The organism is Citricoccus sp. GCM10030269 (genome assembly GCF_042665635.1).
Classification (GTDB): Bacteria; Actinomycetota; Actinomycetes; order Actinomycetales; family Micrococcaceae; genus Citricoccus.
This window is the reverse complement of the sequence record NZ_JBHTCV010000011.1, coordinates 1-45526: the sequence shown is the minus strand read 5'-3', so window position 1 is coordinate 45526 and position 45526 is coordinate 1. Positions and strand designations below refer to the sequence as shown.

The 45526-nt window shown below is 65.6% G+C and carries 43 protein-coding genes and 2 pseudogenes; 31 read left to right on the top strand and 14 right to left on the bottom strand.

Annotation, left to right across the window (positions count from 1 at the left end; translation table 11 throughout):
- The 6 genes and pseudogenes from ACFQQD_RS14240 to ACFQQD_RS14215 form a co-directional block, all read left to right on the top strand.
- Positions 1 to 460 (top strand): annotated as a pseudogene (locus tag ACFQQD_RS14240) (hypothetical protein); the annotation flags it as partial.
- Between the two features lie 156 nt (positions 461 to 616).
- The gene (locus ACFQQD_RS14235; protein ID WP_378090629.1) at positions 617 to 1006 is read left to right on the top strand and encodes a low affinity iron permease family protein; all 390 of its coding nucleotides are present in this window, start codon (positions 617 to 619) and stop codon (positions 1004 to 1006) included.
- Between the two features lie 401 nt (positions 1007 to 1407).
- Entirely contained in the window at positions 1408 to 1935 is a 528-nt protein-coding gene (locus ACFQQD_RS14230) for a hypothetical protein (RefSeq protein ID WP_378090626.1), read from the top strand.
- An 11-nt stretch (positions 1936 to 1946) separates the two neighbouring features.
- Positions 1947 to 2408 carry a DUF421 domain-containing protein gene (locus tag ACFQQD_RS14225; RefSeq protein WP_378090624.1) on the top strand — a complete coding sequence of 154 codons (462 nt, stop codon included), beginning with the start codon at positions 1947 to 1949 and terminating at the stop codon, positions 2406 to 2408.
- Between the two features lie 394 nt (positions 2409 to 2802).
- Entirely contained in the window at positions 2803 to 4095 is a 1293-nt protein-coding gene (locus ACFQQD_RS14220) for an acetyl-CoA carboxylase biotin carboxylase subunit family protein (RefSeq protein ID WP_378090622.1), read from the top strand.
- 121 nt (positions 4096 to 4216) lie between these two features.
- A pseudogene (locus ACFQQD_RS14215) lies at positions 4217 to 5062 on the top strand (IS5 family transposase).
- Between the two features lie 70 nt (positions 5063 to 5132).
- Here ACFQQD_RS14215 and ACFQQD_RS14210 read toward each other — a convergent pair.
- A complete protein-coding gene (locus ACFQQD_RS14210) occupies positions 5133 to 5708 on the bottom strand; it encodes a recombinase family protein (protein ID WP_378090620.1) in 576 nt (191 codons plus the stop codon).
- A 439-nt stretch (positions 5709 to 6147) separates the two neighbouring features.
- On the opposite strand from ACFQQD_RS14210, the gene ACFQQD_RS14205 reads away from it, so the two are divergent.
- The 7 genes from ACFQQD_RS14205 (at position 6148) to ACFQQD_RS14175 (ending at position 14633) form a co-directional block, all read left to right on the top strand.
- Positions 6148 to 6636, top strand: a complete 489-nt coding sequence (locus ACFQQD_RS14205) for a TIR domain-containing protein (RefSeq protein ID WP_378090618.1) — start codon at positions 6148 to 6150, stop codon at positions 6634 to 6636.
- On the top strand, positions 6630 to 7493 hold the full coding sequence (locus ACFQQD_RS14200; RefSeq protein WP_378090616.1) for an HIT family protein: 864 nt from the start codon (positions 6630 to 6632) through the stop codon (positions 7491 to 7493). The genes ACFQQD_RS14205 and ACFQQD_RS14200 overlap by 7 nt, the downstream gene beginning before the upstream one ends.
- 69 nt (positions 7494 to 7562) lie before the next feature.
- Entirely contained in the window at positions 7563 to 8147 is a 585-nt protein-coding gene (locus ACFQQD_RS14195; protein ID WP_378090613.1) for a TIR domain-containing protein, read from the top strand.
- A 368-nt stretch (positions 8148 to 8515) separates the two neighbouring features.
- Positions 8516 to 10399: a site-specific DNA-methyltransferase gene (locus tag ACFQQD_RS14190; RefSeq protein ID WP_378090611.1), complete on the top strand. Its 1884-nt coding sequence runs from the start codon at positions 8516 to 8518 to the stop codon at positions 10397 to 10399.
- A gap of 2 nt (positions 10400 to 10401) precedes the next feature.
- Complete coding sequence (locus ACFQQD_RS14185) at positions 10402 to 12930, top strand: DEAD/DEAH box helicase (protein ID WP_378090609.1); 2529 nt, start codon at positions 10402 to 10404, stop codon at positions 12928 to 12930.
- Between the two features lie 892 nt (positions 12931 to 13822).
- Positions 13823 to 14233 carry a four-helix bundle copper-binding protein gene (locus tag ACFQQD_RS14180; RefSeq protein WP_378090607.1) on the top strand — a complete coding sequence of 137 codons (411 nt, stop codon included), beginning with the start codon at positions 13823 to 13825 and terminating at the stop codon, positions 14231 to 14233.
- A 178-nt stretch (positions 14234 to 14411) separates the two neighbouring features.
- On the top strand, positions 14412 to 14633 hold the full coding sequence (locus ACFQQD_RS14175) for a transposase (protein ID WP_378090605.1): 222 nt from the start codon (positions 14412 to 14414) through the stop codon (positions 14631 to 14633).
- Between the two features lie 241 nt (positions 14634 to 14874).
- Here ACFQQD_RS14175 and ACFQQD_RS14170 read toward each other — a convergent pair whose 3' ends face one another.
- Entirely contained in the window at positions 14875 to 15870 is a 996-nt protein-coding gene (locus tag ACFQQD_RS14170; RefSeq protein ID WP_378090603.1) for a cation diffusion facilitator family transporter, read from the bottom strand.
- Entirely contained in the window at positions 15867 to 16352 is a 486-nt protein-coding gene (locus ACFQQD_RS14165) for a transporter substrate-binding domain-containing protein (protein ID WP_378090601.1), read from the bottom strand. The genes ACFQQD_RS14170 and ACFQQD_RS14165 overlap by 4 nt, the downstream gene beginning before the upstream one ends.
- A 226-nt stretch (positions 16353 to 16578) precedes the next feature.
- Between ACFQQD_RS14165 and ACFQQD_RS14160 the strand changes: the two genes are divergently transcribed.
- From ACFQQD_RS14160 to ACFQQD_RS14135, 6 genes are all read left to right on the top strand, one after another.
- Positions 16579 to 16713 carry a hypothetical protein gene (locus ACFQQD_RS14160; protein WP_378090599.1) on the top strand — a complete coding sequence of 45 codons (135 nt, stop codon included), beginning with the start codon at positions 16579 to 16581 and terminating at the stop codon, positions 16711 to 16713.
- Between the two features lie 133 nt (positions 16714 to 16846).
- The gene (locus ACFQQD_RS14155) at positions 16847 to 19330 is read left to right on the top strand and encodes a molybdopterin oxidoreductase family protein (RefSeq protein ID WP_378090597.1); all 2484 of its coding nucleotides are present in this window, start codon (positions 16847 to 16849) and stop codon (positions 19328 to 19330) included.
- The gene (locus ACFQQD_RS14150) at positions 19327 to 19809 is read left to right on the top strand and encodes a hypothetical protein (protein WP_378090595.1); all 483 of its coding nucleotides are present in this window, start codon (positions 19327 to 19329) and stop codon (positions 19807 to 19809) included. The genes ACFQQD_RS14155 and ACFQQD_RS14150 overlap by 4 nt, the downstream gene beginning before the upstream one ends.
- Positions 19810 to 19858: 49 nt before the next feature.
- A complete protein-coding gene (locus ACFQQD_RS14145; RefSeq protein ID WP_378090593.1) occupies positions 19859 to 20815 on the top strand; it encodes a hypothetical protein in 957 nt (318 codons plus the stop codon).
- 167 nt (positions 20816 to 20982) lie between these two features.
- The gene (locus ACFQQD_RS14140) at positions 20983 to 21945 is read left to right on the top strand and encodes a cation diffusion facilitator family transporter (RefSeq protein ID WP_378090591.1); all 963 of its coding nucleotides are present in this window, start codon (positions 20983 to 20985) and stop codon (positions 21943 to 21945) included.
- Positions 21946 to 22512: 567 nt separating this feature from the next.
- A complete protein-coding gene (locus tag ACFQQD_RS14135) occupies positions 22513 to 23043 on the top strand; it encodes an HPP family protein (protein WP_378090589.1) in 531 nt (176 codons plus the stop codon).
- 515 nt (positions 23044 to 23558) lie between these two features.
- On the opposite strand, the gene ACFQQD_RS14130 is transcribed toward ACFQQD_RS14135, so the two are convergent.
- Genes ACFQQD_RS14130 through ACFQQD_RS14115 form a run of 4 tightly spaced genes read right to left on the bottom strand, consistent with a single transcriptional unit; the run spans position 23559 to position 25424 of the window.
- Positions 23559 to 24650 (bottom strand): DUF4192 family protein, encoded by a 1092-nt coding sequence (locus tag ACFQQD_RS14130; protein ID WP_378090587.1) that lies wholly within the window; start codon positions 24648 to 24650, stop codon positions 23559 to 23561.
- 3 nt (positions 24651 to 24653) lie between these two features.
- Complete coding sequence (locus ACFQQD_RS14125) at positions 24654 to 24776, bottom strand: hypothetical protein (protein WP_378090584.1); 123 nt, start codon at positions 24774 to 24776, stop codon at positions 24654 to 24656.
- 25 nt (positions 24777 to 24801) lie between these two features.
- Positions 24802 to 25110: a hypothetical protein gene (locus ACFQQD_RS14120; protein ID WP_378090581.1), complete on the bottom strand. Its 309-nt coding sequence runs from the start codon at positions 25108 to 25110 to the stop codon at positions 24802 to 24804.
- A gap of 5 nt (positions 25111 to 25115) precedes the next feature.
- The gene (locus ACFQQD_RS14115; protein WP_378090579.1) at positions 25116 to 25424 is read right to left on the bottom strand and encodes a hypothetical protein; all 309 of its coding nucleotides are present in this window, start codon (positions 25422 to 25424) and stop codon (positions 25116 to 25118) included.
- 423 nt (positions 25425 to 25847) lie between these two features.
- On the opposite strand from ACFQQD_RS14115, the gene mobC reads away from it, so the two are divergent.
- The 5 genes from mobC (at position 25848) to ACFQQD_RS14090 (ending at position 30223) form a co-directional block, all read left to right on the top strand.
- Positions 25848 to 26231: a plasmid mobilization relaxosome protein MobC gene (gene mobC / locus ACFQQD_RS14110; protein ID WP_378090577.1), complete on the top strand. Its 384-nt coding sequence runs from the start codon at positions 25848 to 25850 to the stop codon at positions 26229 to 26231.
- Entirely contained in the window at positions 26228 to 27661 is a 1434-nt protein-coding gene (locus tag ACFQQD_RS14105; protein WP_378090574.1) for a relaxase/mobilization nuclease domain-containing protein, read from the top strand. The genes mobC and ACFQQD_RS14105 overlap by 4 nt, the downstream gene beginning before the upstream one ends.
- A gap of 9 nt (positions 27662 to 27670) precedes the next feature.
- Positions 27671 to 28591, top strand: coding sequence for a hypothetical protein (locus ACFQQD_RS14100; RefSeq protein WP_378090571.1), 921 nt, complete (start codon positions 27671 to 27673; stop codon positions 28589 to 28591).
- Positions 28588 to 28980, top strand: coding sequence for a DUF4913 domain-containing protein (locus ACFQQD_RS14095; RefSeq protein WP_378090569.1), 393 nt, complete (start codon positions 28588 to 28590; stop codon positions 28978 to 28980). The genes ACFQQD_RS14100 and ACFQQD_RS14095 overlap by 4 nt, the downstream gene beginning before the upstream one ends.
- A 148-nt stretch (positions 28981 to 29128) precedes the next feature.
- Entirely contained in the window at positions 29129 to 30223 is a 1095-nt protein-coding gene (locus ACFQQD_RS14090; protein WP_378090566.1) for a hypothetical protein, read from the top strand.
- A gap of 55 nt (positions 30224 to 30278) precedes the next feature.
- On the opposite strand, the gene ACFQQD_RS14085 is transcribed toward ACFQQD_RS14090, so the two are convergent.
- The 7 genes from ACFQQD_RS14085 to ACFQQD_RS14055 are packed head-to-tail and all read right to left on the bottom strand — an operon-like array spanning position 30279 to position 37993.
- Positions 30279 to 32018, bottom strand: a complete 1740-nt coding sequence (locus ACFQQD_RS14085) for a type IV secretory system conjugative DNA transfer family protein (protein WP_378090564.1) — start codon at positions 32016 to 32018, stop codon at positions 30279 to 30281.
- Complete coding sequence (locus ACFQQD_RS14080; protein ID WP_378090562.1) at positions 32015 to 33586, bottom strand: hypothetical protein; 1572 nt, start codon at positions 33584 to 33586, stop codon at positions 32015 to 32017. Before ACFQQD_RS14080 ends, ACFQQD_RS14085 begins: the two co-directional genes overlap by 4 nt.
- Positions 33586 to 35103, bottom strand: a complete 1518-nt coding sequence (locus ACFQQD_RS14075) for an SCO6880 family protein (protein WP_378090560.1) — start codon at positions 35101 to 35103, stop codon at positions 33586 to 33588. Before ACFQQD_RS14075 ends, ACFQQD_RS14080 begins: the two co-directional genes overlap by 1 nt.
- Positions 35100 to 36518, bottom strand: coding sequence for a hypothetical protein (locus ACFQQD_RS14070; protein ID WP_378090558.1), 1419 nt, complete (start codon positions 36516 to 36518; stop codon positions 35100 to 35102). The genes ACFQQD_RS14075 and ACFQQD_RS14070 overlap by 4 nt, the downstream gene beginning before the upstream one ends.
- A gap of 11 nt (positions 36519 to 36529) precedes the next feature.
- Positions 36530 to 37243 carry a hypothetical protein gene (locus tag ACFQQD_RS14065; RefSeq protein ID WP_378090556.1) on the bottom strand — a complete coding sequence of 238 codons (714 nt, stop codon included), beginning with the start codon at positions 37241 to 37243 and terminating at the stop codon, positions 36530 to 36532.
- A 33-nt stretch (positions 37244 to 37276) separates the two neighbouring features.
- The gene (locus ACFQQD_RS14060) at positions 37277 to 37558 is read right to left on the bottom strand and encodes a hypothetical protein (protein ID WP_378090554.1); all 282 of its coding nucleotides are present in this window, start codon (positions 37556 to 37558) and stop codon (positions 37277 to 37279) included.
- Between the two features lie 12 nt (positions 37559 to 37570).
- A complete protein-coding gene (locus ACFQQD_RS14055; protein WP_378090631.1) occupies positions 37571 to 37993 on the bottom strand; it encodes a DUF6668 family protein in 423 nt (140 codons plus the stop codon).
- Between the two features lie 335 nt (positions 37994 to 38328).
- On the opposite strand from ACFQQD_RS14055, the gene ACFQQD_RS14050 reads away from it, so the two are divergent.
- From ACFQQD_RS14050 to ACFQQD_RS14020, 7 genes are all read left to right on the top strand, one after another.
- Positions 38329 to 38547 carry a helix-turn-helix domain-containing protein gene (locus ACFQQD_RS14050; protein ID WP_378090552.1) on the top strand — a complete coding sequence of 73 codons (219 nt, stop codon included), beginning with the start codon at positions 38329 to 38331 and terminating at the stop codon, positions 38545 to 38547.
- Between the two features lie 34 nt (positions 38548 to 38581).
- Complete coding sequence (locus tag ACFQQD_RS14045; RefSeq protein WP_378090550.1) at positions 38582 to 40060, top strand: hypothetical protein; 1479 nt, start codon at positions 38582 to 38584, stop codon at positions 40058 to 40060.
- Positions 40057 to 41457: a MinD/ParA family protein gene (locus ACFQQD_RS14040; protein ID WP_378090547.1), complete on the top strand. Its 1401-nt coding sequence runs from the start codon at positions 40057 to 40059 to the stop codon at positions 41455 to 41457. Before ACFQQD_RS14045 ends, ACFQQD_RS14040 begins: the two co-directional genes overlap by 4 nt.
- Before the next feature lie 11 nt (positions 41458 to 41468).
- Positions 41469 to 42545 carry a transglycosylase SLT domain-containing protein gene (locus ACFQQD_RS14035; protein WP_378090545.1) on the top strand — a complete coding sequence of 359 codons (1077 nt, stop codon included), beginning with the start codon at positions 41469 to 41471 and terminating at the stop codon, positions 42543 to 42545.
- On the top strand, positions 42542 to 43084 hold the full coding sequence (locus ACFQQD_RS14030; RefSeq protein ID WP_378090543.1) for a hypothetical protein: 543 nt from the start codon (positions 42542 to 42544) through the stop codon (positions 43082 to 43084). Before ACFQQD_RS14035 ends, ACFQQD_RS14030 begins: the two co-directional genes overlap by 4 nt.
- A gap of 98 nt (positions 43085 to 43182) precedes the next feature.
- The gene (locus ACFQQD_RS14025; RefSeq protein ID WP_378090541.1) at positions 43183 to 43386 is read left to right on the top strand and encodes a ribbon-helix-helix protein, CopG family; all 204 of its coding nucleotides are present in this window, start codon (positions 43183 to 43185) and stop codon (positions 43384 to 43386) included.
- 137 nt (positions 43387 to 43523) lie between these two features.
- Positions 43524 to 45526 (top strand): hypothetical protein (locus tag ACFQQD_RS14020; protein ID WP_378090539.1); only part of this gene is annotated, 2003 nt, incomplete at its 3' end.

Sequence of the window (45526 nt, the reverse complement as noted above, 5' to 3'; positions counted from 1 at the left end):
CATCTTCTACGCGAGCATCTGGATGATCGCCGATGCCTCGACCGTGTCTCGGCTGAGCGTGGTCAGTATCGTGGTCATCGTGGCGTTGAGTGCCTGGCTGATCCTGCACCACGGGCTGTGGAATCGCCTGCGCAAGGCCGACAACCGGTGGCGGGGCGGATTGGACAACGCCGCCACGATCGCCTCGGTCGGGATCGGCGTGGTCTTGATGTACGCGGTTCTGTGGTCGGTATTGTTTGTGGCCGGGCTGGCCGTCATCCCACCAAGCTATTTGCAGTCCGAACTCGGTCACCGGGTCGGTCTCCTTGACTACCTCGGCCTGTCTTGGCTGGCGACCTCAATGGGAACCATGGCCGGGGCCTTGGGAGCGAGCTTCGATAGCGCTGAGGCGATCCGGGAGGCCACCTATAGCCGACGCGAGCACGAACGGCGCCGACTCGCCGACGACTACCAGCACTGAGCGCCCCACCAGCCGCTCATCACGGTCCCGTGGCGTCCCCGGTGCCCAGGCGTCCAGCAGGCTGAGTTGCTGTCTGCAGGGAACCGATACCGTTGCCATCATCATGCGAGGTGCCCGACACGGGCACCAGCAAGAACACCACCACGGAAGGACGCCATGAGCGACCAGCCCCAAGCGGAGCACCACCCCGGGTTCTTCACCCGCTTCACCTCCGCCACCGCCAACTACCTGGGTCGGCCCGGGGTCTTCGTCGCCGCCGCAGCGATCATCATCGTGTGGGCGGTGAGCGGGCCGTTCCTGGACTTTTCCGACACCTGGCAGCTGATCATCAACACCTTGACCACTCTGGTGACCTTCCTGATGGTGTTCATCATCCAGAACACCCAGAACCGCGACAGCGCCGCCGTGCACCTGAAACTGGACACCATCATGCGCATGCTCGAGGTCAAGGACCCGAGCCTTTACGACGCCGAGAACGGCAGCGAGGAAGAACTCGAACGGCAGAACGAGCGCATCACCCCACCCGGCACCCACGACGCACACTAAGGTCTTCCCACCGCGCTGGGTGCGGACCGGCAACGCCTTTCCACAGCACCACGGGATCGTGTCCGCCCCCGGCCCGCTCACGGACCCGGGCCCTGCACCGGTACCCACGCAGCATCCCGGCAAGGAGCGCACGCTGCCCACCGCCGATCCTGCTGTGCACCTGGCCACGGCTTCCATCTTCCCACCCGCGCCGGTGCGGCCCGGGCCTGGGCCCGCGGTGATCTAACCACGGAACGAAACCCGGGGGGTTTCAACGAAATTTTTGTGCCTGTTGCCCCTCAATAGCATCCAGCAACAATCAGCCCCGCGCTGTTTCCCTTGGAGCCTCACAGGCCGGCGCACTGCGCGCATCATCTCGAAACTAGCTTTTCCGCAAAACACGGTGTGCGAGACTTTGCGGCATGGACCTTGGGGATAAACGTGACGTGGGCCTGGATCTTGACGTTCGTCAGAACGACAGGTTCCAGCAACGCGAGTGGCGTGTGGAGCAGGTCGGAACCGTACTGTTGGTGCTGTTCTTGCTGGCCGGCGTGCTCGGCCTCGTCGGTAAAGGGCTGTTCAATCAAGCCACGACCGCCAGCGGGAACGGTGCCCTGGAGGTTGAGTACCAACGCGTTGCCCACTACAAGGCCGACCAAACGGTCACCGTCACCGTTTCCGAGGACGCGATCGAGGACGATACGGTCATGCTCGTCCTGACCGGGCCCTGGGCTCAAGAGGTCAATATGTCCGGCATCAGTCCCGAACCGGAAACTCAGTACGCAACTCCGGACGGCATGGCCATGGAATTCGCGGTGCACCAACCCGGAGACCTTGAGATCAATTTTTCGGTCATGGCCGATGAGCGTGGGACGCTCGACGCCCACGCCACCGTGGGGACCAATTCCGCTAGCGATTCGGTGAGTTTCTCGCAGCTCATCCTGCCCTGAGGAGATATTCCATGGACGCCATTCTTTACACCGCTGGGGTCTACATCGTTCTGATCCTGTTGGTCAGGCTGACGGGCAAGCGCACGCTGGCCCAGGTCACCACCATGGATTTCATCGTCCTGCTCATCATCGGCGAAGCAACCCAACAGGTGCTCCTCGGTCAGGACTATTCCCTGACCCAGGTTGCTCTGGTCGTCGGCACCCTTCTGGGGCTGGAACGACTGTCCGACTACCTTGGCTGGCGGTTCCCGCGCTTCGGGGCCCTGACCGACAGCATTCCGCTCGTCCTAGTCCAAGACGGTGAGCTCTTGCATAAGGCCATGGCCAAGGAGCAAATCAGCAAAGAGGATATTCTCAGCGCCGCCCGGTCAAGCCAGGGACTCGAACGGATGGACCAGATCAAATGGGCGGTCCTTGAAACCACTGGCAGCATCAGCGTGGTTCCCAAGTCAAACGCCCTGCCACAGGTCTGACATCCGCCAGGCGTCGAATCCCCGCAGGATGCGTGGGCGTAGTCGGATCAGATGCCGTCTGTCGGTGCCTTGACTAGGTGTGGCGAATTGCAGCGGCGCTCTCAGCCGAGTCATTTTGCGGGCAATGTCATCGGCTTCTGACCTCTGATGCGCCAATACTTCTGTACGCGAATGTCGCTTAGAGATCGCGCGGATAGGCGGGGCGTGGCGATGCCATAAGGCAATGGCCTGCACAGCGGAGAACACTCGGCCAGCTCCCCGGTCGGCGCGGATACGCCAACGACGCGTGGAGACCGCCGCGCCTGGCAAGTGCTCACGTTGTGATTGGCGGGCGACCATGCCTACGGTGTCCGCAGGCTCGCCCAGAGCCGTTCGACGACGATAGGTGCATTCGATGGCAGAGGCCAATGTTCACGTACTCGGCATGACCGAGGTCCAGCGGCACGAACTCGAGACCGTTTCGGATGCCGAGAACCTGGCGTTCTACAACGTCCTGGACTACGAAAGCGTGGCGGAGACCACCGAGGTCGACTTCGGCGGACTCTTGACAGCGGCCCGGCAGGAGCTCGACGCCTTCGACGGATCGGTGGACGCGATCATCGCCCACTGGGACTTTCCCGTCAGTGTCATAACCCCCATCCTCGCTGCAGAGCGTGGGCTGCCGGCACCGTCCTTGGAGAGCGTGCTGAAGTGTGAACACAAGTACTGGAGCCGTCTGGAGCAACGGGCGAGCATCCCCGAATGTGTGCCGGGCTTCGCCGCCTTTGATCCGTTCGACGACAACGCGCTGGCCACGATCGACCTGGACTTCCCGTTCTGGGTCAAGCCGGTCAAGGCCCATTCCTCCAACTTGGGCTTCAAGATCGAGGACGAGGCCGGATTCAACGAGGCCTTGGTGGAGATCCGCGAGCACATCGGCGAGATCGGCGACGCCTTCGACGTGGCGTTGTCCATGGTGGACATGCCGCCCGAGCTCAAGCAGTGGGGCGGTAGCACGTGTCTGGCCGAGCAGTTCGTGCAGGGCACTCAGGCCGCCCCGGAGGGCACGGTGTTCCGAGGGCGGTTCCATGTCCACGGAGTTCTGGACATGCACAAAGATGCGTACGGAACTAGCTTCGACCGCCTGGATTATCCGGCCAGCAGTGTCCCGGAGCACGTGCAGCAGCGGATGATCGATCTCACCGAGCGCTACATGGACCACATCGGTTTTGACAACGGCTGCTTCAATGCCGAGTTCATGTGGGACGAAGACCAGGACCAGCTCTGGATCATCGAGGTCAACACCCGTATTTCCCAATCGCACAGCGATCTGTTCGCGAAGGTTGACGGTGCCTCGAATCACGAGGTGGCCATCGACATCGCTCTGGGACGCGAACCGCGGATGCCGAACCGCGAGGGTGAGTTCGCGGTGGCCGGGCAGTGCATGGTGTTCCACGACGAGGACGCCGTGGTCACTCGGGTGCCCACCGAAGAGGACAAGGAGGCGCTCGCACAGCGGTACCCCGGAATGGTCCTGACAGTGCAAGTGCATGAGGGCGACCGCCTGTCCGAACTGCCGGGGCAGGACAGCTACCGGTTCGTTCTCGCCAAGTTCTATCTGGGGGCTGACAGTCACGAGGAACTGGGTCGGCTGCACGCGCAGATCGCCCGCGAGATCCCATTCGAGTTTGCTGACGAGAACTCCTAGTACCGGCTGATTCGAGTAAGAGATCGCGAGGATAGGGCGGGGCGTGGCGATGCCATAAGGCAGGCACGAGGCCTGTTAAACACGGTTTCGACCAAGAAATCGTTGCTTGCCAGGAGCACTCGTGCCTGCCGTTTCATCGTCCATCATCGAGCCCATTTGGGCACAGTTCAGCACCCTGATCCCGCCCGTGGAGGACGAGCGCCCGCTGGGCTGTCACCGTCCACGGATCGATGACCGGGTGGTGTTCGACAAGCTCGTCCAGAGCCTGGTCTTCGGGGCCTCCTATGCCAGGATCGCCGACCGGTCGTGCTCGGCCACCACGATCCGTACCCGCCGAGATGAATGGATCGACTCCGACGCCTTCGAGGCCCTGGAGCAATTGTGTCTGCAGGCCTACGACCGGATCGTCGGCCTTGAGCTGCGGAACCTGACCGTGGACGGGTGTCTGGTCAAGGCCCCCTGCGGTGGCGAGGCCGCCGGCCGGTCCCCGGTGGACCGCGGCAAGTAGGGCACCAAACGCTCTGTGCTCACCGACGGGACCGGCATCCCGCTCGGGTGCGTGGTCGCCGGGGCGAACCGTCACGACTCGCCGCTGCTGCGTGGCACCTTGGAGAAGCTGGGCCGGTTCGAGTACCGCTTCGGCGTCGGGCTGCCCGAGCAGATCACGGTGCACCTGGACGCCGGCTACGACAGCGCCAGGACCCGCGCCCTGCTCGGCGAGCTCGACTGTCGGGCCAAGATCAGCCAGAAGGGATTCCCCTTACAGGCCGGAGCGCGCTGGGTCGTGGAGCGCACCAACTCCTAGCACAACCGCGGCTTCGGCAAGTTGGCCATCTGTACCGAACGCCGTACCCGGGTCATCGAGGCCTTCATCGCCCTGGCCAACGCCATCATCATCGTCCGCCGCCTCATCCGCACCGCCTGGACCACCCACCGCTGGGACACCCGCCCCACCAAACGCCCATGACCTATCCGCGCGATCTCTTAGTCGTCCTGTTTTCAAGAGACAGGTAGGGCAGCGGCCTCGACCGGAGGACCTACCCGTTAACTTCGTCGGCCAACAGGGCCAGATAACGGTACACGGTGGCACGGCTGACGCCCAGAAGCTTCGCGATCTCCGGCGGCGTGAGCCCCGCATGCCGGTACTGGCTGGCCTGCCGGACCTTTTCAGTCTCGGGGGTGATGGCCGGCCGGCCGCCCTTGCGCCCGCGGGCGGCGGCCGCGGCCAAGCCAGCTCGAGTGCGCTCGGCCAGCTGGTCCCGCTCGAGCTGGGCGAAGGCGGACATGACGGTGAGCATCGCCTTGCCCATCGGCCCGGTCGTGACGATCCCCTCGGTCAGTGACCGGAAGTGGATGCCCCGGGACTCCAGGGAGTCCACGAGGTCCAGCAGCCGGCGGGTGTTCCGGCCCAGCCGGTCGAGCTTCCAGACCACCAGCTCGTCTCCGGGCCGGGCACTGTCCAGCAGCTTCTCCAGCTCCGGGCGCCGCGCCTGGGTCCCGCTGACGCCGTGGTCCGTGTAGACCCGCAAACACCCCGCACCCTCGAGGGCACGAATCTGCAGGTCCGCGTTCTGCTCTAGCGTGCTGACCCGTGCGTATCCCAGGCTTGCCATCCCCGCCCCTTCTCAAAAACCCGATGCGTTCTGCCTAGTTGAGACTACAGCGAATGAGACAGTGTAGTGAGACGAAACACGACAAAGGTGGCGGCCGGAAAATCATCAAAACCACGGGCGAGTCGGGGTATGCGTCACACAAGCTTAAGCGGGTGTATCGGTCGTCTCAGCAAACGAACGTTTGATGATATGAGGCGAGAGGCGTCCCGCTATGCGAGCTTGCTCTGTACTTGCATGGTCAACATCTCCATGTTCCTTAAGCTCTTGCACGCTTTGCCCTTGGCGAGGCAGAACGTGTCTCCGTAAAGCCGAAGAGCAGGGCGTTCCCTTATGTCCGGCGTGGCCATGCTGCCGCTCCGTAGGGGTGGGGGTCGAACGGGTGTCCGGTGGAGCGGTTAGGGTCGAGAGCGACGGGGAGACTACAGGAATTGGAGGCCTTATGGCTAAGTCAGTGTTCTACAGCTTCCACTACGAGCATGACGTTCACCGCGTTCAGTTGGTGCGCAACATTAATGCTCTTGAGGGCCAGCCGGTTCTAAACGCCCAGGAGTGGGAGCAGGTGCGCCGACGTGGCGATCGGGCAATCGAACAGTGGATCCACGACCAGATGGTCCGCAAGAAGGCGGTCATCGTCCTGATCGGGAAGCATACGGCGAGCAGGCCGTGGGTGATCCACGAGATCGAGAAGGCCTGGGCCGACAGGAAGCCGTTGCTTGGAATCAAGATTCATGGACTCTCGTCTCTGGGAGACGTGGACAGCGAGGGGCCAGACCCGTTTGCCAAGGCCAAGGGCGTGGGCCCGGTGCCGGTCTTCGATCCCACTATCCGAGACTGGAGCGGGAAGATCGATAGTAAGGCGACGTACAACAAGCTGCGCGAGAGCCTGGAATGGTGGTCTGCCCGGGGCACGACGAGGGCCTCGTGGTAGCTCACGACGAGTGCTCGTTCTGCAAGATCGCGGCAGGGAACGATGATGCCGCCCGGGTGCTCTACCGCGACAAGGACGTCACCGCGTTCTTTCCTTTGAATCCCGCGACGAGGGGACACACCCTCGTGGTACCTAATCGGCACGTTGCCGACCTGACCGACTTGACGTCTGCAGAGAGTCGGCAGTTGGGGGAGGCCGTGCACCGCACTGCTCGGGCCATCCGGGCGGGACTGTCCCCTGAGGGCCTCAATGTCATTCAGTCGACGGGGCACGCTGCGACCCAGACCGTCCCTCATGTTCATTTCCACCTGGTGCCTCGTTGGTCCGGTGACCGCATGGGACTTCAGTGGCCGGAAGGGCCCGCCGAAGACGGTCCGGCTCAGGATGGGACCCTCGCCAAGATCCGAGAGATGCTTCCACCGGCTGGCCAAGGGGTCTCGGACGAGGACCGGCGTCAGCACTTGTCGTTCATCCAGGCTGTCATCACGCGCATGTCGCACGCTTCAGCATCATCCAAGACTTGGCTTCTGCCGATTGTCACCCTCACATACGGCTACGCCATCACGGCTGCGTCCCTACCCGTGGCGTTGCTTGGATGCCTCGCCGTGCTCGTGTTCGGGATACTCGATGCCAACTACCTCAAGCAGGAGCGGGCGTTCCGCACCTTGTACGACAAGGTCGCGCAGGGTCAGGAGGTTCCGGCCTTCTCCATGAATCCCACGCTCGCCTCGCCGGCCGGCGAGAAGGTGAACTACTGGCCGGATGGGCCCGATCTGCGCTCTTGGGCCATCGCCCCGGTATATGTGCCCCTGTTGTTGACCGGGGTGGGCATCATCCTCTGGATACACTGCCGATAATGCGCACGTATATAAGGTATCGAAAGCGCCGTCTATCCGTCTGACGCAGGAGACGATTAGGGGAGGGGAATGGCGTACTACACGCTTGGTCAGATGCGCTCCGCAGCAAAGACTGACACGATCCACGAGTCGGCCGGAAGTCAGCTTCGTCACTCAGCGCGCTCAGGGCCATACGACATTTTCCTGAGTCACAGCTTCCAGGACGCCGAGGTGATCTTGGGGATCAAGCGAACTCTGGAAAGAACCGGACAGAGTGTTTACGTCGATTGGGCAGAGGATCCACAGCTGAGCCGTCAGTACGTCACAAAAGATACGGCAAGGCGCCTGCGAGACCGCATGCGCGAGTCCACATCTTTCATTTTCGCCACCTCCAACGCATCGCCTGACAGCAAATGGATGCCATGGGAACTTGGCTATTTCGACGGACTTCGGAACAGTGAGTCGATCGCCATCATGCCGATCGTTGACTACCGCAACGAACGATTCGTTGGGCAGGAATACCTAGGCCTCTATCCCAAGATTGAAGACCTGCCGATGAGGACGTCACTTTCACTGCGAGTTCCGACAGTGACCAGGCGCATAGGCGAATCACTGGAAACCCGGTCCTTGGCGCAATTTGCTCGGGGAGAGCGAACCTACTCCCGCCGCTACTGACCCCGCCAACCCGTTTTTCGGCCGGTGCAAATTCGATAGTGACTGCGCGGTCCGCATCTCCTGTGGCCACCCCCATCAGGAACTGTGTCTGAATAACTGACCCGTCGACTGCGGATGATTCATGCGGTCCACTTTCAAATGACGTGCAGCCGGCTTCTAGACTTGACGCTCGCGTCCCAGCAAGCAGCTCGAGCTGCCCGCGTTTTCACACCCGTCGGTGGCGAAAGTCAGGCTCGTCAAGAGGCCTGGAGTACGCCGCATACGATGTTTAGAACGTCCACGTCGGGCGACAAAGGCGGCAAGGTAGGTAAATGAAGCGCACTCCGAAGGGGCGGTTGGAGCTCACGTGGATGGGCAAGGACTCGGCTTTGATCTCAGCCGAGAACGGGAAGTACGACTACGCCTGGGTTGACCCGAACGATCCGCGCGCCCTCGAGGTGAAGTCCATCGAGATCGTCAATAAGGTCGGGGCCGTAGAAGGACCGAACGGCGCAGATGAAAATCTCTTGCTCGTTGGCGACTCGGGAGATGCGCTTCGGTCGCTAGGCACCATCCCCGAGCATGCGGAAAAGTATCTAGGCCAGGTGAAGCTCGTCTACATCGATCCGCCCTTCAACACCGAGCAGACCTTCGAGCACTACGCAGACCAGCTTGAACACTCGGTTTGGCTAACGATGATGCGAGACCGCATCCGAGATATAAAGCCATTGCTGGCTCCGGACGCTTCCGTGTGGGTACACCTGGACGACTCCGAAGTTCACCGGATGCGTGTGCTCATGGATGAGGAATTCGGTGCAGAGAACTTCATCGCGACGATTGTTTGGGGGAAAGCGGACACCAGCCGAAACGACGCAGCGCAGTTCTCCGTAGATCAGGATTATCTTTTGGTTTACTCCTCGAACCCAGGTTGGCGTCCAAACAAGCTAGCCAGGACTGCAAAGCAGGACTCCATCTACAGTGCGCCGGATGGAGACGAACGTCCCTGGTTGGCGAAGCCCGCCCATGCTCCCGGTGCACGCACCCATCAAGGAATGGTGTACGCAATTCAGTCACCGTTCGATGGATCCATTATGTATCCGCCAGAAGGTGGTTGCTGGCGCTTGGGCCAAGATCGAATGTTCGAGGAGATGTCGAAGTGGGCAGCCTACGAGAAGACGGTGATTGATGACGTTGCGACCCGAGCTCGAATCTGTGGAGTGACTGCTGAGGAAGTTCGTCAGGATGTTCCGGCGCTGATGCTGGCTGTCCCGCTTCAAGAGGCGGCGCAAGCCGCGGAAGCAGCAATGTGCCGTCCTTGGCCTGAGGTCTTTTTCATTAGTAATGGCACTCGCCTCCAGGTCAAGGGTTACCTGCCCGAGGGTGGAGTTACACCTCGTACCATCTGGCCGTTCACGGCGGTTGGCAGCAACAGGAACAGCAAGGCCGAATCTAAAGCCCTGTTTCCTGACACCAATCCCTTCGATACGCCGAAGCCAGAACGACTCCTGGAACGGATTCTCCATATCGGCTCTCATCCCGGAGATTTGGTGTTGGATTGCTTTGCTGGATCGGGCACTACGGCCGCCGCAGCGCACAAGATGGGGCGCCGGTGGGTAACCGTAGAACTGCAGGAATCCACGGCGGAGAACTTCATTATCCCCAGGCTGACGAAGGTCGTGAACGGTGAGGACCTTGGTGGGATCACTGCTAAGGCTGAGCGGGTTCCAGCGGAAGGTGTCGAGCTGCCCGAAGGTATGACTCCGGAGGAGGCTCAGCAGTTCACCACTCTTCTGAGCAAGGTCGCCAAGAACGTCGACGGGCTGGACGCGGTGACGATCAAGACGCTGCGAGCTGCCACCAAGACCCGCAATCAAAAAACGATCCGATGGCGCGGTGGAGGCGGATTCACTGTCGCTCGGATGGGGCCGTCGATGTACGAAGTAGACGACACCGACGGGGAGGTCTACCTGTCCGCCGCGGCCACGAACGGAGTCTGGTCCAAGGCGGTCGCTGGCCAGTTGAAGTTCACTCTAACCCCGAAGGACCCGGTGTTCTGCGGCGTCAAGAACCGCCAACGGCTGGCAGTAATCGACGGTGTGGCTGATGAGACCGTCGTGCACACCATCGTCGACCACCTAGGCGACAAGGAAAAGGCCGTCATCGTGGCCAAAGGCATCCTGCCCGCAGCCGAGGCGCTTCTGTCGGAGCTCTCTCCGGGATCTCGGATCAAGAAGGCTCCGACTGACATGTTCCCGAAGGGGACGGTGAAGTGAACATGAGCGTGGACATCACTTACGACGCAGCCTTGATCGAGGAGATCGCCGCCCGGTTCGACCTGCGCGACCCGAACAAGCGCGCACTGTCTGCCCTAGTCGAGCGAATCTCTAAAGGAACCGACTTCCAGGAGTTGGTGGCCGACCTGGCGACGGGCGTGGGCAAGACCTACCTGATGTCATCGCTGATCGACTACCTCGCCGCTCAAGGGGTGCGACACGTTCTGGTCGTGACCCCAGGATCCACGATCCAGCGCAAGACGTTGGCGAACTTCGATGCGGCCTCGGCGAAGTACGTGGCCGGGGCAGAGTATGTCCCGTTCCTGGTCACTCCGGAGAACTTCCAGGCAGCGAATGTCGGTGCTGTTCTGCGGGACCCTCGACGGTTGAAAGTGTTCGTATTCAATGTGCAACAACTGATCCGGCCCTCTGACAAGGTGTCCCGTAAGGTGCGCTCCGAAGACGAGAACCTCGGTGACGCCCTGTACTCGCATCTGGAAGCCGCGGGGGATCTGTTCGTCATTGCCGACGAGCACCACGTCTACCACGAGAAGGCCAAAGCCTTCTCCGCCGGAATCCGGGATTTGAATCCGGTGGCCATGGTCGGCCTGACTGCCACTCCCGCCAAGGCGGACCTGCCGAAGGTTGCCTTCGAATACACCCTCGGGGAAGCCATCGCCGATGGCCACGTCAAAGTGCCGGTGATCGTCTACCGCAAGGACGGGACGAAGGACGAACGAACTCAGCTGGCCGATGCCTGCCGCTTGTTGGCCAACAAGGAGGAGTCCTACCGGATCTTTCGGGAGGTGAATCCGGATGCGCCAGCGGTGAAGCCGTGCCTGTTCGTGGTCTGTCAGACCATCGATCACGCCGCCGAGGTCGCCCAGATGCTCGCCGGCTCGGGATTCATTGGTGATGGCTCCCAGGTCCTCCAAATCACTTCCCAGTCTTCCGATGAGGCGCTGGAAGCTCTCGCCTCGGTGGAGAACCCGGATTCCCCGATCCGGGCGATCGTGAGCGTGAATATGCTGCGCGAGGGCTGGGACGTGAAGAATATCGCGGTCATCGTGGCGCTGCGCAAGCTGGCCTCACAGACCCTGACTGAGCAGATCCTCGGTCGAGGGCTGCGGCTGCCCTTCGCCCAGCGCACCGGGGTCCCGGACGTGGATCAGGTCGATCTGGTGGCCCATGATTCTTACGCTCAGCTGCTCGCCCAGAAGGACGTCCTCCGACAGCGGATTCAGTTGCCGTCCTCAAAGGTCGAGGTGGACGAGAATGGGGCTGCCATGACGGCCACGGTGGACCCCGCCCAGCCGCTGGACCCGACCCGTGCCACCATCGGCCCCGGAGGGCAACAGTCCATTCTTCCGGTGGATTCACCAGTGCCGGGACAGTGGTCACTTTTCGACACGGACCCCTCACGCGGCCAGCCTGGTCTCTCCGATGATGAAACTCAGGCCGCCGGCGGCGGGTCCGCGGCGGCAGATCCGGCCGCAGCCCTGGCGTTTCAGGAGACGGGCTCCCGACTCCAGGCGAAGGCTCCCGCCCCCGTCAACCGCACCCAGGGGGCGCCCAAGATCATCTTCCCGCGCCTTGAGTCCCGGTTGTCTTACGCCCCGTTCTCCCTGTCTGACATTTCCAATGCGGACGCCGAACGGGCCGGGGCGGCCTTCGCCGAGGAAGTCCCCACGTTCATGTTCCGTGACGCCCTGGAGGCCACCCGCCAAGGTGACGATGTCACAATCAAGGTCACCCCGCAGGGCCGGACCGAAGCAGGCCAACGCTTCGAGGGACTCGACATCGTCTACGACTCACTCGTAAAGCTCATCATGCACCAGCCCGAGGTGCCCTCCGAGCTGGGCAGCAAGAATGCTGCCCGCCGCCTCGTCCAGGCATTCTTGCGGGGCGCCGGGGCCGTGGAGAACGGAGACCACGTCGAGTCCTGGGGGCAGAAGCGGCGCGAACAGGCCGTAGACGGAATGCGCCGGATGATCCGGGAAAAGATCGCCAGCCGGGCCCCCCAGACTGAGTACGAAATCGTCCCTGTTGAGCTGCCGGATGAACCGGTGTTGGTTTCGACCGCAGCGGTGGACGCTTACGACGGCCAGAGATTCGCCAAAGGCATGCAATACACCGGGTGGCAGAAGAACATCATGCCGGTGGCTTCCTTTGACGCCGGCACCACCGAGTGGGAACTGGCCATGCTGATGGACCGGGACCCGGACATCGAGTGGTGGATCCGCGTGTACGTCCACCGGGAGGCCTTCATCCCCACCGGCAACGGAAAGTATTACCCGGACTTCATCGCACTGGATAAAGCCGGGGAATACTGGCTCCTGGAAGGCAAGGCCGACTCCGAAGCCCTGGACGAATGCGTCCTAGTCAAGAAGAAGGCCGCCGAGAGCTGGGCTCGCCGAGTCAGCGATGACGGGCGGTTTGGCCGCTGGCACTACCTGTTCGCTACCGAATCCGACATCGCCAAGGCTGGCGCCTCTTGGAAGGTGCTGGTGAACATCACCAAGCCCGAGTAGCTCATGCCGCGCTGGAACCTAGTAGATGGTGGGCTACCACCCGATATCCATGGGTCGACTGTACCGAAAGTCGGATTTGTACGATTTAGGCGGGACGCCGTTTTGGGTTCAGTTCTGGGACGGGAATTCAGGGCGTGTCGCTGTGTGTGGATGGTGCATGGAAGAGTGTCCCGGTTCCAAGGAACTGGGACGGTCTGACACGTACTCCCGACGGCGTTCCTGCTGAGTCAGATGGAAGCACGACTGGTCCAGGCAGTAGCGCCACGGTGGGGTGCGCCGAGGCCTTGCCTTGCTGGATGCGGGTGGACGTCCACCACCACGGCCCGGCGCACTGCGCAAGGCGCCGGTCGGTCGAGGGGCACGCTCAACACTGGATGTCCGGCCTCGGTGGCCGGATGGGCCCAGGAGGCAGCCATGGACTTTCCCGAGATCGATATCGACGGTGCGCCCCGGATCCGGGCCGATCAGACCGTCCGTGGGATGTTTGCCGGTACCTGGGGCTATGCGAGGACGACACGGTGCAGACCAGCAGGGACCTGACCGCGTACCGCAAGGACCAAGGGAATTGGTGGGATCGGCACCTGAACCCGATTACCGACCAGGTCAGTGGCCGGGTGACCACCTACCTGGTGCGACCGCGCCGGCAGGAGCCGTCGCCGGCCCCGCTGGTGTTTGCTCTGGACGTGGCGGGCACCCGCTACACCGGACAGGGAGGGGCTGCCTGCGGGCCTACGATTTTTTGCCGCCCGAGCAGTGACGAGCGGTGACGTGGATCGTTGCTTCGGAATGAACTCTTCTGGTGGAGGCGGGTGAGGGCCTACGGTCGGAACCGTGGCGGGCCGGTTCCTGCCGGCGCGTCGGTTTTGAGATTGAATCGATGAAGGAAGATGTCATGACCCATCACGTGAGTTCGATGCTGGAGACTTATCCGAAGGAGCTGGGCAATATCGACCGGCAGAAGCTGGCCGAGTGCATCGAGGCCTGCTTCGAATGCGCTCAGACCTGCACCGCCTGCGCGGACGCCTGCCTGGCCGAGGACATGGTCGCCGAGCTGAGGCGGTGCATCCGGTTCAACCTAGACTGCGCGGACCTGTGCGCGGCCACGGGGGCGGTGCTGTCCCGCCAGACCGGTAACAACGTGGAGACCACCCGGGCCCTGCTCGAGGCCTGCCGGACGGCCTGCAAGGTGTGTGGGGACGAGTGCGCTTCCCACGCGGAGATGCATGAGCACTGCCGGGTGTGCGCCGAGGCGTGCCGGCGGTGTGAGCAGGCCTGCGCCGAGCTGCTGGCCTCCCTGGGCTGAAAAAGAGCCAGCGCGTTCTGGATGATGCAGGGCGCAGGTCCGGGGTGGCGGGTTAGAGGGTCGGGCTCTCGACACTGTGGGGAGCCTGCCGGCCCTTGGGGCTTGGCTCAGAGGCGGGGGTCTGCTGAAGGTTCGGTTGCCTTCCTGACTGCTTTGCGGAGCCGAGAGGATAGTCATCATGCCGAAGATCTACTCGGATGAGTTCAAGGCCAGTGCCCTGGAGTTGCTCGAGCAAGGGATAACCCAGAAGCAGGTCTGCCAGGACCTGGGGATGTCCAAGTCCGCGCTGCAGGGCCTGTCGTTGCCGCCACCAGAGCCGCCGCCCTGGTTGCCGCCGCCGCTGAGGGCCTGGAGCAGCTCTTCCTTCTTCATCTCCGAAGGGTTGCTGACACCCTACTGAGGGGCCTTGTTCTGCAGCGCGGGAACGGTCAGATCGGCCAGGTCGCCGTACTGCTGCCGCAGCTCCTCCACTCGCTCGTCGCCGTGCTTGGCGTGCGGGTTCTCAGACATGGGCTCTACCTCATTGCGTCGTGGATCACGTTCGGAGCCCTCAACCGTAAGCATCCTTGCGACTGTGGCGAAAGGGCGGCCGAGGCCGAGGTGATCGGTCTTCGGCCTCACTACTGGAGCACCACCCCTGATCAGCGCCGTGATGAGCTGCTGTGGGTCTCGAGCACCTCGGGGAGCTTTCCGACGGTGGCGATGACCACGTCGCGGATCTTCCAGTCCAGGTCGAACAGTCCGGCCTGGGCCGCGTCGATCCGTTCGGGGGTGGCCGTCTCCAGGGGCTTGGGCACGACGTAGCCCTCGACGTGGAAGACCTGGCCCTCGTCGCGGATCCTCGCCCCGGCCGTGTGGACCCAGTCGAGGCCGCGGAGGTAGGCCTCGATCTCGCCCAGTAAGGGGTGGGGCTCCTTATTGTCCACGCTGGTGGGGCGGGCGTCCATGAGTCCGGCCACTGCGGCGCGGAGATTCACGATCCCGTCCTTGAAGATGGAGGTGGCGATGACGATCGCCGCCGCGGAGTCGGCCCACCACCACCCCAGGCCGATCCCGGCCACGCCGACCAGGGCGGAGAGCGAGGTCAGCCAGTCGGCCTTGTTCATGTCCGCATCCGCGTAGAGCACCTTGTTGTGCAGCGGCGGGGCGAGCCGGAGTTTTTTCCGACCCAGGATCATCGGTGGGATCGCGGTGACGATCATGGCGGCCATCATGAGCCAGCCCAGCCAGATGGTGGTCCCGAACAGCTGGATCCCGCCGATCGTGGGGTGGTCGGTGGTGATCAGTGCGATGGCACTGTCCACGATGAGGAACCCGCCCATGACGAGCAGGGCGGTGGCCGCGACCACGTGGGAGATCCCGATCGCCCGGTGGTAGCCGAAGGGCAGCTCGGCGGTGGCAGGTTTGCGGGTGATGTGCACGCCGATCAGGAACGCGATCGGGGGGATGAAGGAGAGCATGTCCTCGATCCAGGCGGTCTTCATGGCCTGGGAGTTCCCCATCGCCGCGTAGACGATGATCACGATCCCCACTAGGGCGGCAATGGTGATCCATTCCAGCCGCACCGCCTTGCGCAGGTCCCCGGCGATCTCCTCAGGCAGCGGCTCGTCGTCCACGTTGTGCCGGTTCTCGATCACTGCTGCCCTCCCTGGGCCTGGAGGTACTTGTCGAGCTCGAGCAGGAATGCGTTCTCGCCCTTGCGCACGGCCATCACGTGCTTCTCCGTTGTGCCGAACTCGTTCACAACCTCGGTGTAGGAGCGGGTCAGCCCGGTCTTCTTCTTCCACGGGGTCTTCTGCGTCAGGCCGCCGATGAGCATGTCGATCTGCCCGTGCTCGAGCTTGCCGACGAGCTCCTCCTCCCCGCCGACCGTCCACTCCACCTCGGCGCCGAGGGACTCGGCGAAGCCGCGCACCAGCTCGACCTCCCGCCCGGACGGGGTCGGTCCTTCGACCGAGGTGAAGGGCTCGTTGTGGGAGACGCCCACCGCCACGGTCCCGCCGGTGACCCTGGTAAGCGTGTGGTGCGGATCGGCTGGATAGTGCGGTGCGCACCCTGCCAGCGTCAGCACGAGCACCACCCCCAGCCCCACCGTCAGCTTCCTGATGGTTGCGCTCATGGCACGACGGTATGCCTCGCCGACGGAGTTTGTCATCATTGCGACCGCCCCGGACGCGTCCACCCGACCACGGTCGTGGGCCGACCGTGGCCGGGGTGGGATGTTGAACGCTCCCGGGTAGTGCTCGCACCCGTCCTCGAGTCGGTAGGGTTTAATCCCCGGGGCCCGGAGGCTGGTCCGGTGCCCGATGATGGGGGGATGGGCACCGGACGATGACCATGGGGTGATGGCCGACCCGGGTCTGCCGGAGAAGGTGGCCGGCTCCATCGCCGACGGCCAGAACCTATCAGGCAATGTCGGGGCCGGGGACCGTGAGCGCTGGGGACAACGACGGGGTGAATGCAGCCGTGAACAACCCTGACGACAGTGGTGTGAATACCGGCGTGAACGGTGGCGTCAATATTGTTCCCGGTGGACAGCCCCAGCCGACTCGTCGTAACGGCCCGCCAAAGCACCCTTGCAAGACCTGAAGAGTCGGCGTTCGAATGAGAGGCATGACGACTGCCAGCAGGGACCGCATTGCCGAGCCATGGGGAACCCGCACCCCGTACAGCGCCGGAGAGGACTGGCCGGTGCGGGTGGACACCCACTTGGAAGAGGGACTGGACCCGGAGGACGTGGACCGCTGGGTCCAGACCGCCTCGATTCTGCACTCCAACGGGGACGCCCTGGATATCGGGGTAAAGGACGGTCGCATCGCCGGCGTGCGCGGCCGGGCGGAGGATCGCGTCAATCACGGCCGGTTGGGTGTGAAGGATCTCTACGGCTGGCAGGCCAACGCCTCACCAGACCGCCTGACGCGTCCACTCGTCCGCGAGGACGGCGAACTGGTGGAGACGGACTGGGACACAGCCATGGACCGGATCGTGACCCGTACTCAGGAACTCCTGGACGAGCAGGGGGCCAGCGCCCTCGGCTTCTACACCACGGGCCAGCTGTTCGCGGAGGAGTACTACACCCTCGGGTTGATCGCCCATGGGGGCCTGGGCACCAACCACGTGGACGGCAACACCCGGCTGTGCACCGCCACGGCCGCCGCCGCCCTCAAGGAGTCCTTCGCCAGCGACGGTCAGCCGGGCAGCTACACGGACATCGACCACGCGGACGTCATCGCCCTGTACGGACACAACATGGCGGAGACCCAGTCAGTGCTCTGGATGCGGATCCTGGACCGGCTCGCCGGCCCGAACCCGCCGCAGCTGATCTGCGTGGACCCGCGGCCCACGGAGGTCGCCCGCCACGCCACCGTGCACCTGGCCCCACGGCCGGGCACCAACGTGGCGCTGATGAACGGTCTGCTGCACGAGCTCATCGCCGGCGGCCACATCGACCGCGACTACATCGACGCCCACACCGTCGGCTACGCCGAGCTCGAGCGCCGCGTGCAGGAGTACACCCCGGAGCACGTGGCCCGGATCTGCGATGTGCCGGCTGAGCAGATCCGCCAGGCGGCCGGCGTCATCGGCGGCGCCGAGCGCCTGCTCTCCACCGTGCTGCAGGGCTTCTACCAGTCGCACCAGGCCACCGCAGCGTCCGTCCAAGTCAACAACGTGCACCTGGTCCGCGGGATGCTGGGCCGGCCGGGCTGCGGGATCCTGCAGATGAACGGCCAGCCCACCGCCCAGAACACCCGCGAGTGCGGCGGCGACGGCGACCTGCCGGGCTTCCGCAACTGGTCCAATGACGCCCACGTGGCGGACCTGGCCCGCGTGTGGAACGTGGAACCCTCCCGAATCCCGCACTACGCCCCGCCCACCCACGTGATGCAGATGATGCGCTACGCGGAGGACGGCTCCATCCGCTTCATGTGGGTCAGCGGCACCAACCCGGCCGTGTCCCTGCCGGAACTGGCACGCATCCGCTCGATCCTCGAACAGGAACGGCTGTTCCTGGTGGTCCAGGATCTGTTCCTGACCGAGACGGCGCAACTGGCCGACGTCGTGCTCCCGGCCGCCACGTGGGGTGAGAAGACCGGGACGTTCACCAACGTGGATCGCACGGTGCACCTGTCCGAGAAAGCCGTGGACCCGCCGGGCGAGGCCAAGGCGGACCTGGACATCTTCATCGACTACGCCCGCCGACTGGACCTGCGGGACAAGGACGGCCAGCCGCTGGTGAAGTGGCACGATCCGGAGTCGGCGTTCGAGGCGTGGAAGGAATGCACCCGTGGGCGTCCCTGCGACTACACCGGACTGACCTATGACAAGCTCCGCGGGGGCTCGGGCATCCAATGGCCCTGCAACGAGGAGAACCCCGAGGGCACCGAACGGCTCTACCAGGACGGCGCCTTCTTCAGTGAGGCGTCGTACTGCGAGAGCTACGGCAAGGACCTGGTCACCGGCGCCCCGCTGGAGCCGACCGAGTACAAGGCGCTGAACCCGGACTCCAAGGCCATCATCAAGGCCGCCGGGTACCTGCCGCCGCACGAGGAACCCAGCGACGAGTTCCCGCTGCAACTGATCACCGGGCGGACGCTCTACCATTTCCACACCCGCACCAAGACGGCCCGTGCCCCGCAGCTGGAGAAGGCCGCCCCGGAGGTCTGGGTGGAGCTGTGCGCCGCGGACGCCGAAGCCCTGGGGATCAACGAGGGCGACCGGACCGAGGTCACCACACCGCGCGGCAGCGTGAGAGCGCGGGCGCGGATCACGGAGATCCGCCGCGGCGTGCTGTTCCTGCCCTTCCACTACGGCTATTGGGACACGCAAGGCGGCTACGGGCCGCTCGACGACGGCCGGGCGGCCAACGAGCTGACCATCACCGACTGGGACCCGGCCTCCAAACAGCCGATCTTCAAGACGGCGGCGGCCCAGATCAGGAGTCTGGGCGTCGGATACGGACCCGCCTCGGCACCGACGACGACGGCCTCGGCCCCGGTCTCGGACGTCGGCTACCGCACGGCTGGGGACAGCACCGCCCAGGCCGAAGAGAATCTGCCAGAGAAATCACCCGTGGCCAGCGGGGAGGGAGCACGATGAAACTCGGACTTGTTCTCCACGAATTGCACCGCTCCGAGAACGACCTCGCCCAGGAACTGCTGCACGCCGCTGAACGGCACCAGGTGGACCACTCGATCTACCACATCGGCCGGGACCTGGCCGAGTGGTCCCGCCAGCACGTGCGGGAGATCGCGGACATCGGCCGCGACTATGAACAGGATCTGCAGCGGGAGCCGAAGTCCGAGCTGGCGACCGCCCGGCGGCTCCGGGAGCGCAGCAGTGAGATGCTCGGCCGGAAGGGCTTCCCCGAACTGGCCCTGCTGCATGACCTGCGGGAGATCTACATCAAGGCCTGCGGGGTCTCCACCGATTGGGAGATGCTCGCCCAAGCGGCGCAGGGCATTCAGCACACGGATCTGTTGGCTGTGGTCAAGCGTTGCCACCCGGACACCCTGCGGCAGATGAAGTGGGCCAACTCGGCGATCAAGGAGAACTCGACGCAGATCCTGGTGAGCTGAGAGCCGGGGCCGCCCGCGACCCACTTCGGCCGTCTACGCCGTCGCACTGGTGGGAGGTCGACGTCAGTCAGGGGGGGCGCCGCCCCTGATCGGTGACGGGCAGATCCCGCTGCTGGATCATGTCGAAGCGCTGCGGGAGCGCCACGGCTGGGACTACATGGTGTACCTGACGGACCTGCCTCGTTCCCACGACGGGGGTCCGATGGTGTGCGAGGTCAGTGCTGCGGCCAAAGCGGCGCTGGTGCCCTGGCCGGCCCTGGGGGCCGTACGCCTGGTGGCCAGGACCCGGAAGCTGCTGGCCACCCTGATCGGCTCGATGCGGAAGGGCACGGAGGACTACCCGTCCGCGCCGGCTGCCCGGCATGCCCTGGGCCGAGGCGCGCCGGGCGCCGGGCGAGGGGCAGAAGACACCGTCTATCTCGTGCTGGCCGGGCGGCTGAACCAGCTGCGGCTGCTGGCCGGGATGGTGGGCAGCAACCAGCCCGGGCGGCTGCTTCCCGCCCTGTCCACCTCGGTGGCCACAGCCGCGGCCACCGGTGCGTTCGGGATCTTCTTCGCGCCGATGTGGAATCTGTCCGACGCCCTGCCCCTGGTCCGGTTGGCCGCGATCAGTGCCGTGGTCATCACCGCGCTCAGCGGCTGGCTGATCATTCACAACGTCCTGTGGAACAGGACCCGCCACGCCAGCGACCCGTGGCGGGCCGGGAGGGACAACGCCGCCACCGTCGTCACCGTGTGGCTCAGCGTGGGCATGATGTACATGGTGCTGTGGTCGGTGCTGTTCACGGCCGGGCTGGTGGTGATCGAGGCCGACGATCTGCAGTCCCAGCTGAAACATCCTGTGAGCCTGCTGGACTACGGGCACCTGTCCTGGCTGGCCGCCTCGCTGGGGACCCTGGCCGGGGCCCTGGGTTCGAACTTCGACAGCGAGGACGCCATCCGCGAAGCCACCTACAGCCGCCGTGAGCACCAGCGCCGCCAGCTCGCCGACTCCCACGACGACTGAAAGCTCGGGCCGGCAGCCAGCAACCGCCGCTGAATCACCCCAGCTCGGGTGGAGACTTCGATCAGACCGCCCGAACTCCAGGAGTATTCAGGTGTTGAGCCTAGACTGGCGGCCAAGGCTCCGACATCGAGGACGCCACTGTCGTCTGCACGAACCGGGAGGACTCCATGGCCGCTGGCGGAGGAAACAAGGCCGTCATCGCAGCGCTGATCGCCAATCTCGGCATCGCCACGCTGAAGTTCATCGCCTACTTCCTGACCCGGTCCTCCGCGATGCTGGCCGAGGCCATCCACTCGGTCGCGGACTCCGGCAACCAGCTGCTGCTGCTCGTGGGCGGGAAGACGGCCGCCAAGGAGGCCGATCCGGAGCACCCGTTCGGGCACGGCGGCGATCGCTACATCTACGCGTTCGTCGTCTCCATCGTGCTGTTCAGCGTGGGCGGGCTCTTCGCCCTCTACGAGGCTTACCACAAGTGGCAGGATCCCCACCCGATCGAAGGACGGTGGTGGTGGGTGCCCATCGCGGTGCTCGTGGGCGGCATCGCCCTGGAGGGCCGGTCCTTCCTCGTGGCGGTCTCCGAGTCCAAGAAGGCCAAAGGCGAGCAGTCCTGGGGCCGTTTCATCCGCAACGCCAAGGCCCCCGAGCTGCCCGTGATCCTCCTGGAGGACTTCGCCGCGCTCATCGGCCTGGTGCTCGCGCTGATCGCCGTGACCCTGACCCTGCTCACCGGCAACGGGCTCTGGGACGCCGCCGGCACCGCCTGCATCGGCGTACTGCTCGTGCTCATCGCCGTGACCCTCGCCGTGGAGACCAAGTCGCTGCTGCTGGGCGAGTCCGCCAGCAAGACCGACGTCCGTGCCATCCGCACCGCCCTGGAGGGTGAGGGCGACAACCATGTCATCCACCTCAAGACCCTGCACCTGGGCCCGGAGGAGATCCTCGTGGCCGCGAAGATCGGCGTGCAACCGGACGCCGGGGCGAAGGCTGTCGTGGAGCGGATCAACGACGCGGAGGCCCGGATCCGCCGGGCCGTGCCCATGGCCCGCCTGATCTACATCGAACCGGACATCGAGCAGCCCGACTATCGTTCCAGCGTTCCCCCTCGCGTCCCTTCGCGAAAGGAACACTAAGGCATCCATCAGGGTGTGGTGATCAGTCTGCTCACGGTCGGCCGGTGGCTGGCCCGGTTGGGCATCAGCCGGCTTCGCTACCTCTCCCCGGCCGTGGACACCCTGCGCGGGCACAGCGAGTCCACGGCCCCTCCTTTTCCCTGCCATTCATGAGACGACGACCGCCCCGTCCCCGGACGAGTCGGGGCACCACCGCCACTACAACAATGGTCAGTTCCCTGATGACTAGGCTGAGCACCTCTGCCACGTGGGTGCAACAGACTGTGGGGCATGTCCCGCCGCCCCATCGCGATGACCACTATCTCGGCCATCGTGGCGGCGATGTCCATATGAGCTCTGCCTTCACGGCGACCATGGTGAAGTCCGCACCTTCCCTGACGGGCTCGGCGGTGGCGCCAGGCTCGGAGACCACGCCCCGGACACGGCCACGTGCTCAGGGCCTGACGGGTTCTTTCCCGTGGAGGAGGCCAGCATGTCCGGCACGTTCCCGCCCGCTTCCAAAGCCTGACACGGGGCCGGCGATAGGCCACCATGGTCACGTGAAGGTCACCGGCAACAGGAGGGCGCATGTTGGAATGGCTTAAAGGCCGGGCAGGATCCGTGGGAGCGGGCGTCTATGCTGCGATGCTCAGCTTGGTGGTGCTCGCCGGTGCCGGCGCAGTGGGCTTGGCCCTGCATCAACCGTGGTTGTTTCCAAGCCTGGGTCCGACCGTGATGCTGTTCTTTGAGTCCCCCCAGATGGATTCCTCGCGGCCGCGCAATTCATTGGTGGGACACGCGGTGGGACTAGTCGCGGGGATCGGCGCCCTGTACGTGTTCGGGCTTCAGGACGCGCCCTCGGCTCCCGTGGGCGGCCTAACCGGAGCGTATCTGCTGGCAGGTGCCGTCTCGGTGGCCGTGACCACCTTGGTGCTCACCGCGATCCGCACCCCGCACCCGCCGGCAGGGGCCACCACGTTGATCGTTAGCCTAGGCATCCTCACCGGGCCGTCCGCCTGGGCGTCCATGGCCGGGGCCATCGTGCTGATCACGGTAGTCGGTTGGGGACTGAACGTTCTGCTCGGCGTGCGGTCCACAGTAGCCACGTCGAAGGACTGAGCCTGGGGAGGGTGGACCACCCTAGTCAGATGAGTCCCAAGGCGAAGTAGAGGGATTCACCTTTCGAAGATGGTGAACACGGCCAGCAACACGGCGTACAGCGCCAGCCCAGTGGTAACCCCTTCACGAAGTTGGAAGACCGGTTGGAGAGTGCCTGTCCCTTGTCCGGAAAGCACTCCGAGTCCTCGGTGTCCCAGTTCCAAGGAACTGAGACGGTAGATCGCCCGCATGCATGGAGCGCCTCAGAAACTCCCGAGCCGCGCAGGGGGCCTGAAGTCCTAATACCAATCCCGGTGGGCCTTGAAGCCTTCATAGCGTCAGGACAAGGTGAAGGCCCCAGCCGAGGGGATAGCTGGGGCCTTCTGTCATCATCACTCGCACCTTCATCGCTCGCACCTTGATGAGGTGCTTACGACGATAACGATCGAGGCTGGTCGTGGACTGGGTGCGGGGTGGAAAGCCGCTGATGGGTCTTCGCAGATCATCACTGCGCCGCGACGACCGCAGCCCTCTGGCTACCGGTCCATGTCTATCCAGGCGCCGGAGTGCCGCTGGGGATGGTGGCCGGTGCCAGGGCCTATGGGTCCCCTCGGGTCGGAATTGGGTAACAGCGGCGAGTGGGACTGCACGTGGCTGCGGTAGTGGTGCCGGTCGGCCATGGCCAGGCGGTCGCGTAGCTCGATGCGGTCGAGGGAGTCGATCAGCGGTTGTGGGTCGAGGCCAAGGAAGGCGGCCTTGTCTGCCATACGACCCAACTCGCCGGTGGTGTGCCGGGCGATGGCCTCGATGCCGACGGTACTGCCCCGGGTGGTCCATTGCCCGGCGGCGGCGAGGCCGGCCATGTCCGGGCGGCGTGCGTCGTCGCAGCGTCGGAAGGTATCGACCAGGCGGTCGGCCTTGACGGTGTCCCCGACGACGTCGAGCAGCAGGTGGTCGCGGATGTGCACGTTGGTCGCTGCGGCGTGGGCGATGATCGCGACCTGTTCGTCGGTGAGCCCGGTCTTGGACTGGGCTCCTTCGGTGAGCACTCGGGAAGCCCACTCATACTGGGCGGACGGAGCCATCGAGCCGAAGCGTGCGGCGGTGTCCGGGGGCAGGGTGGCTTGATGGTTCTCGGGGACTGGTTCGTATTGCCGGGCGAGCTCGTCGCGGGAGGCGGCGGATTGGCTGCCGGTGGCCATGGTGTATTCGGTGGCGGCAGTGGTCTCGAGAGGCGTCTCGGGGCTCCACCCGTGCTCGGTTGAGAAGACCTGCAGGTGGTCGTGGTCCACGGCCCAGGCATGGGACGTGGTCCCGGTCTGTTGGGTGAAGGCGTCCTGGAAGAGCAGGGCGCGTTCGGGGCCTTCGGGACCGTATCCGATGGTCAGGTACCAGTCGGCGCGGTTGCCGAAGGCCTGGGCGATGTGCTCGGTGACCTTGGCGGCGTGGGCGGGGCCGTCGCCGAGAGCGGCGGTCCAGGTGTGCACGGCTACGCCGGTGTAGGTGGAGTCGCGGAAGCCGAGGATGGCGATCTGGTTGTCGGCTGGTTGGTAGCCGACCATGTGGGGGACGGCTCCGGCGAGGTCGGTGGGGGTGGTGATGCGCACGGTGGGCTTGTCGTCGGTCATGGTTCAGTCCTGCGTCTCGAAGACGACCGTGACGGGTTCGCGGTGCAGGTGCATGTCGACAAGGACCGTGGAGTCAGGTGCAGTGTCGAGCAGTGTGGAGAGTTTCTCGGTGACGATGGATTCCATGCTGGTCCTCCAGTGGGTGGTGGCCTCAGTCGGTTGGCTGATGCTGGTCGGTTGATTGGTGTTCGGCCGTGGTGGTCGAGTTGGGGCCGGCGGGGTCCTTGGTGGTGGTGCGGCGGCGTTTGGCTGGGCGGAGTTTGTCGAGTTCGGTCTTGGTCCATCCCTTACGTTCGGCGTCTTTGAAGGCTTTGCGCTCGGCCGTTTGTGCGTCCTTGAGAGCCTGTTCGGCGTCAACACGAGCCTGTACAGCGGCGGCAATGTCTTGTACTGCGGTAAGGCGCTGGTCGTTGAGTTTGCGGGCCTGGTCGATGAAGGTCTCGGTGATGTTCTCGGTCATGGTTTTCACCCTAGGGTGGGTGCTCGTTTCTCGCTGAGGTAGCGCAGAAAGTTGTGGACATCTTCTCCTCGATAGCGACGGATCGAGGATCCGATTTCGATAGCCCGCAGCACGTCGTCACAGGTGACGGAAAGCACCGCCCCGATGTTGCTGCCGAGCAGGTGGGCGACCTCCTCGATCGTGAGCAGGTCGGGGTACTCCTCCAGGCGTTCGGCGGCTCGGTGGGTTCGTGCGTACCTGAGGACCTGGTGGCCGGCGTCGTCGCCGATGAAGTCCTCTAAGGCGGTCTGGTAACCGCGGGTGGTGGGGTCCATGGGGAAGTCTCCTGTCGCTTTGCTCTGGCTGCCGTTCCTTTCGGCGAAGACCGAAATACTCGGGCCGTCAGGTTCGGTCAAGCACGGGAGGGCCGGACGTGGAATACCGGAGGGAGCGAGGAACGAGCGAGTGAGGATATGCCGCGAAAGCCGGCCCGGATGCTTGACCGGTTCTGGCGGACCAGTACCCTCCCAGGCCGAATGGAACGCACCGTTCCCATCGAAGGACTGCGGGCGTCAGCCCGCATCCACGCCCGCGCCAGCGGATCCGGAGCAAGCTATATGGTTAGGTGCCCTAATCCGCTTGCGCCCTTGCGCTGCCGCGCCGGTCGATGGGACACTCACGAGTGAGCGGCGTTGCACTGGGCTGTGCTTCAGAAGTAGTCGCGGATAGCCGGAGCTAGTCGGGACGGGGTGGTCGCGGTGGCGGAGCGTAAGCGTCAGGCCAACGTGGTTGGTGGCCGTCCGGCGCGACGAGTGGTGAAGCTCTCGGCTTCCGAGGACGCGGCTCTGTCGGTAGCCGCGGTGGAGCAGGGCGTGTCTGTGCCGCGGTTGCTTAAGGAGTCTGCCCTGGCGGTCTCAGAGGGGGAGACGGCGACGGATCGCCGTAAGGTGCTGACTGCGCTGAACGTGCTGACTGGGCAGCTGGCGCGGGTGGGCAACAACCTGAACCAGATCGCCCGCGGGTTGAACACCGACGGGGAACTGTACGGCGACGTGCGCGGGTCCCTGGATGAGTTGCGCGGAGTGCTGCGCGACGTCGATGAGGTCATCGAGTCGTTGGCCCTGGAGCGGAGCGCGCCATGATGCCGAACGTGGTCCGTGGCGGGCAGATGGTCGGGCTGATGAGTTACCTCGTCGGCCCCGGCCGGTCCAACGAGCACACCACCCCGATGGTCGTCGGTGGGGATGATCGGGTGCTCTTCGAGTTCGCGCCCGGACAGGAACTTTCCATCGACGACGGACAGCGGATCGGCGCCATTCTGGATTCCCCTCGGCGCACGCACGGCACAGAGGTCAAGGCCCCCGTCTACGAGTGGGACGAAGCCTCTCAGCGGAAGGTGAAGGTCGGAGAGAAGGACGGCCATGTCTGGCACTGTTCGCTGTCTCTGACGAAGGGTGACCGGGAGGTGTCCAAGGACGAGTGGGGCACCATTGCCAGTCAGTTCGTGGAGCGTATGGGTTTCGTTGACCCGGACGGGGCGAAGTCTTCGCGCTGGGTGGCCCTCCACCACGGGGTGTCGAAAGCCGGCAACGACCACGTTCACATTGCCGTGCAGTTGGTCCGCGAGGATGGTACGAAGGCCAACATTCACAACGACCACTACCGCGCCCAGAAGGTCTGCGGGGAACTGGAGAAGGAACACGGTCTGGCGGTGTTGGAGTCCCGCCAGGTGGCCCGCGGATTGTCCGGGGACAAACCCGCCGAGGTCGCTCGTGCGACCGCCGAGGGCTACCCCCAGACACCGCGTTCGGAGCTGCGCCGGCGGATGCGCACCGCCCTGGCGACGGCCGCCTCACCGTCCCAGTACATCGATCGGCTGGGCGAGCTGAATGTGCGCGTCGCCCCCTCGTTCGCGAAAGGGTCCACCACGCAGATCCGCGGGTACAAGGTCGCCCTCGGGGAGGCGAAGGAAGCGCTCTGGTACTCCCCGTCCAAGCTGGACGCCACCTTGGGTTGGCCCAACGTGCTGCGCCGCTTCGACGGTGCCGGGCGGGAGTCCGCCGAGACGCTGCTGGCGTCCATGCACAACGGGGCCAAGAGGGACTGGTCCTCGGTGCAGGTCGGAGCGTTCGACCCGTCGCAGGTGGAGCGGTTGCTCAGCGGCAAGACCGGAACCGGACCCGATGACCTGTCCACGATCTACGCCCGCTTGTCCATGCACATTGAGCGGGGCAAACCCGGAGCGTTCTCCCAGCTCTCGGAGCAGTACGCCCGTGCCGCGCAGGGCCGGGGCAACGTCCGGCACGCGGTGCGCCTAGGCGCTCGGTTTGCGGCCAAGGACGGCACCCGCGGCTGGCTCGCGGTGCTGGCCCAGGCCAACCGGCTCTCCCGGGCGATGACCGCCCAATCGTTGGCCACGCACCGTCCCCAGTTGGCGAGCCGCACCGCAGCGCTGATGCGCACCGTGGACGCGATCTCGGCCCAGTACACGCCAGCACCCAGTCAAAACCGTCCCAGGATGGGCGGCCAACAGTTCGTCCGGCCCCGACCGGAGACCGGAATGGATCGATAGGAGAGGGACATGGCAGAGAACGAGGAAGAATCCGAGATGGCCGTGCAGTTCGGCAACATGCTGCGGGTGGCGATGGGATCCGGGATGCAGCTCCGTGAAGCCCAGGCCCGCCGAGAACAGATGCAGGCCGCCGAGCGGACCGCCCAGGCCGACCAACAGACCCGCGCCGAGGCCAACGTCGCAGCGATGGTGAACCGGGAGATGTACAACCCGGAGTTCTGGCGCACCGCCGGCTCCGAATCCATCGCCGACCGGGTCACCGTGGCCGCGCACCTATCCGGTGCCCACCCGGAGGCGCGCGGGGCGTGGATGCACGCCGCCGACGTGCTGCGCAACGACTACGGGATCTACCTGGAGCTGATGAACAAGGACCACCCCACGTCCTTGGTGGACCGGCACGCGGCCCTACGCGACGCGTTGGATGACTACTTCGCCCGGCAACGCCTGGACGCCGAGGCCGACCAGGCGCTGGCCCCCACAGCCATACAAGAACAAGACGCCGATCGAGACGAACAGCCGGGGCCCGACCCCCAGCCGGACGCCAGCTCACAGCCCAGCGAGGCCGATCAGGCCGCCAGTCAAGCAGCAGCGAAGGATGCCGACGCCAAGGCCTTGGACGAGGACGCCCACCTGGCCCTCGCAGACCGATACGGATACGAAGCACAACAGGACCAGGTGCATGCCCAGGCTGAGGAACAGACCGGGGGAAGGCTGTCGAACCAGTACCAGCGGGTCACGGACGCCCAGCTGGCCCAGATCGAGCGCCACGCCAACACCCCTGAACTGGCGACCGTGCGATCCCAGCAAGCCGACTTCTTCCCCCGCTCGACCGCTGAACGCATCGCGACCAACCCGGCGAAGACCACCAAGCGGTCCGTCTCCACGGCCCCGTCCGCCGGCCGCAGCCAAGAGACAGGAGTGAGCCGATGACCGTGGACTTCGGCAGCACCGACGACCAGGCCACCGAGACGTTCCAGTCAGCCGAGGAAGAGCGGCCCCTGCGCTTTCCCAACGCCGGGGCCTGGGTCGAGGGCTGGCTACTGCCCCACTACCGGCGCAACCTCACCACCCGCCGTTGGGACCCCCAATGGTGGCGGTACGAGGAAGTCGGCACCGTCCTCGAAGCACTCTGGGAATCCTGGGAACAAGTGAGGTGGGGCGACGCCATGGCCTCCACCGCCTGGTTCCGGGACTACCTCTGGCCCATCATGGACCGCCTCACCGACCCCGACGGACCCTTCTGGGACTACGACCCACCCCGCTCCATCGATGTCCCCGCCCAGTGGGACGCCACGCCTGCACCTCCAGGATGGTTCTAGAACATCGCCGCTGGTCAGTTCTGTGATCCTAGGGTGAGGACCGAAAGGGGACACTGTGGAATTCAGTCAAATACCTTCTGGGAGGCGTGGTTGGCACGCTTTGATCGAGCACTGCCTTGATCAGGGGGACAAGGTTGAGAACCACTTCTTGGAGCTGAAGCAGGACATTGGCCTCCCCGGCAGCATCAAAGTTGCAGCGGCCAAGATGGCGAAGTTCATCCTTGGCGCAGCCAACCGCCCTGTGGCCGACGCGGCCCGGGCCTTCGGCGGTTCCGCTCTTTTGCTCGTCGGCGTTAGTAAGCAAGGGGACTTGGTGGGAGTTGAGCAGGTGGACTCCGCCAACTGGAGCGATTCAGTCTTGGAGTACTTCGGATCAGAGAAGCCGCGGTGGGACTACCAGTGGGTCAGGTACGAGGAATACACGCTCATGGCCGTCACCGTTGAGCCACCCAAACAGGGGGATCCGATCTACCGTGCCTACTCGAAGGGCGAAGGAGTCCAGGACGGGGACGTCTTTATACGCACTGATGCCAAGACTAGGAAAGCCACGGCAATCGAACAGGGCCGACTCGACCAGCGTGCCAAGAGTGCACCTGACGCGAGTTTGGAAGTCAGTTGCGCGGCGCGAATGCAGTTTGTGGATCTCAGCATCGCAAAGCGGGTAATAGCATCGTGGGCTGAAAGCCACACGTTTTCCCCGGCCGTGAACGATTTTATCCGGCGTGACGGCCGCTCAGCGGAGGAGTATCGGCGTGAAATCGGCGAGTGGAAGCACAGCATCAGTTCGAATCCGTCGGAGGAAGTGCTTGATGCCCTGGCTGTGCATTCGAGCCGTGCGCACCAGGGGAGTTTGTCCGTCAAGAATGTGGGCACGAGAGACCTGCAGAACGTCCAGGTCGTGCTGCAGTTGCCGCCTGGAGTTCGAGCTCTCGTGGCCGATGACGATCCCGATTGGCAAGTGGAACAGGCCGCTCGGCTGCCTCGTGATTGGGCGTCCCTTGATATCGGGGTGATGGCACCCGTCCGCGGCAACCGTGACGATCTCATCGAGGTGATAGAGGACGGGGACCACCTGGAGATGGTTTGGCACCTGGACCACTTGCCTCCTGCAAGACGCCGCGATAGTGAGGAGAAGATTGGCATCTGGACTTACGGTAACGAGACTCCCAGGCTGTTCGACTGGCGAGTAACGGCTGCGGGCCTCAATGACGTCATTCGAGGGACCTTACGCCTCGATCAGTAACCAGGATGGTTCCACGGTCGTACTCCGCGGGTATTCCGGCGAAGTACGTGAGTTCTCAAGCCTTGCTCCCAGCTTCCCCGGCCCACGTCTCGTAGTGGTCCTTTGAGGCGTCTACGTCATTGCCGTAGGGGTGGGTGGAGTAGTGCTGGAGCTCGACCAGGGCCGGGGGCAACCCGGAGGTGGACAGCACCGCGCGGCCGCGGGGCAGTGCTGCGAGGTCGTTGACGTCCAGGAGGCGTTCGCGCTGGATTGCGGTGGACACCGAGCGGCCGCCCTTCTGCATCGACGAGGTACGCCGGATGACGTCGTGGTCCCCGATGAGTTGGGACAGGAACGGCAGAAACGCACTGTCGGAGAGCCCGGATCCGGCGACCCGGATGTTGGCGGCAGACCAGAGTTTCTTCATGCCCTTCTCCCCGAAGGCTTCCAGTCCCTGGTCCCAGCCTTGGAAGAACGAGGACAGCACGATTCCGCGGGAACCGTAGTGAGAGTACACCTCGGGCAGTTGGCGCCACCGCACGACGTTGGCCACCTCGTCGAGCACTCCGGTCATCGGCGGGGACAGGCGGCCGGCCGGCTGAACGGCGGCGATCTCTTCGGCCTCGGTGAGCACCGCCACGGCGAGGGCGCCGGCGATGGCGCGGGTGGAACCGGCGCCTTCCTTGGAGATCAGGTACAGCGTGTCGGTGGAGGTGGCGAACCGCTTGGGGTCGAATTCAGCCCGTCCCAGCTGCCCGGTGTCCCGGACCCAGGGGACTACCCGGTCGTAGGAGAGCACGTTGACCCATGGCCGCATGGTCCCGTACACGCCGTCACGCTGCTTGGGGGTGAGCTGCTGGATCTTTCCCAGCGAGGCCGCCACCGCGCCCTGGCCGTGCTCCAGGAGCAGGTTCCGGGGCGTCTTGTCGTCGGGGTCCTGGGCCCAGGTGAACACGTCCGTGATGGGACGGCTGGCCACCGCGGCGGCGTAGAACATCATCGACAGCAGCCGGCGGCCGTCGGACTCGAAGTAGGCGTCCTGGCTGGCTCCGGCACTCGTGGCTGAGGAAACGAAAATATCTGCGAGCATTTCGGCCCGCTCCATGCTGGTGACGAAGGACAGCGGGTTCCACCACCAGGTGGGCTCTTCGCCGATGATGCCCTGGACGTCGTGGACCCACACCACCCCGGTACGTGCCCGCGGCCCGCGGGTCATGTCCACCAGGTCGCGCTTGTTCGAGGTCGCCACGACCGGGCCCTTGGTCTCCAGGATCTGGGGTACACACACGGACGTGGTTTTGCCGGCCCGCGGACCCATGAGCCAGATCTGCACCCATTCCCAGGACGCGAACAGGCGTTGGCCGTTGTTCACCAGTTTGGCCAACGGCACCCCGGGACCGGCCTGGGCCGCGTGGAGCCGTTCGGCGTCCTGGGCGGCCCTGTCCGCGGTCAGTGCCTTGAACTCCTTGGCCTTGGTCATCTTGGACGCCAAGTGGTCGATGCGGGTGCTGTTCCTTTTCTTGCCTGTCGCCACGAGAGCGAGGGCAGCAGCCACCAACAGCAACACCACCACCCCGGCGACGAAGACGGCCACCTGCATTCGGCCGATCGGGATGCTCCCGGTGGCCTGGCCCAGCAGCAGTTCCACCGGTCCCGCGGACGTGTGTCCGCGGGTAACGGGGTCGAGATAGGCCCCGGCGGCCCACAACACCGTGGCGCCGACCAGCAGTGTGAGCAGCCCCGCGGCCAGAATCCAACCGGTCTCGCTGGAGGCCGGTTGGCTGCGCCGGCCGGGGCGGGGGTCGTTGACGATCATGTGAGCATGTCCCAATCGCGGTTGGTGTCGGTGTCGGCCATTTCCAACTCGGTGAGCTGCACATGCAGGGGCACGCCGGCGTCCTTGCCGGTTTTGAGCAGGAAATTCCCGGCGCCGGGCCGCATCCCGGCTTTGCCGGTCCAGGCGTCGACGGACGCCTCAGCGATCCAGTCGGAGAGTTGGGAGACCTCGGCGCGGGAGAGGTTGAATACCTCCCGCAGGTTGCCCATCTCGCCCTCGGCCAGCCCGCCGAGGAAGACCATCGCAGAGCGTTCGACGAACCCCCACGCTGTGGCCGTCAGGTGGGCCTCCGAGAGTTTGAGGTCGTTCATGGTGTGGGTGACCATCACCTGGGCCATCATCCGCCCGCGGTTCAATCGGGTGATGGCGTCGATGAAGTGCACCATGTCGGGCGAGGCCCGCAGGACCCGCCACAGCTCGTCCATGACCAGCAGGTAGGTGCGGCGTCGTCGCCCCTCGTCGGCGGCGAGGTAAGCCTCGGCCGAGACAGTGGCGGAGCCCAGATTCCAGCACAGGGACTGCACGGCCGCTATGAGAACGTGGTCGTTCTCGTTGACCCCGGAGATGTCGAACACCGCGGGCCGGCCGACCTCGATGTGTTCGGAGGTGGGCCGGGAGAACATGTCTCCGTACATGCCCGACGGGCCCAGGGAGATTAGCGCGTCCAGCAGTTCGCGGACCCGGGCGTCGTATTCGTCGGTGTTGTTGTGGGTCAGGGTCACGGACCGTAGTGAATCGGGGCGGGCGGTGATGTGGTCGATGACGTCCCCGAGCAGGGGCGGATCGGTCAGGTCCGGGTCCAGGGTGGCTAGCGAGGTGGCGATCACGGAGCGTTCATGGGGTTTGAGTTCGCGGCCGAGCATCATCCCCACCACGCCGACGATCAGCGAGCGGCGGCGCGAGGCCATTTCCTCTAGCGCCTTGGTCCGCTCGTTCTCATCGCGGATTCCGGCCAGCCGGCCCACGATCGGCCCGAGATCCATGGGGTTGAGGTGGCCTTGGCCGGGCGAGAACCGGATGACCTGCCCGCCGAGGTCCCGGATCGTGTGCACGTAGTCCGGGCGGGAGTCGGCCAGCACCATCGGAATGACGCCCCAGTCCGCGAGAACGGTGATCCACCGGTGAACCATGGAGGTCTTGCCGAGGCCGGGCTGTCCGAGGACGAACGCGGAGGGGTTGGAGATGATTCCGGCGCGGAACCATGACACCGGGTCCGCGCACACGAGCGATCGGCGGCGCAGGTGGTAGCCCAGTGGGGAGCCGATTACCGGCAGGCCGGCGCCTGCCGAGAACGGGTAGAAACCGCAGACTTGGACCGTGGTCCCTTGGATCTCGAACGGGGCCTCAATGACGTCGACCGGACCCCCGGCGCCACGGTTCCATCCCCGAGGGCCGGGGCGGGACCGGGATGCCTTGCGCTGCTCCCGCCACCGCTGCGCGATGCTCGCGGAGGCCCGGCGCTGCTCACGCTGGGCCTTTTTTTCCTGCTTCCTCAGCCGGGAGAGGTCTTTCTTGCTCAGGGTGAGCGAGGGTTGAGTGTCGGTCATCAGAAGAACTCCCTCACGGAGTCGGGGACCAGCATGTGGTCCGGCAGGACCAAGCCCAGCGGCAGGCCGGCTTGGAAGGTCACAGCCTGGTTGGCCAGGGCGGGGCGCAGGCGCAGTCGCGCCGGTGCCACGAGCCCTGGGATGCGTTTGTTCCAGGGCCGTAGGTCCTCCTCGGTGGCTGCGCTGATCGTGATAACCAGACCGAATCGGGTCAGTCCTGCACCCTGGGCTTCCTCCTGTGCGGTTTTCGCGGCCGCGGCCTGGCGCAGTGCCGCCCGGGCGTTCCGGCGCGTCTGGGACCCGGCGAAGGCCGCGTCATTCTGCTCCTGTTGGACCATGGCCGTGGTCCGGTCGGCCGGAATCGGCCGGTACAGCAGGGTCACCCGTTTGCGCAGCAACTCCGGGGACGGCTCCAGCACCCGGCGCAGGGACGTGGACGTGAAATGGCCGGCCGGGCCCTCGTACATCGTCCAGGACTTCGAGACCGCCCGGTCGTGGCGGTAGTGCTCGAAAGCGTCGCGGGCGAACGACGGGCCCGCGTCCTGCCAGCCCAACCCGGTACCGCCTTGGGCCTGCATTTCCTCCACGAGGGAGGCGACCGTCGGGTCGTAGGCCACGCGGGTGAAGTCGATGATCTGTTGGGCGGTGCACGCCTTGACCGAGCCCGCCCCGGTTCCGGCGAGGCCGCCGACAATCGCTGGCAGGCGGGTGCTGATCTCCTCGGCCATGTCCTCGAAGCCCCGGTCGCCGGTCCTGCCGTCGAGTCGCCGGCCGTCAAAGGTGACCGTCACCCGCGCGACCAGCTGTGGTGCCCCACCTTGGTAGGTTTCCCCGATCTGTTCGGTCACCGCCCGGGCATAGTCCGGGCTGTCGGACTGCCGATTGGCCTCCAGAAGCCCGGCCAAGCGCAGCCCCGAGTCCGGGGAAGACTCGATGGTCACCGAGGCCCCGCGGATGCCCTCGTCCAGGCCGCGCTGAGTCAACCAAGACCCCCACACCGCCACGCGGTGGTCGATCTGCTCCCGATCGACGAGGGAATCCCCGTCCGGGTGGGTCTCGATGACCACAGAGTAGTTGTGAACACCGGCCCCGGAGAGGCGGATCAAGCCGAAGGGGTTGCCGTAGGAGTCGGTGAACTCGGATAGTTCGGACTTGGCCATCAAACCGGGCAGCCGGGTGGCCCCGTCCGGGGTGCCCTTGCCCGTGGGGCCGGCCAGATATAGATCCCGCCCGCTTTTTTCCTTGACGCGCTGAGAAAGTCTCAACATGGTCCTTCCGTAGATACTGCGTCCCTGCCGTTTGGTGGCCACCAGTAGCAGCACGGCGACCGCGGCGGCCAACACCAGGGCACCGGCCAGCAGCCACCGGCCCGTGGCCAGGAACAGGATGCCCAGCAGCACGACCGGGATTAGTGCGGCGCTGACGCCCATGGACAACCCGCCCAGCCCAGACCGACGCGGAACCGAGAGATTTCCGAACACCTGTGGTTCGATGCGAACCTCGTCTGCTGAACTCACGACTGTTCTCCGTCCTCGTCCATGGCGCGATCCACGCGCGCCCCTTGCGCCGCCTGGTTGGCGCTCTGCGCCGAGGACGACACGCGATTTGCGGCCTCAGCCCAGCTCCGCCGACCCCCAGAGTGCCCCGAGTCCTGCCCGGACTTGCCGCCCTCGGCTCCGGTGGCCGCCCCGGACTGAAACTGTCCTTCGGAGGATTCCGAGCCCTGGCCAGCACCGCCGGCCCCGCCGGATGCACCAACCTCGCTCCCGCCGGACCCAGAACCACCCGACCCGGAATCACCCGATCCAGAACCACTGGACCCGGATGCGGCCGAGCCGCCCGTAGCGCCCGAAGTCAGTTCCGAGCCCCCCGCGGTTGCACTCCCCGATTCGCCACCACTGGCACCGCCCGAGGCAGTACCCCCACCAGAGGCGCCACCACCGCCGCCGGAAGACTGAGAGGCAGCAGCACCGGCGGCCGAGCCGGCCCGCACTCCGCCTGCCGCAGCTCCCGCCCCGACTCCCGTAGCCAGTACCGCGGCCCCAGCCGCGACCCCCGCGGCGCCGGCCAGGGCCGCCCCGCCGGAAAAGGCACCGGAGCCGGCCGCAGCGGCCGGGCTGACGAACTTGACCAGCATGGGCAGAGCCAGGCAGGCCAGCAGAAGGATGAGCAGACCGGTCAGGGCCGACACCAGGCCGGCGCCCAGATCCGAGGTCCGGGACAGATCGGAGTCGTCCACCATCATGCGGAAGCCAAGGGCGTAGATTCCGGCAGCGACTGGTTTGAACAGCAGCAGCGCGACCAGCCAAGCGTTGGCCTTGCGCCACGCCTGGTTTCCGGATTCGGTGCCGGAAGCGGCGGCCACCACGGCGATGAAGGCCATGAGGATCAGGAGCATCAGATTCCGGAAGATCATGAACATGAAGTTCACGACCGAGCCGAGCAGCATCAGCAGATAGATCACGAACGCCACCCCGTAATTACCGGCCAGTGAGGAGGTCGGGGGAACCAGGGCGTCGAACGAGGCGTTGCCCTCGGTTGCACGATCGAGGAGCCACCGGGACGTGGCGTCGCCGGCATCGAGCAGCATCGGCACGGCGACCATGTAGACACCGGTGGCCAAAATGAGATTGAGGATGGGCTTGCCCAAGCCGACCAAACCAGAGCGGACGTCCTCATCCATCAGTAAGCGAATCAGGCCGAAGAAGAACCCGATTACGGCGAACACCCACACGAAGAAACGCAGATCCTGCTGTAGCAGAGCCAGTCCAGGCGAATCCAAGTTCGGGGGCGGCACTTCCATCCACCACGTACCAATGATCTTCGCCAGCTCCACGGCACCGTCGTAGAGCCCCTCCACCATCCCCCCGAACATCGAATTCGCGGCATCGCCCGCAACACATCCGATATCCCACGGTTCGCATCCAGCCATGTCGTTGTCGCCTATCGCCAGCGCACGTAGGGGGCTGTGTCCTCGAGGAGCGCTACACGAGGATGTTCACCTGGGGTTTCGAAGTTGAGCTTCCAGTCCCCCGCGTCGTCATCCCAAACCAGATCCAGGCCGTATGAAGCCGTCTGGCCTTGCCCCGTCATCCAGTAATCAATCGTCGCCGAGTTTTCATCAGCGGCGAGGATCCGAAACCCCTCAACCACCGGTCGCTCGAAGTCGTCGTCTGCTTCCTCGTAGAGTGCCATGGCTTCGTCTCGGCCGGGCCCCGGGATTGCTGCGTCGGCTTCTCCCATTGAGATGGCGGTGAGGAGGTTGGGGCCGGCGAAGACGGCCCCAGTGGGTGAGCGTTCGAAGCAGGACCACAGGTTGCCGTCTCGGTTGCTGGGACCGTACTTCTCGGACACTGGCATCAGGATCTCGTAGGGGTGTGTCGCCCAGGTCGTTTCCGGCGCTTCGGTGGGGAAGGACTGGTCTGGATTGGCCGTCTCGCACGGGGCTCCGGACACTGGTGTGCGTTGGGTCGGCGTAGCGGTAGCGTCCTGGGATGGCGCGGGCGCGGTCGCTCCGGGTTCCGGTGCGGTGTCGCGCGGCCAGATGATGACCCCAACCACAACCGCCACGACCAGGACCACCAGCAGTCCACCGGAGATCCACCACCCGAGACTGACGGCGCCCTGGCCGGAGTCGGTGTCCTTGTTCTTGGCCATGGTGGCCCCCTTTGCTGTTTATCCTCGCGCCGGTCAGACGAAGACGCGCATAATGGCGCCGGATCCGACCGCCAGCATGCAAACGATGATGGCGATCGCTAAGCCTTTGATGCCCTGGATTTCCCGGCCGGTGAAGGCTGCGAAGACGAGGCTGCCGGCCGAGGCCAGGAACCCGACAACCCCGAGGATGATCACGATCCAGCTGACCCAGTTCAGCAGCGTCATGATCCCCTCGGTTCCGGGGGGTTGTTCCGGCTGGGGGTTGGGAATGACGCCGTAGACGTTGGCCGCCGTGGTCATCAGCTCCATCAGCATGGTTGGTTCTCCTTATCGGTGGGTGCGAAATGCGTGGATCGTCTTGCTCAGCCTGCGCGGTAGCCGGTCCGGGTCCGGCGGCAGATGTCGCCAGGACTCAACCCATGGCAAACGCACGCCGCGGGGAACCTTGCGTAGGAGTCTTTTGATGGTTTTCTTCTGTCCGTCCGTCAGGGTCGGTCCGTCATCGACTAGGACCAAGCCCAGGAGCCGTGAATCTGCGAGCAATCCGGCACCCCACTGGTTCGTGAAATCCTCAGCTGCTACGAGGCCTGCGTAGTGGGTGCGGGCTACGGCCAGAACGTCCAGGGTCGGAAGCGGCCGAGTCCACCCGCCGGCGACTGGCCAGCCAGTACCGGCATCGAGAGCATCGGAACCGAACAGTGAAGATACGGTGGTCGTGCCGGCCCCGCCGTGCAGACCGAAAACGGTCACCGCCCGGAAGTCCGTCACCGTAGATCGCGGCCACGCAGTGACCTTCGGGTCGGTGGCCACGGTGACCTCAGAAGGTGACTGTGGCCCGTAGTGAATATCTGCCTGACCGAAGCCCTCATCATCCAAGCCCTGCTCCGAGTCAGCGCTGGGCTCGGGCGCGGCAATAAATGGGTTCGTTCGTTGGGCCACGTCTGCTCATCCCCTTAGCATGTGTACGGCCAATAAAGCCAACATAAGCACTTACGACCCAATGCGTCAATACGGCCAATTGCGCACGTTGGGGTATTTGCGCTTGACGGGCGTAACTGGGTGTGGAGAGACTATGGAGCGTGATTATGAACAGTCCCGAAGCTGTCGATTCCTTGCTTGAAGGTCAGCCGGACCTGCTGACCACCGACGAGGTGGCCGAGCTGATGCGCGTGAGCCAGGGGACGGTGCTGCGTTGGATCAAGGAACAGGGATTGACGGTGATCTCGGTGGGACCACGGCTGCGTCGGGTTCAACGTAGTCATTTCCGCGAGTGGTTGTTGCAAGCCGACGAGATCAACGACTGATTCGGTAACAATCGCCTATCCGGGGGGAGGGTACATGCGCGAAGAAGAGGATTTTGACGTCGAGGCAGTGCCGGCTTTCCCGGTCCTGACGCTATGGATGGACGAGGCATCCGAGCGGACCGAGCTCAACGGCGTTCCGATCGAGGCCGCCCCTGGTGGTGACTACCGCGAGGCGGCGATCGACGCTGTGGTCCGAGACGTGCAAAAGCGCGCCCTAGAAGCTGTCCGGGTACGGGTCCTCACCCCGACTGGTGAAGCGTGGGACATGGTGGTCACCGCCGACGGGGACGTCTACGACACCACCGTCACTGAGGCCCCCGCCACAACCAAGTCCGCCCGAATCCGTCGCCCCCTGGTCATCGGCGCCGTCGCGCTGTGTGCGGTGAGCTTCCTTGGCGTGGGCACAGCCATCGGTCTGTCCGCCCTCGGAGAGGACACCGAGGAGCAATGGGTCGTCCCCGGAGCCGACCGGCAAATTCCCATCGCTCTGCCCTCTCCCTTCGCCTTGCGCTCGGCGTGGTCCGTCCCCGTGGATGAAGACTCCGATGTGGCCGCGCTCGACACCGGCCACATCCTGTCCACTGCACCGGGCGGCACCCTGACCGCCCGGAACCCGGAAACGGGTCAGGTCGCCTGGCGCGGCAATGACGCCCCCGACGACCTCGCCGCCACCGTCCACACCGACTGGGCCGGCCAACCGTCCCTGGTCAGCCTCAGCGGGAACCAGCTGCGCGTCTGGGATCTGCGCACACCACAGGACGGCACCACCGTCACCTCCACCACCATCACCTTGGAGCAGGACTGGCGCGCCGAAATCCGTGGGGAACGGCCCTTCGTGGACCTGGGCGACTGGATCGTGGGCGTCCCCCAGACAGGACACCGTCTGCGCCACGTCGTGATCCCCGCCGGCACTCGTGCGGTGACCGTGACTGGACAGAACCAGATCATCACCGCCTCTGATGCGACGCTGTACACGGTCAACGACGACGGCATCGTGGCCGGCCGGGCGTCCTACTCTGCCCCCGCTGGGACAGCCGGGGCCCCGGACCGGTCCTGGATGCTCGACAACGACCACGCCCTACTGGCCTGGGATTCAGAGGCCGGCGAAACGATGATGTCGATCATCAACGTCAAGGACGGCACCACGCGCGCCACGGCGGAAGTCTCCCGGGCACCTGACCAGCAGGAGCGGCCCATCGTCGATGAGCAAGGCCGGGCCGCAGCTTTCGACTCCGTTTCCCTCAGCTGGGGCCCAGATCCCGTGCTACGCCCGCTGGAGAGCTTTGAAACCAGCACCATCCACAACGCCACCGCTTACGGGCTGGCTGGCCGCGAAAACCCTGCCGGGCTCGACCTGGCATCACTCAAGTCCCGACCCGAGCCGTGGGACACCTTCGCCGAGGACGATCCCGCCCCCGACCTGATAACCGGGGACGGCGCCTACGTCGTCGCCGACACCCTCGACACCACCGTTCTGTACCGGGCCGAGAAGACCAACCCCGAGGAGAGATGATGATCCGCATCGAAATGGCTTCGCCGACCCGCGCCGTGCTCCACACCGACACCGAGCCGCCCACGGAAGTCACCTGCCCAGCCGGCGGAGAGATCATCGAAACGGTGCTCGAGCACCTCATCCGTCGCGCCCGCCGCGACGGCACCGAACTCACCGTCCAAACGGACGACATGCCCCCAACCTGGCTGAGGGTGGACCCCACCGGCACCGTCCAGCCGCTCGACGAGGCCCCGGCTGAACCGCCAGCTCCAGAGGCCGAGCCCGCGCCGGCCAGGGCCGCCACCGGACCGAACTCGAGCGACCCCGGGAGTGAAGACGCCCAGCCCTACCAGACCAAACGCCCCAATCCCCTGACGGCCGGACTTGCCTCCTCCGCTGGCCCCACGCAAACAGGAGGACCCACGCGACCGGGTACCCCGGCAGCTGTGGCGCCCGACCCAACCAGGCGCAGCCTGCGCGAGACAACCTTTCTCGTGCCAGATCAGCCGTCCGCACCGGCGTCCCGCGGGTGGCGGGCCGTCATGAACCGGCTGGGCCTGAACATCCCGCCCTCGGCCGCGGAACAGGCCGAACGCGCCGACGAACAGATCGTGTCCCGGCACTGGCCCGGGCCCCGCACCGTGGCCGTGGTCAACCGCAAAGGCGGGGCCAACAAAACGCCCACCGTCGTGCTGCTCTCGGCCGTGCTCGCCCGCTACGGCGGCGGACCCGTTCTCGCCTGGGACAACAACGAATCCCAAGGCACGCTGGGCTGGCGCACCGAGCAGGGCCCGCACAACGCCTCCGTACTCGACCTCGTGGACTCCTCCGACCGTCTGCTCTCCCCCGAGACGAGCACAGCCGACCTCGCCCACTTCGTCCACCACCAGCCCGCCGACAAGTTCGACGTGCTCCGCTCCGATGAAAACGACGAAGGCGACCATGAGGTCACCGCCGAAGAGGTGGACATCGCCCACCAGGTGGCCAACCGCTTCTACCGGATGATCGTCATGGACTCGGGCAACACCGCCCGATCGGCCAACTGGCGCCGGATGATCGACCACACCGACCAACTCGTCGTCCCGGTCACCGCCATGGAGGACCGGGCCGAGGCCGCCCGTCTCACGTTGCAGACGCTCGAATCGCGCGGCGGGCACGATGCCGAGCTGGCCCGCAACGCCGTGGTCATCGTCTCCGAATCCACCGACGCCGCCCGCGGTCTCGGCGGCGAGGCCCTCAAACGCGCCCGCCAGGAGGCATCCCGGATCGCTGAGGGCTTCGCCCCGCTGGTGCGCTGTGTCGTCCGGGTTCCCCACGACCCGGCGTTGGTGCGTGGCACCATCCATTACGAGGCACTGCGCCCGGCCACCCAACGCGCCTGGTTGGCGGCTGCTGCCGCCGTGGCCCGCGGGTTCTAGGGACACCGCTGATGGGTGACTCACGGGCCCTCTACGGCGTCGGGGCCGCGGTCGCGTTCGTCCTTGGGCTGGTGGTGGTCATTCCCGTTCTCCTGATGACATTGAACACCGGGGCCCAGCCGGCCCAGGCCGGGTGCGCCCCCGCAGGGGGAAACACCGGCGGCATACCGGAGCAGTACCGCGAGGCCGTGGAGCAGGCCGCGCAGGAGGCCGGAGTGCCGGCCGCTCTGGTGGCCGCTCAGATCGACGCTGAGTCCGGGTGGGACCCAAACGCCGGCTCCTCCGCCGGTGCCCGCGGTATCGCCCAGTTCATGCCCGGCACGTGGGCGCAGTACGGCAACGGGGCCGACCCCCTCGATCCCCTCGCAGGCATTGCGGCCCTCGGCAGGTACATGGCCGCGCTGAAAGAGCAGGTGGGGCACCTGGGCGGATCCGAGCAGGAGAAAACCGAACTGATCCTGGCCGCCTACAACGCCGGCCCTGGTGCCGTCCTCTCCCACGAGGGCATCCCCCCTTACCAGGAGACCACCAACTACGTGCAAAAGATCACCCGGACCGCTCAGCTGGACTACTCCACCAATTGCGCCCCTGTAGGCGGAGAAATCATCGGGGATCTGGGTTCCGGCGAATGGACCCACCCGCTGCCCGGCAGCCGAGTGACCAGCCCTTTCGGCCGCCGCCCCTGCCCGGCCGGGGTCCCCCAGTGCAATGAGTACGTGACCATGCACACCGGAATCGACCTCGCCGGAGGCGGCACGGTCGTAGCCCCCACCGACATGGTGGTCCGCTCGGCCGGGGACTCGATGCCCGGGCACGAGTACATGGGCACCTACGTCCTGGGCACCATGACCGATGACCCGAAACTCAACTTCCAGTTCCACCACTGCGCACCCGGATCACTCCGCGTCGCAACCGGGGACATCGTGGCCGTCGGCACTCCGCTATGCACCGAAGGAGCCTCGGGTAACGCCTCCGGAATCCACCTGCACTTTCAGATCACCACTCCGGATGCTCCCGGCGACGTCCCTAGCCGGGAGCACGCCGTGGACCCCCGCCCGATCCTCACCCAGAAGGGAATCGCCCTATGAGACGCCCGTGGATAGCCGTCACCGGCACCCTCGTTACCGCCGGAGCCGTCGGGGCCGCGGCCGCCGCCCTCATCGTCCCCGCCCTGGCTCCCGCCCCCGCCGCAGTATCCTCACCCACGGCCAGCACTAGCAGTTCGGCAACCGCCACCGAGGCAGCCACAACCGAGCGCGAACGTATCGCGCTGAAAGCGGCACGGATCATGACCACATGGAAGCCGGCCGAGGACTTCAACCGAACCGACGCAGAACAACGGGCCAGACACCTGATGACCAAGGACCGGGCGACGCAGGTCATCGCCCCGGAGCGGCCCGCCACCGGCACCGAATGGCTCGAAGCCGCCGAACGTAACGCCACCTCCGTCCCGACCGTGGAACTCAACACCGCCACCGAACTCACCGACACCGGTGTCTCCGTGATCGCCACGTGGACCTGGGACTCCCCCAGTGGGACGAAGATCCCCGAAGAGAACGGAACCCAGCCCCGCATCTACTTCTTTGAGTTCACCGAGGACAACCAGATCCATGACTACACCTACTAAGTGCACCCGTCCCGGAGCACTCGGCGTGTCGGAGCGGATTCAGATTCAGGCTTCCCCGTAGTCTCGATCACGTCAGTCCCCACGGAGAGGAGTCAGACATGCCACAGATTTCCAAGGGCGAACGGGCAGTCATCACCGCTCGCATCCCCATTCCCTACGACCGCAAGCTCCGCGAGTGGAAGGACGCTACCGGTGAGACCAGGAATGACCTGATCGAGCGCCTCGTCCGTGAATTCCTAGACACCAACGACCCGGCAAGCCACGCCGGGCAGGAGGAACTGCCTTTGCAGAAGACCGCCTAATACACAAGAAGGACCCCGCGCCAACGGGGTCCTTCCACAGAAATATTCAGCTATCCACGCCCTGACCCAATCCAGCACAAGGAACCCAGGTCACGGGCTCTACCTTCCGCGTCCGCCAAGACGTCGGAAAGGATCTGATGACCACTATAGCTAGACCTACCCACTTTCAGGAAGCAGCCACGGCTGCATTCGACGCCTGGACCCTCACGCAGACGCTCACTCCGCGCTTGAGCGTGCGCTTGGCCGCCGTAGACGCCTACGGCCAGGTCCTCAACCAGTACACCGGACATCGCCAGGTCAGCGGCGAACAACCGGACCGGCCCTGGGCGGTCTACCTGGCCGGCACTGACGGCCGATTCCGCCTGCTCTGCTTCGACCTCGACGCCAAAACCTCGGACGCGACGACCGCGGCCGAGCGCGACGCGGCTCTGCTCGCGGGTCTCCTGACCGAGGCCGGCCTACCGCCGGTCGTCTGCCAGTCCGGCCCGGCCGGCGGCCGGCACGTCTGGGCCGCGCTGGCCGAGGGCGTCGACGCGGAAACGGTGGCCACGCTGGCCCGCCTAGCCCACCACCTGTGCCCCACCCTGGACCTCTCCCCGCTGACCAACGCGGCCACCGGCTGTGTGCGCCCGCCCGGAGCGCCCCACCGCAACGGTGGCCGCTCCACGGTCCTCAGCGGAGACCTGCACGCCCTCACCGAGCCGACCGGTACCGCAGCCGGGGTCCGCACGCTCGTGGAGCGGCTGGCCGGACTCGTCGACACCGCCGAGCCCCCGCACCCCGTCGACCCACGCCGGCCGCTGCCCCTGGATGAGCACGCACGCCCGTATCTGCCCGGGCCGCGCCGCGAACTGCCGACCGCCAGCGCTGCTGCCCTGCGCGAGGACGCCGCCGCTGGCGACGCCTCCGCCGTGCTGTGGCGCGTCTTGATCGGCGCAGCCTCCGCCCGGTGGCGGTATGCCGACGTCGCCGCCCTGGTTCCCACCAGTCCCGGCCTTGAACACGTCCGCAGCTACCGTGACCGCGCGCAGCGCCATCCCCGCGGACCCGTCGAGGCCGCGCGGCTGCTTCGTCGCCAGTGGCACAAGGCCGTCAGCTACGTCGCCGGCAGCGACCGCCAGATCGGCGAAGACCCGACATTCGATGCCCGCGCCGACGCGATCGCCGCCCACGTCCGTCAGGTGCAGCACCGTGCCGACGCGGCCGCCGGCCGCTGGACCCGCGGTGGAGGACCGGCCGACCGGCGCATCCTCGACGCCCTGTGCATCCTCTCGCTACAGGCTCTCAGCGCCTGCGTGGAGGCCGATACCCGGCGGCTGGCCCTCCTGGCCGGGGTGGGCCGTGAAACAGCCCGCACGTCCCTCCTGCGCCTAGCTGAGGACGGGTGGATCAGCCGGTCCCGGGCCGCCGACGGTCCGCATGGCGCGGCCTGGACCACCGACCCCCGAGCGACTATCCACAGTTCTCCCACCGATAGTCGGTCACAAGCGGACCCGCGCCCCGCAGGGGCCGGGTCCGCAGAGAGAACTACCCTCCTGGCCTCGCTCACCACGCGCGCCCAGACGGCCGCACACGACGCGTTCACCATGGGTCCCGGTCTCGGACACTTCGCAGGGAACACCTACGCCCGCACCGACACCGAGCCCCAGCCCCTCGCTGTGCTGGCCCAGGCCACCGGAGCGAGCACCGAGCAGATGGCCCGAACCCTGGCCCGGCTGTCGTCAGTTGGCCTACTCAAGCAGGACGGGACCGGTTGGTACAGACCCGCTCAGGACCACCGGGCGGCGGCCGCCCATGCCTTAGGCGTCACCGGACGCCTAGCGGACCGAGCCGCGCGGTACAGCCTGGAACGCGAATTATGGGCCTGGTGGCAGGCCGAGGAAACCTGGATGAACGCGCCCCGGCGCACAGCACACAGGAACCGTCCCGGCAAGGGGCAACTTGCCTTGCTGCCCGAGACCGGCACCCACGCCTACGGCCCCTACCCTCGCCGCGCCGACGGCCGCGCCGATCACCGCGCGGCTCGGCGCGAGCTGGCCGAGGAGCGGGCCGGCATCGCCGCCCGCCAACGCCCCGGTACCACTCCACCGCTTTGCCGGGAACGCAGCTGCGAGGGCGCAGACGGTCACCCGCTCGGCAG

Coding starts and splice junctions, on each gene's coding strand:
- ACFQQD_RS14050 (WP_378090552.1), top strand. CDS start 38,329: ATGAACAGTCCCGAAGCTGTCGATTCCTTGCTTGAAGGTCAGCCGGAC.
- ACFQQD_RS14060 (WP_378090554.1), bottom strand. CDS start 37,558: ATGCTGATGGAGCTGATGACCACGGCGGCCAACGTCTACGGCGTCATT.
- ACFQQD_RS14025 (WP_378090541.1), top strand. CDS start 43,183: ATGCCACAGATTTCCAAGGGCGAACGGGCAGTCATCACCGCTCGCATC.
- ACFQQD_RS14045 (WP_378090550.1), top strand. CDS start 38,582: ATGCGCGAAGAAGAGGATTTTGACGTCGAGGCAGTGCCGGCTTTCCCG.
- ACFQQD_RS14150 (WP_378090595.1), top strand. CDS start 19,327: ATGAAACTCGGACTTGTTCTCCACGAATTGCACCGCTCCGAGAACGAC.
- ACFQQD_RS14030 (WP_378090543.1), top strand. CDS start 42,542: ATGAGACGCCCGTGGATAGCCGTCACCGGCACCCTCGTTACCGCCGGA.
- ACFQQD_RS14080 (WP_378090562.1), bottom strand. CDS start 33,586: ATGACCGACACTCAACCCTCGCTCACCCTGAGCAAGAAAGACCTCTCC.
- ACFQQD_RS14105 (WP_378090574.1), top strand. CDS start 26,228: ATGATGCCGAACGTGGTCCGTGGCGGGCAGATGGTCGGGCTGATGAGT.
- ACFQQD_RS14195 (WP_378090613.1), top strand. CDS start 7,563: ATGGCGTACTACACGCTTGGTCAGATGCGCTCCGCAGCAAAGACTGAC.
- ACFQQD_RS14140 (WP_378090591.1), top strand. CDS start 20,983: ATGGCCGCTGGCGGAGGAAACAAGGCCGTCATCGCAGCGCTGATCGCC.
- ACFQQD_RS14095 (WP_378090569.1), top strand. CDS start 28,588: ATGACCGTGGACTTCGGCAGCACCGACGACCAGGCCACCGAGACGTTC.
- ACFQQD_RS14135 (WP_378090589.1), top strand. CDS start 22,513: ATGTTGGAATGGCTTAAAGGCCGGGCAGGATCCGTGGGAGCGGGCGTC.
- ACFQQD_RS14085 (WP_378090564.1), bottom strand. CDS start 32,018: ATGATCGTCAACGACCCCCGCCCCGGCCGGCGCAGCCAACCGGCCTCC.
- ACFQQD_RS14115 (WP_378090579.1), bottom strand. CDS start 25,424: ATGGACCCCACCACCCGCGGTTACCAGACCGCCTTAGAGGACTTCATC.
- ACFQQD_RS14035 (WP_378090545.1), top strand. CDS start 41,469: ATGGGTGACTCACGGGCCCTCTACGGCGTCGGGGCCGCGGTCGCGTTC.
- ACFQQD_RS14160 (WP_378090599.1), top strand. CDS start 16,579: ATGGCCGACCCGGGTCTGCCGGAGAAGGTGGCCGGCTCCATCGCCGAC.
- ACFQQD_RS14205 (WP_378090618.1), top strand. CDS start 6,148: ATGGCTAAGTCAGTGTTCTACAGCTTCCACTACGAGCATGACGTTCAC.
- ACFQQD_RS14220 (WP_378090622.1), top strand. CDS start 2,803: ATGGCAGAGGCCAATGTTCACGTACTCGGCATGACCGAGGTCCAGCGG.
- ACFQQD_RS14165 (WP_378090601.1), bottom strand. CDS start 16,352: ATGAGCGCAACCATCAGGAAGCTGACGGTGGGGCTGGGGGTGGTGCTC.
- ACFQQD_RS14235 (WP_378090629.1), top strand. CDS start 617: ATGAGCGACCAGCCCCAAGCGGAGCACCACCCCGGGTTCTTCACCCGC.
- ACFQQD_RS14120 (WP_378090581.1), bottom strand. CDS start 25,110: ATGACCGAGAACATCACCGAGACCTTCATCGACCAGGCCCGCAAACTC.
- ACFQQD_RS14210 (WP_378090620.1), bottom strand. CDS start 5,708: ATGGCAAGCCTGGGATACGCACGGGTCAGCACGCTAGAGCAGAACGCG.
- ACFQQD_RS14130 (WP_378090587.1), bottom strand. CDS start 24,650: ATGACCGACGACAAGCCCACCGTGCGCATCACCACCCCCACCGACCTC.
- ACFQQD_RS14125 (WP_378090584.1), bottom strand. CDS start 24,776: ATGGAATCCATCGTCACCGAGAAACTCTCCACACTGCTCGACACTGCA.
- ACFQQD_RS14180 (WP_378090607.1), top strand. CDS start 13,823: ATGACCCATCACGTGAGTTCGATGCTGGAGACTTATCCGAAGGAGCTG.
- ACFQQD_RS14185 (WP_378090609.1), top strand. CDS start 10,402: ATGAGCGTGGACATCACTTACGACGCAGCCTTGATCGAGGAGATCGCC.
- ACFQQD_RS14225 (WP_378090624.1), top strand. CDS start 1,947: ATGGACGCCATTCTTTACACCGCTGGGGTCTACATCGTTCTGATCCTG.
- ACFQQD_RS14040 (WP_378090547.1), top strand. CDS start 40,057: ATGATGATCCGCATCGAAATGGCTTCGCCGACCCGCGCCGTGCTCCAC.
- ACFQQD_RS14065 (WP_378090556.1), bottom strand. CDS start 37,243: ATGGCCAAGAACAAGGACACCGACTCCGGCCAGGGCGCCGTCAGTCTC.
- ACFQQD_RS14155 (WP_378090597.1), top strand. CDS start 16,847: ATGACGACTGCCAGCAGGGACCGCATTGCCGAGCCATGGGGAACCCGC.
- ACFQQD_RS14175 (WP_378090605.1), top strand. CDS start 14,412: ATGCCGAAGATCTACTCGGATGAGTTCAAGGCCAGTGCCCTGGAGTTG.
- ACFQQD_RS14230 (WP_378090626.1), top strand. CDS start 1,408: ATGGACCTTGGGGATAAACGTGACGTGGGCCTGGATCTTGACGTTCGT.
- ACFQQD_RS14070 (WP_378090558.1), bottom strand. CDS start 36,518: ATGGCTGGATGCGAACCGTGGGATATCGGATGTGTTGCGGGCGATGCC.
- ACFQQD_RS14100 (WP_378090571.1), top strand. CDS start 27,671: ATGGCAGAGAACGAGGAAGAATCCGAGATGGCCGTGCAGTTCGGCAAC.